Below are 57,671 nucleotides of genomic sequence, written 5' to 3'. Positions count from 1 at the left end.
GCCACAGCGTTAGATGTGATTCCATATTTACCAAGTTCAATTGCAAGTGTTTTCGTTAGACCTTGTAAACCAGCCTTTGCAGTTGCATAGTTTGATTGTCCACGATTGCCAAGTGCAGATGTTGAAGAAATATTAATGATTCTTCCATATTTTTGTTTAACCATATAGGTTTGTGCAGCACGTACAACATTAAATGAACCTTTCAAGTGAACATCCATAACAGTATCCCAATCTGAGTCTGTCATTTTAAATAATAAATTATCGCGAATAACACCTGCGTTATTGACTACAATATCTAATGAACCAAATGTATCATGAACCTCTTTCATAGCAGTTTCAACTTCATTGGTATTAGTAACGTTTGCAACTTTCGTGTATATTTCATATTGCTTAAATTCTGAAGCAGTTTGTAATAGTGCTTCTTCATTCACATCAATAATCGCTACTTTCGCTCCTTCTTTTGCAAATAATTCTACGATTCCCTTTCCGATACCTCGACTACCACCAGTAATAAAGGCTACTCTGCCTTCAAATCTTCCAGCCATTTCACTTCTCTCCCATCTTTTAAACGTACTGTCCTAATTTAACATGTCCTTTTAGTAAATTACGTGAAATGATTAAGCGTTGAATTTCATCCGTACCGTCGTATATTCTCCATAATCTTGCTTCACGGTACCATCTTTCAATAGGAAGTTCTTTTGTATACCCGATTCCACCATGTATTTGAAGTACGCGGTCTACAACTCGATTTCCCATATTCGAACCATATAGTTTTGCCATTGATGCTAAATGTCGATTGTCTTCTCCTTGATCGAGTGTATATGCGGCATTTAATACAAGCCATTTGGCAGCTTCTATTTCAACAGCAGAATCTGCTATTTGCCATTGTATTGCTTGTCGTTCGGCAATTGGTTTTCCGAATGTTTCCCTTTCTTTTGAGTAGTCAATGGCCATTTGTAATAAACGTTCAGCAGCTCCAACTGCTGTGGCCCCTACAATCCATCGTGCAAATCCGATCCATTCAAGTCCTAAATTATAGCCACCATTTAATTCACCCAAAATATTTTCTTCAGGCACACGGACATTATCAAATACTAAACCAGCTGGTCCCCATTCGCCCATTGTATGGATAAATTCAGACCTCCACCCCATGTCCCGGTCGACTATAAAACAAGTTACACCTTCTCTTCCACCCGTTTTTTGATGTCTTTCTTTATCCGTTATTGCAATGACCATTACAAAATCTGCTTCGTTTCCACCTGTAATAAATGTTTTTTCACCGTTTAATACCCATTCATTCCCATCCTTTACAGCGGTCATTTTAATGTTTTGAGTATCAGAGCCAGCATTAGGTTCCGTCATGGCAAAGCATGATTTTTTTTCTCCATTTATTGTAGGAATAAGGTATTTCTTTTTTTGTTCTTCGTTACAATAAAACAAAATATTATCCGCATAACCACCAAATTTGAAAGGAACGAATGTTTTTGAAATTTCCATATAAATAATTGCTAACATCATTTGGCCTAAATCAGCACCACCATATTCAGTAGGTGTATTAATTCCCCAGAAACCAGCTTTTTTTGCTTTTAATTGTAGTTCCTTTTCAACCGCGGGATCTAAGCTTGGTCTGCCCTCACGTTCATTTCTAAGTACTTCATTCTCTAAAGGGATTAATTCTTTTTCAACAAATTTTCGAATTGTTTTTTGAATCATTTTTTGTTCGTCAGTCAGGCGTAAATGCATTTAAATTTCCCCCGTTTCATCTGATCAAATCTTTTCATATCAAAAATTCATTATGTTCTCGGCTCTAAAATCACTTTTCCAACAGTTTTCCTTGATTGCAATATCGTATGGACATTGGCAGCTTCACTTAATGGAAATACTTCTCCAATCGTGATCGTTAATTTCCCTTCAGCTAAATAAGTAAATAACTCTTCTAAGCTTTGTTTAATTAATGCCTTTTTTCTCAAAAGTGGTGGTAAGAAAAACCCAATTACTGATTGATTTTTTGCCATTAGAGAGGATGGGTAAAACTTACTTTGCTGGCCACTTGCTACACCATAAATAACTAATCTTCCGAAATAAGCTAAGCAATCTAACGTTTTATAAAAAACATCGCCTCCAGCCATCTCTAAGGCAACATCTACACCTTTTCCATTTGTAGCTTCAAGTACTTTGTGTTCCCAGCCTGCTTCTGTATAATTGATTAATACATCTGCGCCCATCTCTTTTGCTAGCTGTAATTTTTCGGCTGTACTTGCTGTAGCGATTACTTTACCTGCTCCAAAAAGCTTCGCTAGTTGCACAGCTAAAGTACCTAGACCACCTGCTGCCGCATGAACTAAAACGGTTTCTCCTGGTTCTAACATACCCATTGTTTTTAAGATATGGTAAGCACTTAATCCTTGGACGGGTAATGCAGCGGCTATTTTAAAATCCATTCCGTTCGGTAAAGGAATAATTGAACGCTCATCTGTCAGAGCAAAGTCTGAGTATCCACCACATTCTAACATTGAAACTACTCGATCACCAATCTTTACTGAAGTAACTTCGTCTCCAATTTCCACTACGACTCCTGCAACTTCAGCACCAGGTACATACGGCAAAGTAGTTTTAACTACATATTGATTTTCTCTTCGCGCTGTATCAGCATAATTGACACCTGCTGCATGCACTTCAATTAATACTTCTTTCCCCTTTGGAACTGGTCTTTCAAGTTCGACCTTCTCTAATACCTCAGGACCACCAAATTGTTTAAATTGAATTGATTGCATCGTAAACTTCCTTTCAGTTTTTTATTTACCAGTAAAAATCGCTTTTCTTTTTTCTTTAAATGCTAAAACACCTTCTTGATGGTCTTCAGTTGCTACCATTAGTGGCTGAGTAATTCTTTCAAGTTCTAGCATTTCATCTAAAGTTGATGTAAAAGATTGATTAATTAGTTTTTTCATCATACCATTTGCTTTACCAGGACCTGCGGCTATTTTATTTGCAAATTTTACTGTTTCTTCAGCTAAGTTTTCAGCTGGTACGAGTGCGTTAATCATACCAAGCTGATACATTCTTTCAGCAGGAACTGGCTCTGCAGTAAAGAAAAACTGTTTTGCTAAATATGGACCGATTAACCTTGGTAGGAAATAAGAACCGCCTCCATCAGAGATTAATCCAACTTGAGAGAAGCTTAAAGCAAATTTACTATCGTCTGCTGCAATGATTAAATCACATGCTAAAGCCAAGTTAAAACCAGCACCAGCTGCAAAACCATGAACTGAAGCTATTACAGGCTTTTCGATCTCACGAATCGTTTTAATAACTGTATTTAGGATTCCTATATGCTCATATACTGCATTTGGAGTGACGTTTCCCATCGTTTTTACATCTCCACCAGCTGAAAATGAACGACCTGCACCATTTAGTACAATTGCTTTAATTTCCGGATTCAGTTTTGCTTGATTAAGCGCTTCAGTAATACCATTTAACATTTCATAACTAAAAGAATTTAAGCTTTCAGGCCTATTTAGTGTTAAAGTTAAAATCCGCTCATTAATTTCTACTATTAAATGTTGTTTACTCATTTATTACACTCCTTTTATATGAATCTATTTAACTGCTAGATCATTGGCAATCCTTATCAGATTTTCAGCGAATTGGTTAAATTTTGCAAATCGCTGATCACTTGTTTGTCCAGCTTTAAATCGATAGAAGATTTGTTGAACAATTACTGCTAATTTAAAATAGGCGAATGCCATATAGTAATTAATGTTTGATAAATCTCTGCCACTTTTCTTTGCGTAGCCTTCAATAAATTGATTCCTTGTAATAAATCCTTCTTGAATCGTAACAGGTGGTTTACCTAAGCCAAATTTTAATAAATCAGGATCATCATTTTGAATCCAATAGCATAAAGCAACACCTAAATCAGCTAATGGATCACCAATTGTTGCCATTTCCCAATCAAATAGTCCAATCATTTCTTTTAAATCGTGACTAAACATCGAATTATTCAATTTGAAATCATAATGAATAATTGATGACTGATGATTTTTTGGTACATTATTGATTAACCAACTCATTAGTCGATCAACTTCGGCAATTTCACTAGTCTTTGCCCTGTTATACCGTCCAATCCAGCCGTTTACTTGTCTTTCCATAAAATTCTCAGGTTTTGTTATTTCTAGGAGTTTTGTTTTTGTATAATCAATGGAGTGTAACTCAACCAGCTTATTTACCATTACAGTAGATAATTTTTTACGATCTTCAATTGTTACGTTTAAATGTGGAGGAAATGATGAGTCAAATACTTCACCATTTTTTCTTTCCATAATGAAAAATGGACTACCTACAATTACATCATTTTCTGAATATAAAATTGGCTTAGGAGCAGCCGAAAAGTGAGGATGAATTTCTGATAAAATACGAAATTCTCTTTTCATATCGTGTGCTTTTGGAGCAACTGGGCCAAGTGGCGGCCGTCTTAACACCACTTCCCATTCTCCAATTTTTAGTAAATAGGTTAAGTTTGAATGACCCGATGAGAACTGACGAATCGCTAATTCTCCATCTGGTAGTTCCTCAATATTTTTTGCTAAAAATTTATGTAAAACATGAGGATTTAACTCTTCACCTTTGCGAACTTGAATCGTTTCCAATTCGATCTTTTCAGCCATATTACCCCTCCTTTACTTTAGAAAATTCAGTTTATTTAACAACTAAATGCCTTTCTAACTGTTCTTTAAATAACTCAGGAAGTACTTCGCTACGCTGTTCTTTAAAATTAAAAAATACGATGATCGCATTACCTGTAGCAATCATTTGCTTTGTCTCTTCACAACAAATTTCATGTTCGAGATGAAAGCTTTTGTTTCCTATTTTTGAAATATAGGTTGATACTGATAATTTTTGATTGAAGTGACCTTGATTCACAAAATCACATTTTGTTGACGCTAGAATAAACTTCCAATCATCTAGATTCATTGAATAGCCAAGCGATTGGAAGAATTTAATTCGCGCTTCTTCTAAATAAATAAAGTAACTAGTATTGTTAATATGACCTAATGCATCGGTTTCACAAAATCTAGGGGTAACGGTGAATTTTTCCATAAAACTACCTACCTTTATCAATTATTTACCAATACTAACTGGTCGGTATGTAAAGGAGAAGGAGACAAAAGATTACTCCTCTACTTTAATCCCTTTTAAGATCATATCTTGGAATGACTTCGCTATTTCAAATGCATTTTTTTGTCCTTCTGCGTTATACCATTCATAACTCCAGTTCATAACACCTAAAATACCAAATGAAACGATTGGTACGTCTAAATCTGATCTTAAATCACCATTTTTAATTCCTTCATTAAGAAGTTTCTCAATATTAAATCTGTATAAATCCCTTTTGGCTTTAATTTCTGTTAAACTTTCAGGATTTAAATGTCTCATTTCACGATAAAACACTTTTGCACTTGGACCTTGCTTTTTAATGTCCATTAAACTTAAATAAATGACTTCAAATAGCTTATCTGAAAAGCTTTTCTTTGAATCATTAATAACTTCTTCCTGCTCATTTAATACTTCATCAATAAATTGAAGGTGAATTTCCATAAGAAGCTGTTCTTTGCTTGTATAATAGTAGTAAAAAGTTCCTTTTGTCACTCCGATCGATTCGACGATATCTTGAATGGATGTACTCGTAAATCCTTTTTTATCAAATAGCTGTATAGAGTGTTCCTTTATTTTTTGTTTCATTAGATGTCCTCGCAATCTTAAAAATTCAATAGAATTATATCATAGTACAAGGAAGGTTTTATCAAAATTCAATTTATTAATGTTTATAAATAAGTATGTGTGGTTGATGTCCACTGCAGGATGCTCGCTTTTTTTGTGTAGCGAGATTCTTTAGCTTCCTCGTCAAGTTCGTTCCTGGGGGTTTCAGTCTTCCAACATATCCCACAGGAGACCGTTCTTTCAATTACCCTTGATAGATAGAGCTTTCCTCTTCTCTAATTGCCTTTCTTAATATTTTGCCAACATTCGTTTTCGGTAGTTCGTTTCGGAATTCGATTATTCGAGGAACTTTATAGGTCGCTAAATGATTTTTACAGTATTCCTTCATTTCTTCTATAGTAAGATATTTATCTTCTTTAAGGACTATCACTGCTTTTACTGTTTCACCTCTATAGGAGTCGGGTACCCCTATTACTACAGCCTCTTTTACGTAGGGATGCTCATAAATTACTTCTTCAATTTCACGAGGATATACATTAAAGCCACTTGCGATAATCATATCCTTTTTTCGATCTAGAATTGAGACGTAACCATCTTCATCGACGCTCGCAATATCACCAGTATATAACCATCCATCTCTGATTGTATTTGCCGTTTCTTCTGGCAAATTCCAATAGCCTTTCATTACTTGAGGACCTTTAATGATTAATTCACCAATTTCTCCTACTGGAACTTCGTCTAATCCGGTAGCTATGTCAACAATTTTTGAATCAGTAGATGGATAAGCGATTCCCACAGTACCAGGCTTTCTTGCTGCAAATGCAGGATTACTATGAGTCGTTGGGGACGCTTCAGATAATCCATAGCCTTCTAAAATAGTAGCACCTGTCTTTGTTTCGAATTGCTTCATTAGTTCTACTGGCATCGGTGCACTGCCACTATTGCAAAGCTTAATTGCATCGATCCCATATTTTTCAGACTCAGGATGGTTAATTAATGCAACATACATTGTTGGGACGCCTGGAAATAGCGTAGGTTGTTCATTTTTTATCGTATTTAAAACTTCTTCAATTTCAAATCGTGGTAGGATGATCATTTCGTTAGCCATGAAAACACTTAAATTAATACATACGGTCATTCCATAAACATGGAAAAATGGAATGATGGATAAGACCCGCTCACAACCAGGATTAAATGCACCTTTAAAAAATTCACCTTGCTGCATTATATTTGCGTATAGATTTCGGTGGGATAGCATTACTCCTTTTGAACGTCCAGTTGTTCCACCCGTATATTGAAGAATTGCAACATCTTCATGAGAATCAATCGTAACTGGCTTTAATTCTTGATTTCCGCTTTGCAAAAAGTTTCCAAATGTTATTGCTTCGTCATAATTCTCTTCTATACCAGTAAAATTTACTACGATAATTTTCTGTAATTTTGTTTCTTTACTTAATGTTTTGACGATTGGGTACAAACTGTTTAATACGACAATCGTTTCAGCTCCAGAGTCAATTAATAATTCTTTTAGCTCTCTTTCAACTGACATTGGATTTACTTGGGTTACGATTCCACCTACAGTTAGAATGCCATAATATGAAATTACATATTGTGGACAATTTGGAAGCATGATTGCTACACGATCACCTTTTTGAATACCATTTTTTTGTAAAGCAGAAGCAAATCTCTTTACTGCCGACTGCACTTCTTTATAAGTATTTTTTTTACCATAAAATGTTAGACAAGAATGATTAGGATAGTTTTCTGCAGTTTCGTTAAACATTTCTGGTATTGATTTTGTCGGAATTGATAGTTCTTTTGCAATATATTCAGGATAGTGAGCTAACCAAACTTTATTTGTTGACATACATAACTCTCCATTTCTGATCATGAATATTGTTTTAAACAACTTTTCAAACCTAATAGATTAGAATATTAATCCTCCACCATCAACCGATAACGTTGCTCCAGTCACGAACGATGCTTCATCAGATGCTAAAAATAGTGCAACTGATGCAATTTCATCTGGAGTCCCTATTCTACCAAGTGCATTTGCACGGGATAAAATCGGCCACTTTCTTTCATCATTTTTCCATTCCTTAATGATATTTGTATCAATTATTCCTGGAGCAATTGCATTTACTCTAATATTATATTTTCCATACTCTAATGCTGCATTTTGCGTTAATAATACTACTCCACCTTTAGAAGCATTGTAAGCACTAACATATTTCCTTCCTTTTAAACCTAGTAAACTAGCTGTATTGATAATCACACTATTGCCAGATTTTTTAAGCTCTGGAATTGCATATTTTATACCTAAAAATACACTTTTCAGATTAATATCGATTACTTGATCCCATTCCTCTTCTGCTAAATCTACACTTCTTACTTCGGAGTTCCCAATTCCAGCATTGTTAAACAAAATATCTATGCTACCAAAATGTTCAACAGCTTGCTTCATCAAATTTTGGATGCTTTTGCTTTCAGCAACATTCGTTTTAACGAAAATAGCTTCTGGATTTTGTTCTTTTATTACACCTAGTGTTTCTTCACCAGTAACTTCATTAATGTCTGCTAAAACAATTTTTGCTCCCTCATTTGCGAAGCGGATAGCAGTTGCACGCCCGATACCACTACCTCCGCCGGTAATAACTGCGACTTTATCTTTTAGTCTCATATCGATCCTCTCTCAATCTGTCATTTAATTTGAATTAACTTTTTATTGTAGAGAAGTTTTTTTCTGTAGCATGTTTTTTTAATTCTAATCTTGCTAACTGCGCTCGATGTACTTCATCTGGACCATCAGCTAATCTTAACGTTCTGGCATTTGCCCATTGAGCTGCTAACGTATAATCATTAGATACACCCGCAGCTCCAAAGGCTTGAATAGCGCGGTCAATTACTCGTAAAGCCATTGAAGGAGCGACGACTTTTATCATAGCAATTTCTGCTTTCGCCTCTTTATTACCAACTGTGTCCATCATATATGCGGCCTTTAAGGTTAGTAATCTAGCTTGCTCAATTTCTATTCTTGAATTTGCAATCCATTCTTGAACTACGCCTTGATTTGCAATTGGCTTACCAAATGCTGCTCGATTTTGAACACGCTTACACATTTCTTCGAGTGCTCGTTCGGCAGCACCAATCAATCTCATACAATGGTGAATACGACCTGGACCAAGTCTACCTTGTGCAATTGCAAATCCTTTCCCTTCTCCCCATAAAATATTACTTGCAGGAACTTTTACATTTGTAAATGTAATTTCTGCATGTCCATGAGGCGCATGATCATAACCGAAAACAGGTAATACCCTTTCAATTTTCACCCCAGGTGTATTTAACGGAACTAGAATCATAGATTGCTGTTCATACTTAGGTGCATCTGGGTTCGTTTTGCCCATAAATATTGCAATTTTACATCTAGGATCCCCTGCTCCTGATGACCACCATTTTCGACCATTGATGATATAAAAATCACCTTCTTTTTTGATACTCGCTTCAATATTTGTTGCATCAGAAGAAGCGACCTCAGGCTCAGTCATTGAAAAACATGAGCGAATTTCACCATTTAAAAGTGGTACTAACCAGTTTTCCTTTTGCTCTTTCGTACCATATCTTTCTAAAACTTCCATATTACCTGTATCTGGTGCACTACAATTAAACACTTCTGGTCCAATCATAGATCGTCCCATAATTTCGCATAATGGAGCGTATTCTAAATTCGTTAAACCTGCTCCAAGGTCACTTTCAGGTAAAAATAAATTCCATAATCCTGCTTGTTTTGCTTTTTGTTTTAATTCTTCCATAATCGGAGGTACATCACTCCACCGAGTTTCTTGTGCATTTAACTGCTGTTCAAATATTTGCTCATTAGGATAAACATACGTTTCCATAAATTTTGTTAATATTAATTGAAGCTCTTTACTTTTTTGCGAATATAAAAAATCCATTCAATCATCCCTTTCACAACTAGTTTTTGCCTAACAAGTTACAGTGTTTAATAGGGTAATATTTAGATAGTTTCCTTTGAAAAATTAACATTAATTACGCTTCTACCATCTACAAATATCGGTACAACATTTAAAATACTTTTACTAGAAACAAATTTTAATTCCTCTTCAAAGCCATAACGAATTAACATTTTACCAACATTCGATTCCGCTAAAATCTCATAACATTTTTCTTTCAATCCTAAGTAAAAATAATGGGCAGATTTAGCTGCATCGGATAAATCGAAAGGATATGATTCATTAACTAAGCAATCAATAAAATAACCAACTCCATAAAAATCTTCCATATTAAATTGTCCTGACGACCCCGAACATACTAAAATAACAGACTCATCTTTGTAAGATTGTCTCAAGTGATTTGCAACTGCATTTGCATTCAAAATCGATGCAGCGTATACTCTCTTTGCATTTTGAGAATTTTTTAATGCCACTGTTCCATTCGTTGTCGATAAAACGATTGACTGATCAGAAACAATTTTCTTTAACATTAGTGGATTAGGTGATAGAAACCCTTCAATTGTATTCCCTTCATATTCCCCTATTAATAGATATTCTTTGTCCACATTTTTATTTGTGAAAAGAACTGCCTCTTGTCCATTCATTACAGGTATAACCTCTTTAGCACCAAAGGCTAATGTCGCTGTAATTGTCGAAGTAGCAAGTAATACATCAAAAACGACTACTATCTTTTCATCGTTTAGTTTTTGATCATCAATTTCTTCTTTTTTCATCAAAAGATGAAGTTTGCCCATTTACAAAACTCCTTTTTGATTATGGTGTTTCAAACTTTAAACGATCGATGTTCCACCATCAACAACCAAAACTGACCCAGTCACATAATTCGATGCTGGTGCTGCTAAAAATAAAGCTGCACCTTTTAACTCGTCTTCATTTCCAAATTTCTTAAGTGGGATAGATTCTAATATTTCATCTGTTCCGTGGGAAATAACATCTTTAGACATTTTTGTCGGGAAAAATCCAGGAGCTAATGCATTTACATAAATTCCACTTGGACCCCATTTGGCAGCTAAATCTTTTGTAAAACTGATCACTGCACCTTTACTTGCACTATAACCAACAGCATTCATTACGTTTGGATTCGTTCCAACTAAGCCAGCAATCGAAGCAATATTTATAATTTTTCCGGATTTTTGTGCTAACATGATTTTCCCTACTGCTTGAGACATTAAAAACGTACCAGTTACATTAACATTCATTACTTTATTCCATGCCTCTAAAGGCATTTCTTCAGCTGGTGCTCCCCAAGATGCACCACTATTGTTTACTAAAATATCTATTCGGCCAAATTTCTCTTTCGTTTCGTTAACTACTGTTTGGACATCCTCTTTGTTTGTTACATCACACTTCAATGCGATAGATTCTACACCTAAACTTTTCAATTCTTCACTAATTTCATGGCATGCTTCTACATTTCGAGAACAAAGTACAACATTTGCACCTGCTTCAGCGAATCCTTTCGCAATTTGTTCACCTAGACCTCGTCCACCACCAGTTACAATGGCTACTTTCCCTGTTAAATCAAATAACTCTTTTACGTGCATTTCAAATCCTCCTAAAATTAGTATTTATTCCATAACGGTCCTATCTTTGCACAAAACTTTCGCTTCATTTTTAAACAAACGTTTAGATACTAACCAGTCGGTATGTTTGTTAATTTGATAATACAAGAAAAATTCTGAATATTCAATATGAAATACTGTTTAAATTTTTTATGTTACTTTTTATCCATATTTACTAGATGATTTGCTTACTATTTTAGTTTTGGTTACGATTTAAAACGTCTATTTCCAGGTAAATCTAACTATAAAAAAACTTTTGAATTGTTTAAACTAATAAATTATTGACCATCCTTGATTTATACGGCTCCTTTTGTTTGTAGCTCTACAATTGGTTTAGGTAGGATTTTTATCCCACTTATTCGTTCCAATTGCAACCTACGATCAGCAAATGGAGCCGTATTTTCCATGAAGCACTATTCAAATAAATTTTTCATTATTTATTTCTCAGGAACTGTTTGAAATTCAAGTTTAGTCGGATTCATGATCGGTTGATAGTGGATTCGATGTAGTATTTGATTTTGGTTTACTGTTATACGTGAAAGTATAAAGAAGAAGAATGAGGATTAGTATACTTGCGACAATATCTTGAATGTAAAAACTCGTTTTGTGTTTAGCCCAAAGTGTTTTGCTTGAGCCCATTTTTTGTTTTGATTCATGAATGTACCGCTTTACTTCTGGATGGTTCGGATAGATTTGTTGGACTTCTTCAAATTTTGACAGTGCGTCTTTGTAATAGCCTGCCCAGTAGAAAGTTAACCCTTCTATGAACAATTTATCAGTTTGGCTTTTTGTTTCATGTACGTCCGCTTTATTGAAAACTTTTTTCAACGTGTTCACAGGTACCGCAAAATGAAATCCTTGCACTTCTTGGTCATTCACCGTATCTCCTCGGAAGGTGAGTAAGCCAATCAATTGTCCTTTGTTATTGATGATGGGTCCACCACTATTTCCATGGGTAGATGCTGCATTGATTTGAAGGACCGGGCTACCTGCTAATGTAGTTTTTGAGACCGCTGAAATTTGCCCTTTATTCATCGTGGGGATTACATAACTATGCATGGATAGCAATTCAGAATCTGCTGCAGCTGGGTAACCAATCACCCAAATATTGTCTTGATCTTGAATAGAATCACTGTTTCCAAGGGGAATAGTAGGATAGTTGGAGCCATCGATTTCTAAAAGGGCCACATCTTTTCCATGATCGGTAGGTTGTTGATACCTTTTGACGACTGCGCTAATAGGATCATCTACTGTCGGTAAGTAGACGTCGACGCCTTTTTGGTAGATTTCGTAACTAGTATACTGTTTCAAATACGCATCTGTGTATTTGTGCGTCCAATTATTTTCCGTTGCAACATCATCCACAAGAATTGAAAATGCCTCAGAAACAATATCATGATCGGACATTTGATGAGAATAAACTAGAACATGAGCGTTTGTTACAATATAGCCGTCCGAATTAATGATAGCGCCAGATCCAAAACCGTCCAGTTCAGTTTTATAATCCCATTTCTTCAATACACTCGTTACGCGTTTATCATCTAAAGTAATCGTCCATTTCACAATCGCATAATCAACAATTCGAACAACCGCTGGCTTTGTCGTTTCAGCTAATTGTTGAGGTTTGAGTATGTAAGGGGCAGATGGTTTCTTCGAAGTTAGCACAAACGATGTAGCGATTAAGATCGCCAACACGATACAAAATGGAATGGTGACGAATGCCTTTTTTTTCATTCCAAACATCCTTTCATTTGTTTTGCTTACGATCTTCTCCCAAAAGGAAGTACATACACTAAAGCAAAAAAATGACATAACGCCCTTACTCATAATTGCATATTTTATTTTCTTTATCTTTAATGCAAAAGAAAAAGCCGCATTTATGCAGCTTATACTCTTTTACTATTGTATGGTAATTAAATAAGAAAAAGATTTAATTATTGAAAATTTCTTCGCCAAAGAAAATCAACAATAACTTCTACCTCTTTAAAAATACGATAATTAATATGTTATTTTTAAGGGACTGTTATTAAATCTACATTTATCAACCATTTATCAATTGCGGATTTAGGATAGTAGAACTCAGATCCAATTTTTATATGAGGAAGTTCACTTGAATAACCACCGTCTCCATCGTATAACTCAGTTAGTTTTTTAATTTCTTCTTTACTTAATCCTAAATAATCAACTAATTCCGTCTGTGTTAATAGTTGATGCTGCTCAGCACGACTCGTTGTAGCTTTTGAACCAATTCCATTAGAAATCTTCCAACTTCCAATTACGATACATACCCCTAAAAGAAATATTGATATAGCTATACTATAATTTTTCATTTATTCACCTCTGTTGGTTTAATTCAACAGAGGTGAACATTACCCTTTTTTAATAAGTGATTTCATATTAAAACCATTGGTCTAAGGTTTATAAAATATTATTCTTCCTTTTCACATAACGGCAAAACAGTAGAATTTTTAATTTCTCTTAAAGCTAAACTTGTTTGAATTCTTGTAATTCCGAACTGATTTAACTTACGAATAAAGCTCTCCAATTCTTTTCGTTCTCTGTTGGCAACTTTCAATAGATAGTCATACTCCCCAGTTAATAAGTGGCACTCTAAAACTTGAGGCATGGATTTTAATTGTTTCTCTAACACTTCTAATTTATCGGCTTGGTGGATGTTTGTATTGATAAAAATAAAACAAAGTAAATCAAAACCTAGCTTTTCTTGATTTAAGATTGCAACTTGCCGATCGATATATCCTTCATTTTCTAATCGTTTAACTCTTGCATGTGTAGCTGGTGGCGACAAATTTACATGTCGCGCTAGTTCCGTATTGCTTATTTGGCTTTCCTTTTGTAACTTATCTAAAATTTTAAGATCTACTTCATCTAACACTTTATTTCCTTGGTATTCCACTAATATCTACTCCCTTTCAATTATTCGGCAAATGGTTTGGATCTCACACTTAAAATGAATTATATTCTTTAAAATGATACATTTAATTAAAATTATTTTGTATTTATAACATTATACAAAATAATCTACGGTAAAATAAACAATTATGTTAAACTATTTAAAAAATAGTAAGAAATCACTGTGTAAAATCGTTTTTAAACTTAAAGAACAGTGAACTAGGGGGTTTAGATATGCCAATCTTATATATACTGTTGTTATTATTAACAAGTTTGTTATGGGGAGGAAATTTTGTCGTTGGAAAATCCCTTGTTGGTCATGCTTCTCCAATGACCTTGACGACTCTAAGATGGGGAATTGCTATTATCGTATTATTACCAATAGTATGGTGGAAAGAAAAAAAGATTTTACCTCCACGTAAAGCTATTCTTCCACTTTTCATGATGGGAGTAACAGGTGTTGTTCTTTTTAATCTTTTTCAATTTATGGCATTAGAAAAGACATCCGCAACGAATGTTGGATTAATTTCAACCCTAAATACAATTTCCATTGCTTTATTTTCATCTTTATTTTTAAAAGAAAGACTGAACTTTTTACAAATATTTTCGATGATTATTTCTTTCTTTGGTGTAATTCTTGTGCTTTCAAAAGGAGATATGAATCTACTATTCTCAATGAAATTGAATTTAGGTGATTTATGGATGGTCATTGCCGTATGCATATGGGGGATCTATTCGGTTTGTAGTAGATGGGCAACAAAACATATATCACCAATGATGTCTACACTATATTCAGGCATATTTGGACTCCTTGTAGTCATCCCTTTTAATCTCACAGATTTTACTCTTGTAAAAATAAATGGCTCATTTATTTTCTCAATTTTATATACTGGGATTATTTCAACTGTCTTATGTATGCTCTTTTGGAATATTGGTGTCCAAAAAATTGGAGCCACTTCAGCAGGTATTTTCCTAAACTTCAATCCTATTTTCACAGCCATTTTGGCGTTTTTCCTATTAAATGAAAAAATGACATGGGTTCAAGTACTTGGAAGCATTATTGTAATACTTGGTAGTTTCTTATTCACACACTTTAAAACAAATGGAACGTCTAAAAGCAAAAGGATTGTAAAGAAAGCAATGAAATCTCCAGCATAAAGTCTTATTAGATGTAGGGTAGTTGAATTAACAAATATTATTAAAGCCTGTATCAAAGATTACTTGGCAATCTTTGATACAGGCTTTTTATTCTTGTTTTCTCAAATTTTTTTAGACTTTCATTCTTTAAAATTATCATTTCTCTTTCTAGATCGACCCAACTCCTCAAAGGACAATCATAAACTCTCCTTAATCTAAATAAGACATATACTCATATGCTGTTGTTCCGTATACGCTCTTAAAATGTTTATTTAAATGGGTTAAATCTACAAAGCCACAATCTTATACTGCTGAATAAATATCTCTATTTTTTTCGATCAACTGCTTTGCGCGTTCAATCTTACAGTTAAGAAAGTATTGATAGGGTGAAATTCCGGTATGAGTTTTAAAGTATCTGATAAACTTGAATTTCGATAAATTAAGTTCATTACATATCTCATCAAGTCTAAGAACATTTTCCAAATTGGTATGAATCAAATTCTTCGCTTTTTTCATAAGCGCGTTATCTTTTTTATAATTTAATGAAAGATTAGTTCTAATTAGGCGATCTGTAAGAGATACTAATAATTCACTACAAAATGCCTCATCTTTACCACTTAAAATAGCTTTAGAAAGACTTAATATTTTTTGCTCAAGAATTTGATCGTACACTATAGGAGTTGAAAAACGAACTAAGTCCTTGTTCCCATTCACTTCTAAGAGCAATTGCGGATCAATATATAGCATGACATAATCAATGCCAGACTTATCATGTGCCATTCCATCATGTGCTTGTTCTGGATTAAAAAGCATGACACCATTTTGATGTGATAACTGTAAACTTCCATTCAGATTATATTGTTGAATACCACGTAATGTAACACCTATTGCATACTCCTTGTGAGAGTGTTTTTTATACTTAAAATCAGTAATACTTGCTGATAACGCGGTAATTCCTGATGATTTTTATTTGAATTTTATTCAGCTTGATCCCTGTGAACACCTTTAATTACGAATTAAATATCTTGATATTCAAATAGTTAAGTAATTTGTGACTGAAGTAGTTATTAATTTAATAAAATAGCAGCCTATGGCTGCTATTTTTACTCAACTAATGTAGCGTAAGTTCAATAGGTTCTATAAAATAAGTTGCCAATGTGGCCTGCTAAAATTAATGAAGCACTTTAAACTTATCTGCTTCTAATAAAACCTTGAAATCTTGTACCTTGAAATGTGAGTTCTCCAACATCACCTTCAACAATCATTCCGTATTCAGTGTCCTTTACCTGTAATTCTAACCGATCTCCACTTTCTACTTCGAACGTTACAAAATAATTACTATATGACGAATGTTCCCTACCACCATGTACTGCTGTTCTTTTCGTTATAGCTTTGGCATTTACATTTAATTTTGGTGAGTTATTATTTTTATTCCACTGTGTAACTCCTTTTATGATTGAGAATACTACAATGGATATAACAATTACAAAAGTGATACCAATGAATATTGGACCGAACGTAAACATAAAATCTCCGCCTTCAAACATTTTACCCCTCCTAGGATCATTTCCTTTTTTATGCTGTGAACTAACTATGATTTTTTATAGTTATAAAAATATCTTAATTTATATTTTTAAATGATTTACTTATTGATTGTAAAACCCTTCTAAGTAATCATTTCGCTTGAAGTATCTATAAGCTTCTTTATGTTTATTTTTCATTTCTCTAAGACTATCATTTAGATGATCGATTGTACTTTTAGAAAATTCTTCATTTCCTTTAGTATCACCGCTACTATAACTCATCAAATCCATTAAATAGGCATCTTTAGATGAAGTTGCACAAATAATCCATAATAAAAGCCCCTTATCAGGCGTTTTTTTAAATTTAAAATTCTCTAATACTTCATCTAGTTTCTCGATATCCTCCATCGTTTTTTGTTCCAAATCAATTACTTTATTTTTGTCATTTTTTCCTACTATTTTTTCTAGTTGATTTAAATCTGATCTTACAATTATTAGAGAAGAATTTATTTTTTCTACTTTAGTTTCATTAATTTTTGTTATTGGATATGATGAATTCGATTTAACATAAACCAAAATTCCCAATCCGATCATAATAATCATTGAAAAAATGACTATTAAATTTCTGACAAATACTTTTTTCGTAGTTTTCATGTTGAAACCTTATCCTCCATTTTTTAATGTTCCTTTAATTGTATCAACTAGTTAAGGTTTTGTATTTGGGGAATTTGGTCCTTTTTTACAATAAATTTCTAATCTGTCATTTATTTCCATAAATAATAACTTTATAGTCAATCATATTGATTCAACTAAAGCATGCTACTTAAAAACTATCAAATTAATAAATATAAGATTTACAGACACCCAATTCTCCCACTATCATAGTTTTTAGAGATATATGTATACTTTCATTCAACAATAAAGATATATAAGTGCTCTTTTTGAATATATTTATTGCTCTATTTCTTGTTTTACTCAAAAGTTAATTGGAAATTACTGAAAAACTGTATGGTACTTAGTGTATAATAGCTATGAGGTGTTTATATGAAAGCTAAAGCTAAGAGCGGTACAGGTAAGGGTACAGGTAGAGGTACAGATAAGAAGGGTTGGAATAGATGGCAAGCTAGTGCAAAAAAAGCAAAGAATGCGAAGCCATATGTTAGCAAAGGTACTAAAAATAAGGGCAATTCCAAAACAACTAATAATAATTCAAATGGCTAATTATTTTCGATAATTATTTGTTTCTTCAATATTATATGGTCTTTCATACTTTAAACCATTTTCTTTACCAAGATCCACGTTCGATATTACCCTTATTCTTTTTGGGATAGGGGTTTTTAAATTTAAAAGACATAAAAAGAGTCGGATTCTACTTTATAGATTCCGACTCTTTTTTCAACTAAGCTTTTTTAACATTAGTTGCTTGTGGTCCGCGTTGACCTTGTTCTACTTCAAACGTTACCGCTTGACCTTCGTCTAATGATTTGAATCCATCAGTTTGAATTGCTGAGAAATGTACGAATACATCATCACCATTTTCTCGCTCAATAAATCCAAATCCTTTTTCTGCATTAAACCATTTTACTTTACCATGTTCCATTTTTGTAACCTCCCAGTGTGGCTTACACACATTGTAATACCCTAATTTTACCAATATAGTTATGAATTATCAAATTTCCATCAAAAAAAAATGAAATAACTGAGTAATATGGCTAATTTAAAGTAGATTATTGTATAACTTACTCTTGCTAGCTTGTTTAAGAGAATATCCCTATTTTTTCTCTAAATTGCTTATTCTTTGCTCCAATTCCTCAATTTTTTTATTTGAAATAAACAAATTATTTGCTGCAAATAATTTTACTTTTTTAATAATGATAATCACGATATATACTACTACAATTAGAATGATCAATTGTAGTAATGTAATGATTAAACTAAAATTATCCATTAGGCACACTCCTTTTCAAACAAAAGTACATTAAATCCTTTGATGAACTAATCTGCCAGTAGTAAAATAGGAGTCGATCATCGTTATAGACTCCTTTTTTATAATCTTTGTTTCCCTGCCCAAATTCCTTGCATTTTACTCATTAATACAATTTGCCCAATATGATATGCGCCGTGCATTGCTAGATTCTTCAGTTCAAGTACTAATCATCTTTCTCCTGGAATCTGTCTATATAAATCTTCATGTTCTGATTTTGCAAGTATTTTTTCAAGTTCACGATGAGTATAAAAGTATTCCTCTTTTGTTTTTTTCAACTTTCAACCGTCTGAGTTGGTAATCGAAATGTATCTGTAATTTTTATAATTCCATTTAAGATTATAAAATCCTTTATTTATTAAACGATCCTCCCATTTACTGAAATAAAAAAACTGCAACTAAGCAGTTTATGACTTTAAACTTACGTGTAAAGGAAAAAAAAGCCGAATTCCATATTTGGAAATCGACTATAATATTAACTTGATTTAAATATTATTGAATTACAATTGGATTAACTGGAGTATTTGGCATTGCAATTCTTGTTCCATTAAAGTTTACAAATAATCCGCCTTCGCTCTTAGTTTTTTCAACAGCTGTTACTGTTGCATGTACCCATTCCCCAGCTTCAGTATCATAAACTTCACGGTTACCAGTTAAAGGATCTCCTACAACTGGTACTGTTCCTTCAGTTACTACATTCCCAAATCCTTTTATTATAAAACCATTGATTTGATTAGCTCTACGTGCATCATAATCTACATTTGCACTAACAGATGCGTGTTTAGGAACTTCGATTTCATGTGTAACGATTTTAGGTTGTTTACCACCTGTTAAAGTTTCCCAATACTCTGTAACAACATAAGTATCTTTAACATCGTATGTAAAAGTAGTAGCACCTGCATTCTTCTGTAAAGAAGCATTGTTCCAATTAAATGCTAATTGTACATCACCTTTACCTACAAATCCTGTTCCTGTTGTTGAATCAAAATTTACTGCTGCTTGAGCACCAGATGTTGCTACACCTAAAGTTAATAACCCTGTTAATATTAAACCACCTATTGCCTTTTTCATGTAAAAAACCTCTCCCAAAGTATGAATTTATTAACATTACACGCCATAAAGCATGTACTATTAACCAGGATAATAGTACCTATTAACATTGTATACAATATTTTATTCTCAATCAAGAATTTTCTGACTATAAAATAAAACAACCTCATATCGTATATTGCCTCTTAAGTTATATTAATCATAAATTCTCTTTTTCTAGCTAAACTATACCGCCATTCTGATGAATAAGATCCTTTATAAATTTAAAATAACCACAAAGAAGCTAGTTACTACCTAAAGGATTTTTAAACAAAGTAAAGAATAAAATAAAGTAAAAGAAAATGATAGAATTGAATTTTTTACTTGAAATTTGAATTTCATCTTTAAATATAGGTATAAAGAATCGAATCGATAATCACAATGTTTGACTTTTAACTATAAAAACTTCATTCAAATTAGCTTTTAAATATTAAAAGTTGTTCTTTTTTAAGTATTCAATGAAACAATTGAATAATATTGAAAGGTCATAGGGAGGTAAAGGATGAAAGAAAATAACAAGACTCTTATATTAATAGGACTAATGATTGGAGTCATTTTCTCAGAGCTTGATGAGACAGTCGTTGCAACAGCTATGCCAACAATTATTAGGGATTTAGGAGGGTTAGCGCTTTACGGCTGGGTTGGTGGAGTTTACATGCTTTCGATGACCTCCTTTATGGCAATACTCGGCAAACTTGCGGATTTATATGGTCGAAAGAAAATATATTTATTTAGTATGGGATTATTTATGGCTGGGTCAATTATTAGTGGTACTGCTCATTCTATGGAAGTCCTTTTAATTGGTCGTGGAATTCAAGGGATTGGTGCCGGTGGGTTAATGCCACTTGCGATGGTCATTTTCGGAGACAGTTTCCCAGTTGAACAGCGTGCTAAGCTTCAAGGTATTTTCGGAGCTGTCATGTTTATACCTCAGCTACTTGGACCGCTCATTGGAGGATATTTTGTACAGCATATTTCATGGCACTGGATCTTCTTAGTAAATATTCCAGTTGGCGTTTTAGCTGCAATTTTATTAGCAATAGGACTAAATGAAACGAGAGTTGATAAAAAAATCAATATCGACTGGTTTGGTGGGATTTTACTAGTTATCACGTTAATCAGCTATCTGCTTACGCCTGTACTTCATCAAACAGAAGGATATGCATGGAGTGATCCTAAAATAATTAGTTTACTAATTTTAGGAACCATTTTACTTGGATTATTTATATTTGTAGAGTCAAAAGCAAAAGAACCAATTATCCCTTTACACTTATTTAAAAATAGAAACTTTGTTGTCATTTCGGCTCTAGTATTTGTTTTTGTCCTTGCGATCATGGGGTCACTTTCATCATTCCCATTCTTCTCGCAAAATGTACTCGGTTTAACACCTACTGAATCTGGCTATTTAAATTTACCAATTATGGTTGGTGCAATGGGTGCAAGTGTAATTGCTGGGCGAGTAATGAATAGATTCTCTTATCGAAATATTTACGGTGTTTCATTTATTATACCAATGATTGGTTTCTATTTACTTACAAGTATTACGGCCCACACTTCAATAATGACATTCGTTATTTATTTCATTATTCTTGGACTTGGATTCGGTGCACTATTTAACAATGCATTAATTGTTCAAGAATCAGTTGAAAAGGAAAATGTAGGGATTGCTCAATCTGCCGTCATGTTATTTCAATCCATTGGTATGACGATTGGCTTTAGTTTATTTGGTTCTCTATTAGCTTCTAAAATTACATCAGGGATGAAATCACTAGCTGGAAGTCTTTCCGTAGATCAATTGCTACAATTAAAAAATGTACAAAATGGTATGATTCCATCTAATCTTGATCCTAATTTACTTGAAAAAGTAAAAACAGTCTTTACTCATGCATTCCAGGATTTATATTGGGTATCTTTCGTACTTGCCATATTAACATTTTTAATTTGTTGGGGTCTGAAAAAGGAAATTTTAATAAAGAAAGATGAAGCAAGTGAAGTAAAAGAAGTAAATTCTATTTAATTAAAAGAACCATTCCAATTTTTTTGGAATGGTTTTACTTTTTTTAACCGAAATTACTTGTTAGTTAGATGCTTAATTACATCTTCTAAAGATTTTTCTGCCATTGATGATAATCTTAAACTATGATTCTCAAACTCTAAATGTGAAGTAACTTGATTCGGAACAATTACACAGTGTAAACCTGCTTTCCTTGCAGCGATTAATCCATTTAACGAATCTTCAAATGCGACAGCCTCTGATGCTTGAACCCCGATTTCCTCAATTGCTTTTAAATATAGCTCCGGATCAGGTTTAACTTTCTTTACATCATCTTTTGTCTTAATTACTGAAAAGTATTCATAAATATTTAATTTTTTTAAGAAGCTTTCTACCCACTCTCTTGAGGAGCTAGAAGCCAAAGCTATTTTTAATCCAGTATTTTTTGCTGAAATTAAATAGTCTTCTACACTTTCTCTAAGTGCCGGCTCGAGTAGTTTCTCATCAACTAGTTCTTTAGCCATTTGTTCAATCAGTTCTTTTTCAATTGGTTCTTTTAAATTTGTATTGATAAAATCGAATAAAATTTCATCACTTGTTCCTACAACTTCTGAAAACTTTTGAAGAGTTAACTCCACTTCATACCTTTGTAGTACTTCCTTATATGCTTCGAACCATACAGACTCAGTATCGACAATTAAACCATCAAAATCAAATATTACAGCTTTAATCATTCCATTTCTCCTTTTCCTTAATTAGACAGATTTACTATATTATGGTTATCTCAGTTTACTATTTTTCGTTTTATTTTTGCCAATCAGGTTTAATGAGAGAAAATACGTTTAAATCATGAGACTGATTCCCTTGAACTAAATAGCCTCTCAGTAATCCTTCTTTTTGAAATCCTAACTTCTCAACTAAAGTAGCTGAAGCAGTATTATCTGGAAAAATATTAGCTCCAATTCGATAGATTCCTAGCTTATTAAAGCAGTATGATGTAATTTCCTTTATTGCTTCTGACATATATCCTTTTCGCCAATATTTAGGTAATAAATCATATCCAATTTCCGTTCTTCTTGCATGTAAGACTAAATTATTTAAACCAATTGTCCCGATTAATTTTTTTGATTCTTTTTCAACTATTCCAAAACGAATCCCTTGTTGATTTTCAAATCTAGTTTGAAAGGAATCGATCATTTTAACCGCTTGATCTTTTTCAGTAAAAGGGTCCATACCATAGTATTTAATTACCTCTTCATTTGAAAAGATGGAAAAAATCTCATCTACATTTTTTTGTGTAATTTGCACTAAAGATAATCTTTCTGTTTCTAAAATTGGAAAATCCATCATGTTACCCCTTTCTTCTCTGTCGAACAATTTCATAAACTCAGTTTGATTACTTGAAGTACCTTATTTTACCATAATCATGATTTAATTTTCTTAATTTTTATTTGATTTATTTCTGATTCATTTATACCTAATTCCTCATGAAAAACATTTTGTACAATCGTATCCTTTTTTTGTGTTATCCAAAATTTGGGAATAATCCATTTTCACAGAAATAGAAATAAATAGACTCATTTCATTCATAAGGGAGAACATTTACATGAATAATCAATTAAAAGTGAATCCACAGCAATTTTACAAAGACCCATATTCGTATTTTAGTAACGCTAGAAAAATAAGTCCTATGCTTTATACGGAGCTATTTCAGAGAACTGGATGGCTAGTAACAGGCTATAGAGAAGCAGAAATCATGCTAAAAGACCCCCGTTTTATAAAAGAGGCAACCAAAGTCACTCCACCTGAAAAAATACCTGAAAGTGTTATGCCTGCTATTGCAATAAATCGAAAAATGATGTTATTTCGAGATGCTCCTGATCATACAAGATTAAGAAACCTCGTGAACAAAGCCTTTTCTCCAAGAATGGTTGAAAATTTACGAACTTCGGTAAATGAAATTGCTGATTATTTATTAGCAAATATGAAGGGAAAATTTACCCACGAACTAATACATGATTTTTCATATTTATTACCTGTCTTTGTCATAACTGATCTATTAGGTGTTCCTAAAGAAGATCGGGATTTATTTCGTAATTGGTCAGAGGCATTTATTAAATTTATTGATTTTAATACGACTATGGAAGATTTAGAATTAGTATCAAAGGATATTATTGATGCTTCTAATTATTTCAGAAATCTTATATCTTTAAGGAGAATAGAACCTAAAGAGGATTTAATTAGTAATTTAATCATAGCAGAGGAATTTGGTGATAAATTAAGTGAAGATGAAATGATCGCAAGTTGTCTTCTTTTATTAATAGCGGGTCATGAAACTACTGTTAATTTAATCACGAATGGATATTATTTATTATTAAAACATCCTGAGCAATTTGAGCTTTTAAAAAATGATTTAACGTTAATTCCTTCAGCAATTGAAGAAATATTAAGATACGAATCACCCGTTATTTTTACATCTAGGTGGGCTAGAGAAGATTTTGAGTTCGCTGGAAATGCGATTAAAAAAGGCGATTACTTTATGGTTTCCTTAGGCGGCGCCAATTACGATCCAAACGTCACTACTAATCCTGAAACATTTGATATTACTCGAAAAAATATAAAACATTTATCCTTTTCATCCGGCCCGCATTTCTGCTTAGGTGCCCCCCTTGCTAGATTAGAAGGACAAATTGCAATTGAAAAACTGATTAGACATTTAGTTAATCCAGTTCTAATTGAGGAGCCAACTCGCCGTAAAAATGTTGCTTTTCGTGGGTTTGAAAGCTTGAAGATTCAGGCAAGTATACAATGAAGTTTCTAGCAAATTGTGTACTTTTCAGGATAGAAATTTAATTTTAAAATTCTAGCTGTAGTATTCGAAAATAAAACAATTTATAACATAACAAAGAGCATCGAGATTTCGATGCTCTTTACTGTTCCAAATCCTTCATTATAAGGGACCAAAAAAATAAAGTTCTAAATGAAATCACAATTGACTTATTTGTAATAAAATATTTAAACCTTTTTTTAAATCTTCCAACGAAGCGTAGGCATAGGAAAGACGAATATGATGTAAATCTCTTGGTTCGTAAATATAACCTGGATTGATCAATATATTTTCTTTAAGTAATTTTAAAAATAAAGTCTTATTTACTATTGGATTATGAAATCTGAGCCATATATAGAAACCACCTTCAGACTTTTTCCATGAAGCTATCTTTTTAAATTTCTTTTCTAAAATTTCTTCTACGTATATAGCTCGTTTTTGCAATTGATCACGAAGATTAACAAGATGCTTTTCGTAGAGACCGTTTGAGATCCAGTGTGATACGATTTCTTGCGAAAAGGCACTTGAACCATAATCCGTTTGCATTTTTATATCAGCTAATCGTTCAATAACAGGTGAAGGTGCAACAACCCAACCAATTCTTAACCCTGGACTTAGTGTTTTGGAAACACTTCCTATATAAAGAACTTGTCCTAAAGTATCAAACGATTTGATAGCTGGTGAAGATGTTTCAAAAAGCAATTCGTGATACACATCATCTTCAATAATCGGAATTTGTAGTTCTTTACATGTATTAAATAGATTTTGCTTTTCTTCCAACGACCAATTATAGCCCGTTGGATTGTTTAGTGTTGGAACACAGTAGAATAATGATTGCCTCTTCCCTTTATGTGCTCGTAAATTATCTTTTAATTGATGTTCCCTTGAAATTGAAAACATTCGCATACCATTAGATTGAAAGGGATGTACTGAATTTAAATACGAAAATTGTTCTTGAAAAATAATGGATCCCTCTTCCAATAATCCAACTGCTATTAATTGAAGTGCTTGAAGTGCACCCGAAACAATTAAAATGTTCTCTGGTGCTGATTCAATACCACGTTTTTTTAAATAATTACATAAAATTCCTCGGAGCTTTTCACTTCCTTGCGGAGATGAATAACCAATTGCTTTTGAATCAATTGAAATCTTTCTTAACGAATCTTCTATTTCCTTAGTTGGTAGTAATTCAGGTGATAATTCACCTGTTCCAAGACGTATGATATGATCTATTTGCTCATATTCATTTATGAGTTGAATCGTATGGTAGTTTGGTTTATGAATACTTGATTCAATATGTCTGTGCCAATTCGGTTGATTTTTGCTCAAAAGTACGTTCCAAGAATTGTTAGCCACATATACCCCTGAACCCATTTTTGATTCGATCAAACCATCTGCCCTTAATTCATCAAGTGCAAGTTGTACGGTACTGCGGTTCACATTAAATTGCGTTGCTAATTGACGCTGGGTAGGAATCTTAGTGCCAACAGACCAATCTCCTCGTTCAATACGAGTTTTTATCCAATCTATAATTTGCTCTTGCACAGTCAAATGAGAATCACGATTTGGTTTCCATTTCATCTAACTCCCCCTAAATTGGGTGGATATAAAACCATCCAATTGGTTGTTTTCTTTTAGTTTTATCATAGTACGATTGTAATTGAAAGGGAGTTGATTTGATGGAAGCTATTATTCATGGTCTAGTCTTAGCATTCGGACTTATTTTACCTTTAGGGGTACAGAATGTATTTGTATTTTCACAAGGTGCCACACAGCCAAAACTAATTCGAGCACTTCCAGCGACTTTTACTGCTGCTGTATGCGATACTTTTTTAATTCTTTTAGCTGTTTTTGGACTTTCCACGATCGTTCTACAATTTGAATGGCTAAGAATTAGCTTGATGATTGCTGGTATTTTGTTTTTAGTATACATGGGGTATGTTATTTGGAAATCTAAACCGGTAGTAAATGAATCGAATAATGCATTACCTAGCCGACAGCAAATCATTTTTGCCTTATCAGTTTCCTTATTAAACCCCCATGCAATCTTAGATACAATAGGTGTAATTGGAACAAGTGCATTAAAATATGTCGGAAAGGAACAAGTTTTCTTTACGATTGCATGTATTACAGTATCTTGGATTTGGTTTTTTGGATTAACAGTTGCGGGCTCAATCATGAAGAAGGTAGACAGTACAGGAGGTTTAATGAAAATATTCAACAAATTCTCCGCCTTGTTTATTTGGGGAACTAGCATTTATCTTTTAATTGGATTAACTTAATGTAGACTAGAGGATGATCTTGAAGATCATCCTTTTTTCATAGTTCAACTTAGGCTTAGAGTAGTTGCTAAACCGATTATCAAAATTATCTTCTTTCAATAGGTTTAGCAAAAATAATAGATACTAAAAATCCAACAAATCCACCGGCAATAGAACCGGCAAATGCTGAGTTAATTTCGCCATGAAATAAGAATACTCTAACTAAAAAATACGATATTGCAAAAGAAAATGCGTATATCAAATATATATAAATGCTCTTTTTAGAAATCATCTAACCCTCTCCTTAAATCACTCTACACTAATTAATTCAACAGCTATTTTAATAAACCTTTAAAAACTATTGATTTTAAAAAATAGGAACCGTTGCCTATGTCAATTAAGAAGAAAAATGACAGACTAAAAATTGTTATTAGTCTGTCATTTCACTTAAGCTATTTAATTAATTAGAAGCAACTAATTCAATTTCGGACTGGTAATCACCAACTTTAATTTCTTTTCCATTCACATGATTCTTCACAACTAGTTTTCTCATTAATAAGTTTTCCTCAAGCATTCCTTTAAACTTTTCAATGATTTCAATAAACTCCGGTTTAGCTGTTATGCCAATGTCTACGCGCATATTAATTGGTAGATCCAATTCTTTTCGGTATCCTTGAATAGCCCTAATTAATTCTCTTACAGTACCTTCTTGAATAAGATCTTCTGTTAATAATGTGTCTAGGGTCACTGTATATTCTCCATTCGTCGCTGATGCAAAACCTTCTCTTGCGCTTTTTTCAATTAAAATATCTTGTGCGTCAACTTTAACAGTTTCTCCTGTCTCAATTAATACATTAGCATACCCGCTCTCAATCACTCTTTTTGCTTCTTCATTTGTTAATGTTTGAAGTGATTTATTGACTAGATTAGAAAGCTTACCAAATTTAGCTCCTGATTTTTTAAAATCCAATTTCAGTTTTAAGATTGAAAACTCATTTTCGTTGTTAACTTGTTGGAATTTTTTTAAGTTTAGCTCATCTAAAACAATTTCTTTATATAAATCCCAATTGATCTCCTCATTGTTACTAACTAAAGTTAAACTAGCTAGTGGCTGTTTGATCTTTAATGAATTTGCATTTCGAATGCTTCTTCCAAGTTCCACAACTTTTAGAACTGCATCCATTTCCTTCTCAAGCTGAGCGTCGATTAATGATTCATCGAAAACTGGAAAATCAGATAAATGGACGCTTTGTTTTGTTAAATTAAAATAAACATCTTCCGCTAGGAATGGCGTAAAAGGTGCTAATAATTGACTTACTTTTGTTAATACTTCAAACAGTGTATAGTAAGCGGCCGCCTTCTCGTTATTCATTCCATTTGACCAGAAACGTTCTCTTGACCTTCTTACATACCAGTTACTTACTTCATCTACTAATTTAGCGATGTCTCGTGCAGCATTTGTAAATTGATAATCCTCTAAATTTTTTGTTACATTTTGGATTGTGCTTTGCAAACGTGAAATGATCCATTTATCCAATGTACTTGATTGATACTCATATAGTTTTTTTGCATTAAATCCATCTAAATTTGCATATAAACTGTAAAAACTATACACATTGTCGAATGTATCGATGAGTTTCGACTTCGCCTCTTGAACAACCCTTTCAGAAAAACGCTTCGGGTTCCAAGGCGCACTGTCTACTAATAAAGACCATCGTAATGAATCTGCACCATATTTTTGAATTAATTCTACTGGATCAAGTGCATTACCTTTACTTTTAGACATTTTTTGTCCATTTTCATCTAATACATGGCCTAGAGATAATACATGTTTATACGGTACTTTCCCGGTAAATAAAGTAGATACTGCAAGTAAACTATAGAACCAGCCTCTCGTTTGATCAATCCCTTCAATGACAACATCAGCTGGGAATTGTTTTGTAAATTTCTCTTTATTTTCAAAAGGATAATGATATTGGGCAAATGGCATTGAACCGCTATCGAACCAGACATCAATTACTTCAGGTGTTCTTTTCATATTCCCTTTACAATTTGGACAGTTAAGTGTAACTTCATCAACGAAAGGTTTGTGCAGTTCAATTGAGCTGTCAATTTCTTCTACCGAATGGCTACATAATTCATTAATACTTTTTGGTGCTAATTGATGATGACATGAATCACATTCCCAAACATTTAATGGAGTGCCCCAATATCTTTTTCGGCTAATATTCCAATCTACCATCTGTTCTAAAAAATTACCGAATCGACCGTATTTTATATGATCTGGATACCATGTTACTTCCTCATTATTTTTAATAAACTGTTCCTTTAATGCGGTCGTTTTAATAAACCAACTTTCATTCGCATAATAGAGTAAAGGTGAATCACAACGCCAACAATGCGGATAGCTATGCTCATATTTTTCTTTACTAAATAATAATTCATTTTCGGCTAAATACCTCACTATATCTACATCACACTCTTTAACAAAACGACCTTGAAAATTAGGTACTTCATCAGTATATTGGCCTTTTTCATTCACTACATTTACAAAAGATAACCCATTTTCTTGCACAACTTTATAGTCATCTTCACCGTATGCAGGTGCAATATGAACAATTCCAGTACCACTTCCTTCAGTTACAAAATCTGCTTTCACAACTTTATGACCAACTTCAACTTTTACGAAATTAAATGGTGGTAAATAACTAATACCGATTAGATCTGCCCCAAGAAATTCAGATAAAATGACGTAATCCGCTTTTAGTACTTTATCTACTAATGCCTTAGCAAGAATATATACTTCCTCACCTTTTTTAGCACGAACATATTCCATTGTTGGATTTACAGCTAACGCTACATTAGCAGGAAGTGTCCACGGAGTTGTCGTCCATCCAAGGAAATAGACATTTTCTTCATCTTGCAATTTAAACTTAACGGTTGCAGATAAATCCTTAACGTCTTTATATCCTTGCGCTACTTCATGTGAGCTTAGCGATGTTTGACAGCTAGGACAATAAGGTGAAACACGATGACCTTTTACTAGTAAGCCTTTTTCATGAATTGTCCCTAGGATATTCCATACACTTTCGATATAAGAATTATCCAATGTTACATATGGATCATCCATATCCACCCAATAACCTAATTGCTCAGTAAAATCTCGCCATTGTTTCTCGTAAGTAAAAACACTTTCTTTACATTTCTCAAGAAAAGCTTTTACGCCATATCGTTCAATTTCTGCCTTACCTGAAATGCCTAACATCTTTTCAACACCGAGTTCAACTGGTAAACCATGAGTATCCCATCCAGCTTTACGAACAACTTGGAAACCAGCCATTGTTTTATATCTAGCTACAACATCTTTTATCGTACGACCTAATGCGTGACCAACGTGTGGCAGTCCATTTGCAGTTGGGGGACCTTCATAAAAAACAAAAGATTGATTATGTTCTCTATGTTCAACTGATTTAATAAAGATATTTTCTTTAGACCAAAGTTCACTAATCCTTTTTTCACGATTTTGAACAGATTCTTTCATATTTTCTTTTTTCATATGATATCGCCTCTCTTATTTTTTTAAAGCACACAAAAACCCGCCCCTATAATAAGGGACGGGTTTAACCGCGATACCACCCTAATTCTATTGAAAACAGTCCGCTCTTCAATAGCACTCTAGTCACGTACAATCATACGCGTTCCTTTTAACGGTAGACACCCGTTCAAACCTACTTATGTTTTCAGTTTGACTTCTCGGAGAGGATCTTCATTTAAGTACTATTCACCGGATTTCAGCTTCCCCGGCTCTCTGTAGAACAGTAACGAAAATTACTTTTCTCGTCATTGAATTCATTTGTGTGCTTTAATTGTTATTTATTATATCCATCGACAACTAAAAAGTCAAAGTTTTCTTAAATTTATTTTTTATTTAATTTAAGTTCCGTATTACAAAGGTAACAAAAACGTCTAAATGACAAAGTTAATGATCCTTTTGATAGTAAAATATCTTTTTATCAACTTCACTATTTTCCGCCAATATGGAAAGAAAAGCAGCTATTATTTTTAGACAATCTTTTGTTAATCGTTAAAACTTTCTCATAATTTTTTTAAAAACTATTGAAGAATATTGTGTTAAACTGATTTTGAGAAAATTAACGAGAAAAAGGGTGTGCCAAAATGATCAAAACGATGGCTGTATACAAGGACGGAACCCATGCGTTTGATGTATCAATTGAAGAATTAAATTCCGAACAAATTGATTGGGTTTGGGTCGATTTTGGAAAACCTGAAAAAGAAGAAATTGACTTATTGAAAACTCAATTCCACTTCGATGAAATCGCAATTAAACATTGTGTCAGTTATAAAGAAAGACCGAAAATGGATTATTACGATGGCTATCGTTTTATCATTCTACAATCATTACAGGAGAATATGGAACAAGCTGAAATCGATCTCTTTTTGTCCCACAAGTACATCGTTTCATTTTGTTGGGAGGAGTCAAATGCGATACAAATTGTGTGGAATAAATTAAAAGGCTTAAAGAGTATAAAAGGAATAAAACCAGAAAGAATTCTGTATCACATTTGTGATGAAATTGTTGATAAATTCTTTCCGATCGTCCAAAAAATTGAAGATGACATCGAAGAGATTGATGAATTAGGATCTAATTCCGATCTAAGCATGATTGATGGAATTAAAACACAATTAAGCAAGTTATCAAAAGTAAGAAAAACAGTTAAACCAACAAAAGATTTAATTTATCGTATTTTAAATTCAACCCACGTTGAAATTGACAAAGAAACGACAAAAAAATTGCGAATCGTTTACGATCACTTAGTAAAATTAATAGATGACATAGCAGATAACAGGGAAATGGCAAATGACATTAGAGAAAGTTATATTTCAACAAACTCACACAAAATGAATAAAACGATGAAAATGTTAACATCTGTCTCAATTGTGTTCATGCCACTAACATTCATCGTTGGAGTATATGGAATGAATTTTGTTCACATCCCCGAGCTTCAATTAAAATATGGTTATTATTATTGTTGGGTGATTATGCTATTGATCGTGTTTGGATTAGTGATGTGGTTCAAGAAAAAAGATTGGTTCTAAAAATACTCGTTATAAAAAGAAAAACTATCTACTTCAAAAGCTAACCAACAAAAATAAGATGATCTCTGGATAGAGATCATCTTATTTTAATTCTATTTGTGCCTTCGCACTTAGTTTTTTGATTTTAAAATTTCAATGAATCCGCTGTTTTTTCAAACATTACACTTTGATCAATTAAACCACAAGTTCCACATTGAACTAAATATTCTGGACCTTTATATGGAACAAAAAATGGATCTAGCCCACTTGAAACATATTCTTCTATTTCAACATCTCCGCTTTGAGCATTTAATTTAACTGCTTTTGGGTTTTGTTCGATTAAATAAAATCTACTTTTGTTTGTTTTACAGCGTGGACATGCTAATTTATGCATTTTTTCACCTCATTTTATTCATATAAGGTTACTATTCCATTAAATTATTATCTTTATTCATATTAATTCGTATTTAATTTGCCTTCAAATACGATCTTTCTTCCAGTCGGTTCAATTTCTACCTTTCCATTAACCATTTGCTCTGAAAATATTGGTACTTCCATTCTTTTAACAGGTATATAGCCTTCTTTTTCCATTCTCTCTAAGCAATCATTAATTGTTTCATTTTCAAAGACTTCAAATTTTTTCTTACTCATCTATTTCCCTACTTTCTACTATAGTCATTTATCTAAACATGATCGAATTCTAATCAAAATATAGTAAAAAACCTTACTTTCATTTGAGAGTAAGGTCTGACTGACTAAAATTTTTTAATCGCGAAGCCTCGATAGGAATCGAAGTGCTTCAATATAAACCCAAATGACTGTTACTAATAAACCAAAAGCACAATACCACTCGAACTCTTTTGGTGCACCTTGTCTAACACTTGTTGTAATTAGATCAAAATCCAAGAATAGATTTAATGAAGCAATAACAAGTATCGCTAAACTAACAAATATTCCGATTGGACCAGATTGATGGATATATGGAATTGGGACATGGAAAAGTTGGAGGACCATCGTTAGTAAATAAAATATAAACACTCCGATTGTTAAACCGAAAACAATCGATCTAAAACGGTGCGTTACTTTAACTAGTCCAGTAGCATAACAAATTAATGTTCCTGCTATAATTGCAATTGTTAATAGAACTGCTTGAAGAACAATCATTCCATATGTTGCTTCGTAAACTGCTGAAATATTACCAATTAGAATCCCTTCAACTGCTGCATAAATAGGTGTAGTAATCGGCGCAATTCTAGGAGAAAAAGATGTTACTAACCCAATAATGAATGCAACGATTAAACATCCAATAAACACTTTAGAATTAAGTGTTCCAGTTGCCGTTAGATAAAATGAGTATCCTGCAGTTGCGATTAGTAAGATTAATGCGATAATTGTTTTGCCAATTGTGCCACCGATCGTCATCGCTTTAGCAGCATGCCTTGATTTCGTTAATCGTTCAGAATTTAAGATAGGATTTGAACTCCTCATTTAAACTCCTCCTTTATTTTATACCTTTATTTTACCATTTTTAGTAAATTTCTTAAACTTTAAACAAGCTTTAGTAAAATATATGAAAAAAGATGTCCAAAAGGACACCTTATTTCAAAAAACTAAATTAAAATTTAATTTTATTTGCTAAAAATGATTGTAATTCACTTATTGCAACACGAGTTTGCTCCATCGTGTCACGGTCACGAACTGTTACTTTACCATCTTCAATTGATTCGAAGTCGTAAGTAATACAGAAAGGAGTACCGATTTCATCTTGACGTCTATAACGTTTACCAATTGAACCAGTTTCATCAAAATCAACATTGAAATCTTCTGCTAAAGAAGCAAACACTTCTTGTGCATTTTCAGATAATTTTTTAGATAACGGTAAAATCGCAGCCTTATATGGTGCTAACGCAGGATGTAGACGCATTACTGTACGAGATGTACCATCTTCTAATGCCTCTTCTTCATATGCATCAATTAAAAATGCTAATGTAACACGATCTGCACCTAATGATGGCTCGATACAATATGGAACGTATTTTTCATTTGTAATTGGATCATGATATGTGAAATCTTCTGTTGAATATTCCATATGTTGTTTTAAATCATAATCTGTACGAGACGCAATGCCCCATAATTCGCCCCAACCAAATGGGAATTTATATTCAAAGTCAGTTGTCGCGTTACTATAGTGTGATAATTCATCTGCACTATGTTCACGTAAACGAAGATTTTCTTCATTCATACCTAAAGCTAAAAGCCATTTATTAGCAGTTTCTTTCCAATAAGAATACCACTCTAACTCTTCACCTGGTTTACAGAAGAATTCAAGTTCCATTTGTTCAAATTCACGAGTACGGAACGTGAAATTTCCTGGTGTAATTTCGTTACGGAAGCTTTTACCGATTTGAGCAATACCAAATGGTACTTTCTTTCTCATTGTACGTTGAACATTTTTGAAGTTTACGAAAATACCTTGTGCTGTTTCTGGACGTAAGAAAATTTCATTCGTACTTGACTCAGTAACACCTTGGAATGTTTTAAACATTAGGTTAAATTGACGAATATCTGTAAAATCATGGCTACCACAATCAGGACAAGCAATTTTATGCTCCTCAATCAATTTAGCCATTTCTGAAAATGGAAGACCATCAACGATAATTTCCATTCCTTTTTCTTCAAGTGCATTTTCGATTAATTTATCTGCACGATGACGAGCTTTACAATTTTTGCAATCGATCATTGGATCATTAAAGTTACCTATATGACCTGAAGCTTCCCATGTACGTGGATTCATTAAGATTGCAGCATCTAATCCAACATTGTATGGACTTTGTTGAACAAACTTTTTCCACCAAGCTTTTTTCACATTATTTTTTAATTCAACACCTAGTGGTCCATAATCCCACGTATTTGCTAAACCACCGTAAATTTCAGATCCTGGAAATACAAAACCTCTGTGTTTAGCATGACTTACTACGACATCCATCGATTTTTCTGACATTTTCATTTGCCTCCAATTTTCAATTGTTTTTTTGAAAATGCAAGAATGAAATAAAAAAGCTCTCATCCTTAGGCATTTTCTGCCTAGGGACGAGAGCTGTGTTTGCACCCGCGGTTCCACCCTAGTTGACAATTAAAAAAATTGTCCACTTTAAAAATTAACTCGGGAATGCCTTTCGCCAAAGGTTTTGATTGAGCTCACACCATCCTCAATTCGCTTTACAAAATAATCTTTAGTTACTTCTTTCCGTCAACGTTATATGTAATAAATAATATGTTGTTATTTTAACAAAGTGTCAATGATTAAGTCAAATATTATTATGAACAATTTTGATAAAAAAATACCGTGAATTTTTTGAATTATTTTTGGAAAGCTAACATGTAAAGATAAAACCTTTACAGTATGAGCATTACTTGGTATGATAGAAAAGTTGTTTTATTTATATACTATACTATCAGAAGGGAGTGCTAGTTTTGAGTAGCAGCATTTTTCTAAAGAAAAAGAAACGTTCAGCAGTATTGCTTGATAAACATCATTCCATTCGTTTATTAAAGACAAACAAAAAGCGAATCGTGAACAAAAGAAACAATAAAATAAAAGGGTTCGAACAATTACTTGTTAAAGAATTAAACGAGGAAATGATTTCAACTTCAAACAGTACGGTAAATGAAATTTCTGAAAATGTAAATACAGTAGTGATCGAAGGACTTCCAGTAACATTTCTTCTAAAGCTTGGAAAAGAGTTTTTCTCAGATTTAGAAGCAGTGAAGTACTATTATAATAGTAAACATGAAGATTTTTACAAGAATCGTAGTTTACTAGAGGAATCACTTCAATCTTCAATTAACAATGCGTCAAGTGAAGAGCAATTAAAAGTTTCGGAATTTATTTCTAATAAATAATAATTTCATATTAATGAGGGAATCCATAAGGGGTTCCCTCTTTTTATTAGTGTTGAGAAACTGTAGTAAATACTGAACGACTGAGCTACAAATGAAACATAGAGAGCAGCAAATAAGAGGCCTATCTATGCAAACAAACGTTGAAAACTTGCAAATGAATGGCGGACTGCAATTAAAATCAGTGAATCTGCAATTAAAATTACCGAAACTGCAATTAAAATCAGCTTATCTGCAATTTAAAAAAATAATTACCTATACCCGTAAAGGTATATCGGCTGATTTATTTGATCAATGTGGATACGATCGAGTATAACTCTAGCATATTTCTTCTTAAGCAATAAAATATTAATTCAAATCTGCATTTTATCTTTAATAAAGTCTATAAAATAGACTTAAAATGATCAGTACCTCTCAGATACTCTCTGTCTATAACTTTTCCAAGCATTCACATCAAAAAAGGGATGTTCACATGTCAGTTGACCTGACTCATGATACATCCCCTTTTCATTTATCTATTTTTGATTAGAAGATTCATTAAGCTAAATAAGCTTTTTTCACTTCTTCATTATTCATTAATGTCTTACCTTCACCAACCATTTGGATCTCACCAGTTTGAATTACATAGCCACGGTGAGCAATTTGTAATGCTTGGTATGCGTTTTGTTCGACTAATAAGATTGTCATTCCTTGTTTGTTTAGTTGTTCAATGATTTCAAATATTTGTTCAACGATAATTGGAGCAAGACCCATAGATGGTTCATCAAGCATTAGCAATGATGGTCCCATCATTAATCCTCTACCAATCGCTAACATTTGTTGTTCTCCTCCACTCATCGTACCGCCTTTTTGGCTTAGACGCTCTTTTAGTCTTGGAAAATAATCAAATACCATTTCCATGCGTGCAGCGATTAGTTTTTTATCTTTAACAGAGAATGCACCCATCTCTAAATTTTCTTTTACACTTAATTTAGAAAAAATTCTTCTTCCTTCTGGTACATGAGCGATTCCTTTTAAGGCAATTTCATGAGATTGTAGCTTTATAATTTCTTCACCTTTATAAATAAGCGTTCCAGATTTTGGTTTAACTTGGCCACAAATCGTTTTTAGAGTAGTAGATTTTCCAGCACCGTTACTTCCAATTAATGTTACAATTTCACCTTCATTTACTTCAATGTTGATATTTTTCAGTGCTTGAATACCACCGTAAAAAGAGTTAATATCTTTTAATTGTAATAGCGTCATCTTTTCGTACTCCTTTCACTATGCAGTAGTCACTGCACTTTTTCCTAAATATGCTTCAATTACTTTTTGATTATTTCGAATTTCAAGAGGTTTTCCTTCTGCAATTTTTTCGCCATGATCAAGTACAAATAGATACTCGGATATTTCCATAACAAGCTTCATATCATGCTCGATTAAGACGATTGTTAAGTTAAGGTCATCTCTCATTTGATAGATTAAATCAGTCAATTCTTTCGTTTCTTTCGGATTCATCCCTGCAGCTGGCTCATCTAAAAGTAATATTCTTGGTTGAGAAGCTAATGCACGAGCGATTTCAAGTCGTCTTTGTGCACCGTATGATAGACTCGATGCTTCCTCATTATAAACATCAGCCAATCCGACGTATTCTAACCATTTATACGCTTCTTTCATTGCCAATTTTTCTGCTTTTTTAAATTTAGGTAAATGGAATATTGTTGAAAAAACACCATACTTTAAATGCTGATGCATTCCAACCATGACATTTTCTAATGCAGTCATACTATTAAATAAACGAATATTTTGGAATGTACGCGCGATCCCTTTTTTATTTACTGTATGCGGCTTTAGCCCTACTAAACTCTCATTCCCTAGCAAAATTTCGCCACTACTAGGAGTGTACACACCTGTAATCATATTAAAAAATGTTGTTTTTCCAGCTCCATTTGGTCCAATTACCGCTGTAATTGAGCCTTCTTTAATATCAATATTTACATTATTCACAGCTGTTAAACCGCCAAAGCTTTTCGTTAAATTCGTTATTTTTAACATTTGATAACCTCCTCTCTAAAATGAAACTGTGCGTGTTTTTTCTTCGACTACAGTTTGATCTACGACGTCTTCTTTTGGAACAACCTTATTTTTGGCAGGCAATAATCCTTTTGGCCTGAAAATTGCTGCAAGTACTAAAATAAGTCCGAAAATCATACGTTGCATTTTAGAAGGTGATAGAGCCGGTGGTAAATTAATAACTCCATCTAATGTTAATTGGTTTAAATAGTTTGTTACTTCTGTTAATACTTGTAGATTTAAGATTGTTACAAGTGCAGCTCCAAGGATCACACCTGGAACACTACCCATTCCGCCTAAAATAACCATTACCAAGATCGTAATCGATTCAAGTAGTGTAAAGCTTGTTGGGTCAATGAACATTTGCTTTGCAGAGAAAACTACTCCCATCATTCCTGAGAAAGATGCACCGATTGCAAATGCAATTAATTTCGTACGTACTAAGTGGATACCTGATGCTTGTGCAGCGATTTCATTCTCACGTACCGCCTTCCAAGAACGTCCAAGCTTAGAATCTTGTAATCTAGTTACTGCTAAAATGACGATTGCTAAAACAACTAACACGACATAATAAAATTGACCAGAATTATCGATCTCTAATCCAAAAATAGTAGGAGCTGGAATAGAAGATATACCTTGTGCCCCTCCAGTAATATTGATCGGTTTATCTAAGTTATTGAATACAATTCGAATAATTTCTCCAAATCCAAGTGTTACAATTGCTAAATAGTCACCTTTTACACGTAGTACTGGAATACCTAATAATACGCCTGCAATTGCAGCGATAATACCACCGATTATGATAAATACCCAGAATGAGTTTCCTGAAAAAGGAAGGAAATCAAAATGTAAGAAATTCGTAACTTGTTTAGTCGAAAAAATTGCATAAGTATATGAACCGATTGCAAAGAAGGCAACGAATCCTAAATCTAACAGCCCCGCTAACCCAACTACTACGTTTAATCCAAGCGCCATTGCAACATAGATTCCAACTAAAGTCGCTACACCCATATATGATTCAAATGCTGTTCCTTGTGATGCAACATAAGGCATAATCACTGTTAAAACTAGAATTCCGATGCTCCATTTTAATTTGACTGGAAAATTTGTTTTGTATAATAAGTAAAGTGAGAACAAGATTAGTAGAAATGCCGTTACGGATTCTTGTAAAAGGTATAATCCCAATGATGTAACAACGATATATGCTCCTAAGAAAATTCCTTGTAGTTTGTTTGATTGTTTTAACCCTTCTAATAAGCTCTTCATCAAATTCACCTACACTTTCTCAGCTACTGGTTTACCTAGTAAACCTTCTGGCTTGAATATTAGAACTAGAATTAATATTCCAAATGAAACAACATCTTTATATTCTGATGGGAAAATACCATGTGTTAAAGTTGATAAATTTGTTGCCGCAAACACTTCGATTACACCGATTAATAAACCACCAAACATTGCACCACGGATATTTCCGATTCCACCTAATACTGCTGCCGTAAATGCTTTTAGGCCTAAAATAAAACCAATGTATGGATCAATTGTGTTATATTGTAATGCAAAGAGCACGCCAGTTGCACCACCTAATCCAGAACCTAAAAAGAATGTTAAAGAGATGACTTTGTTAACATTAACTGACATTAATGATGCAGTTTCACGATCTTGTGCTACTGCACGCATTGCTGTACCCCATTTTGTTTTATTGATGAAGTAATCTAATGAAATCATCATTACAACTGCAACGACTAAAATAATAATTGATGCTGATTTAATTTGTGCATTTCCAAATGAAGAAAGAATTGAGCTAGTTTTAATTTGGTGTTGTCCTGAAAATAGTGATGGGCCAGTAATAATGTAATTTCCTTCTTTTAATTCAGCAATAAAACGGACGATATCTTGTAGTAAAAATGAAATACCGATTGCTGTAATTAATGTAATTAACTTTGGTGCTTTACGTAATGGGCGATACGCCACCCTTTCGATCCCCATTCCAAGGAATCCAGTTGCTAATGAAGCAATAATTAGAACAATTGCTAATACGATAATTGCAGGTAAACTACTTAATAAACCTAACCCAGTAAATGTAATTAATATCGCAGTACCAATAAACGCACCTGCCATGAATATTTCACCATGTGCAAAGTTAATTAGTTCCAATATCCCATAAACCATCGTGTAACCGAGTGCTACGATTGCATATACTGCTCCTAAAACAAGACCGTCTATTAGAACTTGAGGTAGAGTTTGGATTACTTCATTCATGTATAAGACCTCCTATAAATAATGTAGTTTACTTCCTAGTAACTTCCAAATTTTTACAATTTTCTCAACATATTGAGAGAAAAAGAGTATCTCGTTTTTTACGGGATACTCTTTTCTTTTTCTGGTTGGCATAGTTCCTAATTAAGGTTTAGTAACTTCGCCTTCTTGAGTACCAGGATATTTAGCTTCTTTAAACGTATAAATAAATACTTTCGCGTATTTGTTGTCTCCTTTATCGTCGAAGCCAACCTTCGTTACTACTCCATCATAATCTTGAATCGCACGGACTGCTTTTTCGACTTGTTCACGTGTTGGCGTTTTTCCTTTATTATCATTGATCGCATTTTTTAATCCTTCTAATAAAACGCCTGCAGAATCATAACCGTAAGATGAGAACGATTCGATGTTTTTATTAAATTTAGATTTATATGCGTCAGCAAAAGCTTTACCTTTATCTGTTTTTAACGTATCACCTGCTACTGAAGTATAGTAGAAGTTTTTAACAGCATCTCCAGCAATATCAACTAAACCTGAAGAGTCCATTCCATCTCCACCCATGAATGGGATGTTTAACCCTTTTTCACGAGCTTGTTTTAATAAAATTCCACCTTCAGCATAAAGTCCACCGAAGAATACTAAATCAGGCTTTTTCGCAATTGCATTATTTAGTACTCCGTTAAAATCTTTATCTCCGATTGAGATCCCTTCTTCACCTAAGATTTTAGCGCCTAATTTCTGAGCAGCAGCTTTGAATTCATTTGCTAAACCAGTTCCGTAAGGTGTTTTATCTTGAATGATAAAAATATTTTTAGCTTTTAAAGTATTAACAGCGAAATTTGCACCTGCAGGACCTTGGAAGTCATCACGAGCACAAATTCGGTTAACTACTCCTAATCCGCGATCAGTTACTTCATTTGCAGTATTTGAAGGAGATACCATTACGATATGATCTTTCTCATACTTTACAGAAGAAGGAATTGCTACACCAGAGTTTAAGTGTCCTACAACACCAAGGATTTTATTGTCTGCAGCTAACTGCTCAGCATTTGCTACACCTTTTTTTGGATCCCCTTGGTCATCATAAGGTACAATCTTTAAATCAAAGCCTAATTTTTTGAAAGCTGCTTTTTGATCCTCTAATGCAAGTTGAGCTCCAAGTTTAATGGATTCACCTAAAATTGCATTATTACCAGATAATGGTGTATTTGTCGCAATTTTAATGACCTGGTTCCCATCCTTTGAACTATTACTACCACAGCCTGCTAAAATACCCGCAGTTAACGATACTGATGCTAAAATTGCAAATCCCTTCTTGAAAACCATATGTACGCCCCCTTAAAAACCTATTTTTTTGAAAATTTAAAATTCTTAAGAAAATAGTAAGCTATATTTTTTCGTTAGACAAGTTCTTTTGGTTCAAAATATTTCGACAATTCTGTCGATTCTTCGTTATTTTAGGTAATTATTCCCATTAAAATATCATTAAAAACTTTATTTCCTTATTTTCGAAATATAAAATTAAAAGATTTTAATGTATTTTACTAGGTTAATCTTAAAAAAATATTTTCCTAGTATTATTTTACGTTTTTCGACAAATTCGACAAAAAAACCTATTCCAAAAAGCTCGGAATAGGCCAAATTTTAATTATTTTCTTCTTTTTTATATCGAATGATCGTCTTTATTTCACCAGAATCATCTGTATCCATAACAAATGATCCATTACTATATTGATCACTATTTCTTAAATCAGTTGGGTCAACTGTCTCAAATTGACCAGATTTACTTAATAAAGCAAACATATCATTTTGGTTTATTGCGTATACCCCAATTAACAAATGAGGATTATTTTTTAAATCACGAAGTACTTTAACACCTCGAGTACCTCGAGAACTTTGAGGGATCGTATCAAGTTTCATTTTTTTAATTGCCCCTCGATGTGTTGCACAGAAAATTTCTTTCACTTCATTATTAATCGTATCTGCAGAAACAACAAAATCATTATCTTTTAAATTTATTCCTTTAACTCCACCAGCTCTTAATCCTTGAATACTAATTTCTTCAACAGTAAATACCAATGTGTATCCTGAACTTGTAGCCAATAACACTTGATCAGTTTCTGAAGTGACACCAGCAAAAATTAAGGAATCATCAGACTTAATTGACATACCGACAAGTGGTTTAGAATATCGTTGTACTTTTAATTGCTGTATACTTGTACGTTTTACAACACCATTTTTAGTGACAAATAATATATAATCTTTATTTTCTTCAAAATTATTTACGACTGTAGCAGAAAGAATTGCTTCGTCACGCTCAATAGGAATAATATTAGCAACATGTTGCCCCATATCTTTCCATCTGATATCCTGCATTTCATGAATTGGTAAATATAAATAGTTACCTTTTGAAGTAAATAAAATTAGTGTATCTGTCGTTGTACTTTCTATTTGATAAATTAAACGGTCGCCTTCTTTCATACCGTAATCTTTACCATTCGAAGCTGAATAAGATCTTGGACTTGTTCGTTTAACGTATCCTTCACTAGTAACGGTGACAATAACGTCTTCTTGAGCAATTATATCTTCTCTAGAAATTTTAATTTCTTCGATTTCTTCTTGAATTGTCGAACGTCTGTCGTCTGCATATTTCAACTTAATTTTCTTTAAGTCTGTTTTGATAACTGACAATAATTTTGCTTCACTGTTTAAAATTGCTTCAAGCTGTTTGATCTTTTTATCTAACTCATCTGCTTCTTCTTGTAATGCAGTAATATCAGTATTTGTTAAACGATATAACTGTAACATAACAATCGCTTCAGCTTGTTGTTCAGTAAACGCAAATTGAACAATTAACTTATCTTTTGCATCACGTTTATCATTTGCAGAACGGATTGTTGTTATCACTTCATCTAAAATTGATAAAGCCTTCATTAAACCTTCTACAACATGCTGTCGAGCTTTAGCTTTTCTTAAATCAAAATTTGAACGATTTGTAATGACCTCTTTTTGATGTTCAATATACGCATCAAGAATTGCCGGTAATGACATCTGTTTTGGTGTACGATTATAAATCGCAACCATATTGAAGTTATAAGGTATTTGAAGCTCAGTGTTTTTATATAAATAATTTAAAATCGCTTCGTTATTTGCATCTTTTTTCAGTTCAATGACAATACGTAGTCCAGTACGATCTGTTTCATCACGTACTTCCGTAATTCCATCTACTTTTCGATCAAGACGAACCTCGTCCATTTTCTTTACTAAATTCGCTTTATTCACTTCTGAAGGAATTTCTGTAATAATTAATGCCTGTTTACCACCACGTAAATCCTCGGTATGAACACGGCTTCGTATAATGATTTTACCTTTACCTGTTTCATAAGCTTTTTTTATTCCATCTACACCTTGAATGATCCCTCCAGTAGCAAAATCTGGTCCGTGGATTACGGTCATTAATTCATCTACTGAACAGTTTTTATTTTCAATGCGCATAATGGTCGCATCGATTACTTCTCCAAGGTGGTGCGAAGGTATTTCAGTTGCATATCCAGCAGAGATTCCAGTACTACCGTTAACTAATAAATTTGGAAACATTGATGGTAAAACAACTGGCTCCATACTCGTATCGTCAAAGTTTGGCACAAAATCAACTGTTTCTTTATCAATATCTCTTAATAGTTCACTTGCTATCGCTGATAACCTAGCTTCCGTATAACGCATAGCTGCTGGAGGGTCTCCATCGATACTACCGTTATTTCCGTGCATTTGAATTAAAACATTTCTTAATTTCCAATCTTGACTTAGTCGTACCATCGCATCATAAACAGAAGTATCACCATGAGGATGGTAATTACCAATTACATTTCCGACTGTTTTAGCAGATTTACGGTAAGGCTTGTCTTGCGTGTTTCCTTCAACATGCATTGAATACAAAATACGGCGCTGAACTGGCTTTAACCCGTCACGAGCGTCAGGTAATGCACGTTCTTGAATAATATACTTACTATATCGACCAAAGCGGTCACCAATTATGTCTTCTAAAGGGATATTATATAATTTTTCCGATGATTGCATCAGACTTTGCTCCCTTCTGATTCTACTTCAACTTGCTCATTGTTTAAAATTTTGTCCTCTTCATCTAAATCAAATACTACATTCGATTCAATCCATTTACGTCTAGGTTCAACTTTATCACCCATTAAAGTAGTTACACGACGATCCGCTCTTGCAGCATCATCAATTTTCACACGAATAAGCGTTCTAGTCTCTGGATCCATCGTTGTATCCCAAAGTTGGTCAGCATTCATCTCACCAAGTCCCTTGTAACGCTGAATCATATACCCTTTACCGATTTTTTTGATTGCATCTTGTAAGTCTACCTCTGACCAAGCGTATTCGATTACTTCTTTTTTTCCAGAACCTTTACTTACTTTGAATAAAGGAGGTAAGGCAATATAAACTTTACCAGCCTCTACTAAAGGCTTCATATAACGGTAAAAGAATGTTAGTAATAGTACTTGAATATGCGCTCCATCTGTATCAGCATCGGTCATAATAACGATTTTGTCATAGTTCACATCTTCAATATCAAAATCACTACCTACTCCTGCACCAATCGCATGAATAATCGTATTAATCTCTTCATTTTTCATTATGTCAGCAAGTTTTGCCTTCTCGGTATTAATAACCTTACCACGCAGGGGCAAGATTGCTTGGAATCGTCGATCACGACCTTGTTTAGCACTACCACCAGCTGAATCACCCTCAACTAGGTATAATTCGTTTTTTTGTGGGTTACGAGATTGTGCAGGTGTGAGCTTACCGCTTAATGAAGTTTCTGTGCGTTTTCTCTTTTTACCACTTCTTGCTTCCTCACGTGCCTTTCTTGCTGCTTCTCTTGCTTGATAAGCTTTTATCGATTTCTTTACTAATGAAGTTGCAATGTCTGGATTTTCTTCCAGGAAATAAGCTAATTGATCCGAAACAACTGAATCAACAGCTGATCTTGCTTCACTAGTACCTAATTTACCTTTTGTTTGTCCTTCAAATTGAAGCAGCTCTTCAGGAATTCGTACTGATACAATTGCAGCTAATCCCTCACGAATATCCGCTCCATCTAGATTTTTATCTTTTTCTTTTAAGAGACTTACTTTTCTTGCATATTCATTAAACGCTCTTGTTAAAGCAGTTTTTGCACCAACTTCGTGCGTACCACCATCTTTTGTACGAACATTATTTACGAAAGAAAGCATCGTTTCCGAATAACCGTCATTAAATTGAAATGAAAATTCAACCTCAATTTTATTTTGTAATCCTTCAAAGAATACAACAGGATGTAATGCTTCTTTTTCTTCGTTTAAATACGATACAAATGCTTCGATACCGTTTTCATAATAAAACTCTTCGAACGTATCATGTCGTTCATCTTTAATTGTAATTTTTAAGCCTTTTAATAAAAATGCTGACTCTCTAAGTCTTTCACATAAAGTATCAAAGTTAAAATTTGTAGTACTAAAAATAGTCGGATCTGGTTTAAAATGGATCGTCGTACCAGTTCGTCTTGTCTTACCAACGATTTCTAATGAAGTGACTGCTTTACCTCCAGCTTCAAATCGTTGCTTGAAAATTGTTCCTTCACGGTGAATTTCAACTGTTAACCATTCTGATAAAGCATTTACTACTGATGCACCAACACCATGTAGACCACCACTTGTTTTGTAGCCGCCTTGTCCAAATTTACCACCTGCGTGTAATACAGTTAAAATAATTTCTGGAGTTGGTTTTCCCATTTTGTGCATTCCAGTAGGCATCCCACGACCATGGTCTTTTACGCTTAAGCTATTATCTTTATGAATAACCACATCTATTTGAGTCCCGTGACCAGCTAATGCTTCATCTACAGAGTTATCTACGATTTCATAAACTAAATGGTGCAGACCTCTACTATCTGTGCTGCCAATATACATTCCAGGTCGTTTACGTACAGCTTCTAAACCTTCTAGTACCTGTATCGCATCTTCGTTATATGTTGTTTCATTCTTTGCCAACACCATTTCTCCTTTCTAACTAAACACTTACATAAGAACATCTGTTCCATTATATCATATTATAAATAAAATGTTTCTTCTAATCGTTCATGTTAATGGTTTTTTTCCTAACTTACAAGTCGAACATGAAAAAAAATATCGGAAAACTTTATAAGAAACTGGATTTTAGAATCAAGAAAATGCAGGTTTAAGGTTGAAAATTGATAATTTAACTTAACAAAATTCTATTTTACAGAACTTGCAAATTGGACTAATTGCGTTTCTAAATTGATGCATATCTGTACAGTTTCTTAAGCTTACCCTAATGTACTTATTCCCTACTCGATCTTCCGTTAAAAAAACTCACTGATTAACAGTGAGCCAGATTTTAAAACAAATTAAAAAAATTGATTATCAGACTTGTCGAAAACGCTTTACTTTCGAGTCACGAAGGCAAGTGGTGACCAAATTTACCTTATGCGGTAATTTAGCATTGCAGCCAGGTAAAGCACGAAGAAAACGAGCTTCTGATGACCAGTATAAAACAGTGAGCTTTTTTAACGGACTATCTTGTCATTGCATGCTCAACTTTAATACAACGATCCATAATGACCGTTTTACCATTTTCCTTTAACAATTGATATGCTTCTTCGTTTTCGATACCAAGCTGCGCAAAGAAAACATCGCAATCAATTTTAAGAAACTCTTGTGCTACAGGTAATAGGTGTTCAGGTCTTCTAAATACATTTACAATATCTACTTTTTCATTTATTTCAGTCAAACTTGCTACTGCTTTTTCTCCTAAAACAGTATCAACTGTTGGATTTACTGGAATAATTTTATATCCAGCATCTTGCATAGCCTTACTTACCATATAAGACGTTTTAGACGGGTCCCCTGATAATCCAACAACTGCAATTACTTTACTTGATTTTAAAATCTTGCCAATTTCTTCTCTTGATGGGTATTTACTCATTTGCTAGTCACCCTTTCTGTTTGCATAAATAAGCGAAAAGATTAACTTTTCGCTTATTTTGTATTCTTTTATCATATTTCCTAAGTCAATTGCCTGTCAATCATTGACTAGAAGCTAATGTTAATGTTGAATTAGTTAACTTACCATCACGGTAATAAGTAATCTTTAACTTATCTCCAACTTTTTTATGTGAATATAAGTATTCTCTGACAGTAATGACATCACTTACTGGCTTGTCATCAAGTGCAACGATAACGTCTAATTGTTTCATTCCAACTTTAGCAGCAGGAGTATTTGGATCAACATGTGTAACAACTGCACCTTTAGTCACTGAACCAGGTAATTTCAATGTTTCTTCGATATTAAATTGCGGTATTTCATCAAGTGATTTTAAGCCTACACCCATTACAGGTCGAGTCACTTCACCAAATTTTTCGATTTGATCTAAAGCTGGTTTTGCAATATTCATTGGGATTGCAAATCCAATTCCTTCAACAGCTTGTTCGGCAATTTTACTTGAATTAATCCCGATTACTTCACCTTTTGCATTGATTAAAGCACCACCACTATTACCAGGATTAATCGCTGCATCCGTTTGAATTACTTGAGTTTGGTAATCTGCAACTCCATCTCCATCGATATCTTGTGGTATTTCACGAGCTTTACTACTTACAATTCCTTCTGTTACAGTACTTTCTAAAAATCCAAGTGGATTTCCAATTGCAATAGCAGTTTCACCAACGTTAATTTTTTCTGAATCACCTAATTTAGCGATATTTGTAACATATTTTGCATCTATTGCTACAACTGCTAAATCTAATAATTCATCTGTTCCAACAAGCTTAGCATCAATTAATTGACCATCTGCCATTTTTACTTTTAATTGTTTTGCACCAGCAACAACATGGTTATTTGTCGCTACTAAAGCTTTATTTCCTACTCTTTTATAAACTACACCTGAACCAGATCCAGCTTCTTCAGTTTCCATTGAAAATGGATTTGATGATTGATAATTATTAACTCCTACTACAAATTTGCGAGCATTTTGGATCGTAGTTGTTAAATCTTCTCTTGATACATTAATAACTTGTGTTGGTACTGTATTCGTATCATTATTTAAGTTTGCAGGTTTATTAGTTAAATTAAAAATATCCGGGGATACGATTGAGATCGTTACAGCTCCTATTATCGCTCCAATAAAGCCTGTAACAAGTGGATATCCTCCACGTCTACTTCTCTTTTGTCTTTTATGATTATTATCATCGTATAAATCTGTTTCATCATAATATCCCATAATTCATTCCTCCAATATGTAGGTATCTTTTATTGATATTAATTTAACCCACTCATGTGTATTTGCTGTGAACTTTTTGATTTAATTCAAATATTTTTTCAAATTAAAAATAAATTCAACTCCATCTTCCTTATTATGAACTTTTATAGTTGAATGATGTAAGTCTAGGATTGTTTTTACGATTGCTAAACCTAAACCTGTTCCACCATTTTGTCTGTTTCTAGATTCATCAATACGATAGAAGCGATCCCAAATTTTATCAATTTTATCAGCAGGGATTGGATTACCTTCATTAAAAATAGAGATATTTACATTATCCCCTTCATCTAATAAATTCATTTTTATAACACTACCTGGGTTCCCATAATGGATTGCATTTGATAGGATATTAATAATTACTTGTTCTATTTTTCTTTTTTCACCTATTACGAGCGTATCCTCATCAAGATTAAAATTGAAATGACAATGAATATTACTATTTTCAAACATGCGAATAATCACATTTTCTATGCAATCCACAATTAAAAAAGGTTCACTTTTTAGTGTATATGTTCCTGATTGAAGTTTGGAAAGTTCTAACATATCGACAACTAACCCGTTCATCCGATCAACTTCTTCAAGGATTACATCTGCATAATAACCATTTTTTTCAATATTTAATCCATCTTTTAAACCTTCTGCATAACTTTGCACAATACTTAATGGCGTTTTAAGCTCATGAGATACTCCACTAATAAACTCTTTTCTTATTTGTTCTAACTGTTTTTCTTTTTCAATATCCTTCATTAATTTAACATTTGCCTGCTGTAAATTTTCAATCGTACTAGCTAAATTCTCAGATAATGAATTTATTGATTTGGATAATTGTCCAATTTCATCATCGGATTGAATATCAATTTTCTCGTTAAAGTTTAATTTTGCTAATTGATCTGTTACAGAATTCATTTTCAATAATGGTTTCGTAATCAATTTCGAATAGTAAAAAGAAACGATCACAATCAGCAATAAAGCAATAATAAAAGCGTAAATATAAAAATCTTTTAAAACGTACATCGCTTCATTTACTGGTTGTAGGGAAGTAATGGCAAAAATAACTTCTTTTGAACCTTTATTCGTATTAATTGGGTAAATAAAAACTTTATTTTCTAATCCATTTGCGCGGTCTAAGTAACGATAAATTAACGGGAAATCCTCCTCAGAATAGTTAGAAAAATCTTCATTACTCTTTGCCCAATCAGTTATTGCACCCATTAATGAGTTCATTTGAGCTGAATATGTATATTGATTTGCAATTGGTAAATGTAAATTAACAACTTTCCCTTTAATTTCAATATTCACCAATTCCTGAAGATTATTTTTAGTTGACAGTTGAATCGTGTTAGAAGGTTGATTTTCCTCTTGCCAAACACCCATATTCGTTTTTATATAAAGTGGAATAAAATAATCATCTTGAACATAACCTCGGATTGTAATCCTTGAATTTTCTTTAATATTAAGCCCTAAAATACTGTCTATTTGATCCGAATATAATAAATTATTTAAAGGTACATATACCTTTTTTCCTTCATTCGTAAGGACGGTTAAATCAAAATTATTCTCAGCTTTTAATACGCCTCTTTTATCTAAAACTGCTAAAGTTGTATTGTATTTGGAATATAGTTTAGATAGCTCTTGTTGAAACTGATTGTTGTTAAATTTACCCGCTTTATAACCTTTAGCAAATTGTGTAAGTTCCTCTGTTACAATATTTACTTTCTTATTCGTATAAAAAGATTGCATAAAGATTGATTGACCAACAAATACAATTAATAAAAATATAACTAATAATAACGTTATGGATAAAAAAAGTTTACGGACTATACTATTTTTCATTTTCTACTCCTCAAACTTATAGCCTACTCTAATAACTGTTGCTATATGCTTTGCTTTGTCTCCCAATTTATGTCTAAGTTTTTTTATATGTGTATCAACCGTTCTTCCATCACCAAAATAATCAAAACCCCAAATATTATTTAATAATTGATCTCTTGTTAATACGATGCCTTTATTATCAATTAAATAGCATAGTAATTCGAACTCTTTATTCGTAAGTTGTAATAATTCATTATTTATTGAAGCTGTCCTTGACGACGTATTGATCGTAATTCCACAAATCGTTTTAGATTCTTTATCATCTTCTTTTAAATCAGCCGTTCTTCTAAGTACACTTTTTGCTTTCGCTACTAGAATCTTAGGACTGAATGGCTTTGTCACATATTCATCTGTTCCAATATCAAAACCAAGTAATTGATCTTCTTCTTCTGAGCGAGCAGTGGTCATAATGATTGGAATACTTGATTGCTCTCTAATTAACTTACAAACTTCCCATCCATCTAATTTTGGTAGCATTAAGTCTAAAATAATTAAATCTACTTGATTTTCGTTAAATTTCTTTATACCTTGTTCTCCATCTTCTGCTTCGATTACAGTAAATTGATCGTTTTCAAAATACTCTTTTACGATTTCTCTTAATCTTTTTTCATCTTCAATGATTAAAACTGTCGGGTTCATATTTTTTTCCTTCCATTAAAATTGATAGATATTAGAACTTTTACCTAAAATAAAATGTCCTTTGTTTCCTGATTTGAATTAATATTCTAAAGCAACTATCTATATATTCGCTTAAAATTGTGATAAAATCATATGATACTGCACTAATTTATTATTGTTTGAAAAGGAGCTAGAAAATGAGTTTGGTCATTATTGTACTAGCCTATTTAATCGGATCTGTACCATTCGGTTTAGTAGTTGGAAAAATATTTTACGGAGTAGATATCCGTCAACACGGTAGTGGAAATCTTGGTGCGACAAATACATTCCGCACATTAGGTAAAAAAGCAGGTATTATTGTAACACTTGGAGATATTTTAAAAGGAACACTAGCAGCTTCATTACCTGTATTATTCCATTATCATGGAATTCACCCATTAATTATCGGTCTAGTTGCTGTTATTGGACATATGTATCCAATATTTGCCGGATTTAGAGGTGGTAAAGCGGTAGCAACCTCTGCAGGGATCTTATTATATGCATCACCACTACTTTTTGTCTGCTTAATCATTATCTTCGCAATTAGTTTAAAAACAACAAAATATGTTTCACTTTCGTCAATGTTAACAGCATTTTTAGGTACAATTTTAGCTTTTATAATGGAATACACTGGTCTAATTAAAGACAATGGGTACATCATAACTTATATTTTAATCGTACTTACAATCTTTGTCGTATATAAACATCGTCCAAATATAAAACGAATTAAAGACAAAACAGAACCAAAAGTAAAATTTTAAAAGCATGATTAGCTAAAGATTAGAGAATGAAGATGAATGATCTCCCTCTCTAATCTTTTATTTATTCATGCTCTTATTGCTTCTTCTAACCTTTAATCTTGCCCCATCGCCTTCTCATATGCTTCATACCAGTCAGGGAACACCTTCTTAAATTTAATCGGTCTAAATGTTTCTTTATGAACAACGACGTGTGTTGAATTTCCTATACAGCAAATATCCCCTTCTTCATTAAGGATTTCATATTCATAAATCACTTTAAGTGGTGTGAGTGATTTTACTTTTGTTTTTACTATAGCAGTCTGTCCATAACGAAGACTCTTCTTGTATGAAACATTCAAATCAATCACTGGAGAAATAACACCTTGTGATTCCATTTCTGCATAATTAAAGCCCAAATCTTTTATTAATTGAGTACGTCCAATTTCAAACCACACTAAATAATTTGCATGGTAGACAACACCCATTGCATCTGTTTCTACATATCTTACTTCAACTAATTTTTCTGAAATAAACATAAAGTCACCTCTTATTCTTCTACAGAATACTTTACCAAAAAATTAATAATTGTTCTATTTTTTAACTTATCCTAAATGTTATAATTTTCTTATAATAATCTAATGATTTTCTAACATTAGAAATTAGGAGGTCGAACTTCTTGAAGGTTCTAGTAGGCTCAATCTTAATCATCCTTCTTTTTTTATTCGGAGTATGGCTTCTTCTTTCTCCAACATTTGAAAAAATTGGCGAGAAATCAGCGAAAGTAAAAAATATTTTAAAGGATAAGGGGGACAAAAATAATGGAAATTCGTCCAAATGAAAAAAAGAAATCATTATTCAATCGTAAACTAATTGGAGGAATCATCGCGGGTATTGCGCTGATCTTAATCACAACAATTCCAACATTATTTATTGAAAAAATAACACCTGGTTATGTAGGAGTTGTCTACTCACCAAATGGAGGAATACAGAAAAACACATTATCACAAGGTTGGAATTTCGTTGGTTTATTCGATAAAGTAACCGAGTATCCAGTCCGTCTTCGTACAGTAGAATATAAAGACGTGGCATTAGCTACTTCAGACGGTAAAAGAATCGAAATGGATTTATCCTATACATATAAAATTGACCCTTCTAAAGTAGTATCCATGTTTAACGAGTTTGGACCTGTGTCGATCGAGGAAATTGAGGAAACATATTTAAAGAAACGTCTACAAGATGCAGCACGAATTGCAGTATCAAAATACACAGTTTTACAATTATACGGCGAGAAATCAAGTAATGCCTCAGCTGATATCGAAACAATCTATAAAGACGATGTAAAAGTACTTGGATTCTTTGTTGAAAATTTAACACTAGGAACGCCAAAACCCGATGCAAAAACGCAGGATGCAATTGATGCACGTGTTCAAGCTGCCCAAGAAAATGATCGTAAAAAAATTGAACTAGAAACGGCTAGAATTGAAGCAGAAAAGAAAAAAGTAGAAGCAAAGGCTGATGCTGATTCACAACTAATCAGAGCACAAGGTCAAGCAAAAGCGAACCAAGTAATCCAACAAACGTTAACCAATGAATTAATTGAATACAAAAAAGCAGAAAAATGGGATGGAAAACTCCCTACTGTTTCAGGAAGTAACTCAAATATCATTCAATTCCCACTTGATCCAAATAGCGATAAAGAATCAAAAAAATAAATATTCGTGCTAAAAAACCTAGCTTTCGGCTAGGTTTTTTATTTTCAATTTGCTTTTCCACCTATTCTCTTCTAATCCAAACTCTTTGGCATATATTTAATAGAGACGAATATCTACGTTTAATGGAAGGAGATAAACTTGATGCAAATTCATGTTGTAAAAAGTGGAGAAACAGTAATGAGTATTGCAGATTTTTATGGAGTTGAACGCCAAGCACTCATTAATTCAAATGCTCTTGTAGCTCCTTATAAAATAATAAAAGGTCAATCGCTTGTTGTACCAACTACAGGAAATGAATATTTTGTTCAACCCGGTGATAACTTATATGATTTAGCTTTAACCTATGGTGTAACATCAAGTCAAATTGCAACTTTAAGTGGAATTAGTCCATATGCTACATTAAATGTCGGCCAAAAGCTACATCTTCCACCACGAAAAAAAAGAAATATCGAATCAATTGGCTATTTACAACCTACTTCAAACCCAATTAAACCAGCACTTGAAGAATCGGCTCGAACAGAAAGTAAGTTTTTAACCTATTTAGCACATTTTAGCTTTGATGCGAAAAGAGATGGTACATTAACAGAACCACCACTTGGAAACATTCCTCAAATCGCAAGGGATAATCGCTGTATATATATGATGGTTGTCTCTAATCTTGAAAATGGACAGTTTTCAACATCACTCGCAACCGATATATTACAAAGTCCAGCAGTTCAAGATAAATTGATAAATACAATTATTAGTACTGCTAATAAATATGGATTTAGAGAAGTAAATATAGACTTTGAAGACGTTGCCTCAACTGACCGTGTAGCTTATATTAATTTTTTAAATAAAGTAAAATCAAGACTGCCTCAAGGATTCATTTTGAGTGCTACATTAATACCTAAAACAAGTTCAAACCAAAAAGGTAGATTTTACGAAGCTCATGATTATGCTAACATAGGTAGAGTTGTGGACTTCGTTGTCATCATGACATATGATTGGGGCTGGCAAGGCGGTCCTCCTATGGCCGTATCACCTATTGATCAAGTTCGTAAAGTAATCAACTATGCAAAGACCGTAATTCCTGTACCAAAAATTGTAATGGGTCAAAATCTATATGGATTTGACTGGAAAGTTCCATTTAAACAAGGTACCATGGCTAAAGCATTAAGTGCTGAAGCTGCGACAAATTTAGCAATTCAAATGACAAACGAAATCCTTTTTGATAACAAAGCAAAAGCACCTCATTTCCGATATACAGAATCAAATGGTCAAAAACATGAAGTTTGGTTCGAAGATGCAAGATCAATTCAAGCCAAGTTTAACTTAATAAAACAAGAGAATATACGTGGGATCTCGTATTGGAAATTAGGATTACCTTTTATTCAAAATTGGGAGCTTCTTGAAGCTAATTTTAATGTAGTTAAAAGAGCATAAAGAAAAGCTAGGTATTTATGAGGCTAACTCAAAATACCTAGCTTTTTTTAATTAGTCATTTGTATTATTAAATGCTTGCTCGTCTTTTAGTTCACTTTCTAATGCTGCTATAGCTTCCTCGCGACGTTGATTTTTAGCTAATGCATTTTGACGATCTTGCTCATTTCCGAATTTCATAGAAGCTTCTGCTTCGTTAATATTTTCCCTCGTATTGTTTATATTATCTTGAATTTTTCTTGCATTATCACTACGATCATCTGGCTTTGGTGTATTTGTATATTCCATCATAAATCACTCCAATTCAAAATTTGTTTTTGTGTTTTTGATTTTACCCGTTATCTACAATTGGTTGTTTGCCAGTAGGATCTTTATACTGCATTTGTTTACCCTTATTCCCACCAGCTGCTTTGTTTTGAGTACCTACATGATTTGGTACAAAATCTTTAGGATGTTTTTTTGGATTTCCCATTTTATCGCCCCCTAGCGATAGTATGAGTTTTGTTGCTGTAAATATGTAAAAGGAAATTAAAAAATGACCAATTTTGACAACAAAAAAAGAAGGAAATAATTCCTTCTTTTGTATAAACAAAATTTGATTTTTATAATGACTAATTTACTCCGCTTTAGCTTTTCTTTCTAAACGTTCTTCTAGTCGATCATATATTTTATTCAAAGCTTCTTCATCATTTAATAGTGAATTTTTATTTTCTAGAATTAATTCTTGAAACGATTTATGTCTTTTCTTTCTCAAAACAATCACCTCTTCTTTTTATGTTAGTATTGCCAAAAAAAAGAGTTTTCTTACATTTTAGTAAATTTTTTCTTATTTTAAAAATGCATTTAATTGTTTTTCAGTTAATGGTCCAATTTGTTTAAAAACTACTTCTCCATTCGGATTAATAAAGTATGTAGTTGGTATTGAAATTACACCATATTTACGAAAATTATCACCGTTTTCATCAATTAAAATTCGATAATTCATACTATTTTTATTAACAAAATTCTTGATAAAGTTTAAATCCTTTTTCTCGCCAATATAATCCGCAACACCAATCATTTCAATATCCTTATGCTCTTGATGGAATTTCTCTAATGCTGGTATCTCGTCTTGACAAGGAGGGCACCAAGTAGCCCAAAAGTTTAAGATTACTTTCTTACCTTTAAATGAAGACAAATTAACCTTCTTTTCATCCAAAGTCATCAATTGTATATCAGGTGCCTGCTGTCCAACTTGAACACCTAATTTTTCAATTGAAGCAATATAAGCATCATTATTGTTACTGACTTTTTTCTCTTCTTCTTTTTTCTCATATAATTGAAAAATTGAATACCCTAACGCTACAAAAAGAATCAGCAAAGGAATTACTTTTTTCATACAAATCACCCTTTTAATGAACTATCTCTATTTAACCATAATAAATACAAAAGTGGAACATGCTCACATATGTTCTTAGACAATATCTCTTTGGATTATCTTTTAACTACTATTTCCCATTCAAATTATCTTAATATAGATCCACTTTCATTATATTTTTTACAGGAATGGCCTATTAATTCGTAATTTTTTTATCCATTTAGTCCATTTTAGTGTTAGGTTGATCGCTTCAATCCGATTAATTACTGATATTCTGATTTTAATTGTGATTTTACAAATTTAATTGCGATAACATCATTTTAATTGCGATTAACGGTTTTTATTTGCGATAACATCATTTTAATTGCGATTACTGGTTTTTATTTGCGATGACACCATTTTAATTGCCATTACCGGTTATTATTTGCGATGACATCATATTAATTGCCATTACTGGTTTTTATTTGCGATGCCACCATTTTAATTGCCATTACCGGTTTTTATTTACGAAGACATAACTTAATTGCGATTTCTGATTTTTATTTGCGATGACATCATTTTAATTGCCATTACTGGTTTTTATTTGCGATGCCACCATTTTAATTGCCATTACCTGTTTTTATTTGCGATAACATCATTTTAATTGCGATTATCGGTTTTTATTTGCGATGACATCATTTTAATTGCCATTACCTGTTTTTATTTGCGATGACATCATTTTAATTGCCATTACCTGTTTTTATTTGCGATGACATCATTTTAATTGCCATTACAGGTTTTTATTTACGAAGACATATTTTAATTGCGATTTCTGATTTTTATTTGCGATGACATCATTTTAATGGCCATTACAGGTTTTTATTTGCGATGACATCATTTTAATTGCCATTACAGGTTTTTATTTGCGATGACATCATTTTAATTGCGATTACTGGTTTTTATTTGCGATGACATATTTTAATTGCGATTTCTGATTTTTATTTGCAATGACATCGTTTAAATTGCGATGCTACTTACCCAAAACAAAAAAACACGGTCCAAAAAAGACCGTGTTTTCTATATTAATGAGTTACTTTAGAATTATTTAATTTATCACGTAATACCATTTGTAAGATACCACCATGACGGTAGTAGTCGATTTCAACTTCGCTGTCGAAACGAGCAACTACTTCAAATTCAACAGTTGTGCCGTCTTCTTTTGTTGCAGTTACTTTTACAAGATCACGTGGT

58 protein-coding genes, 1 pseudogene and 2 other annotated features (2 of these 61 running past the window's edge) are annotated in these 57,671 nt (G+C 33.0%); of the genes and pseudogenes, 12 read left to right on the top strand and 47 right to left on the bottom strand.

Going from position 1 to position 57,671, the window contains the following annotated elements; translation table 11 throughout:
• The 15 genes from fabG to BED47_RS03315 form a co-directional block, all read right to left on the bottom strand.
• Positions 1-545, bottom strand: partial view of a 3-oxoacyl-ACP reductase FabG gene (gene fabG / locus BED47_RS03385; protein WP_069032420.1) — the 5' portion only. 214 nt of this gene lie to the left of the window's left edge; only the first 545 of its 759 coding nucleotides appear in the window; the start codon lies at positions 543-545; its stop codon lies beyond the left edge, outside the window.
• A 19-nt stretch (positions 546-564) separates the two neighbouring features.
• Positions 565-1,743, bottom strand: a complete 1,179-nt coding sequence (locus tag BED47_RS03380) for an acyl-CoA dehydrogenase family protein (protein WP_069032419.1) — start codon at positions 1,741-1,743, stop codon at positions 565-567.
• 50 nt (positions 1,744-1,793) lie between these two features.
• Positions 1,794-2,774 carry a quinone oxidoreductase family protein gene (locus tag BED47_RS03375; protein WP_069032418.1) on the bottom strand — a complete coding sequence of 327 codons (981 nt, stop codon included), beginning with the start codon at positions 2,772-2,774 and terminating at the stop codon, positions 1,794-1,796.
• Positions 2,775-2,795: 21 nt separating this feature from the next.
• Positions 2,796-3,575: an enoyl-CoA hydratase/isomerase family protein gene (locus BED47_RS03370; RefSeq protein WP_069032417.1), complete on the bottom strand. Its 780-nt coding sequence runs from the start codon at positions 3,573-3,575 to the stop codon at positions 2,796-2,798.
• Between the two features lie 24 nt (positions 3,576-3,599).
• The gene (locus BED47_RS03365; protein WP_069032416.1) at positions 3,600-4,667 is read right to left on the bottom strand and encodes a phosphotransferase family protein; all 1,068 of its coding nucleotides are present in this window, start codon (positions 4,665-4,667) and stop codon (positions 3,600-3,602) included.
• Positions 4,668-4,698: 31 nt separating this feature from the next.
• Positions 4,699-5,100: an acyl-CoA thioesterase gene (locus BED47_RS03360; protein WP_069032415.1), complete on the bottom strand. Its 402-nt coding sequence runs from the start codon at positions 5,098-5,100 to the stop codon at positions 4,699-4,701.
• A 72-nt stretch (positions 5,101-5,172) separates the two neighbouring features.
• Positions 5,173-5,742: a TetR/AcrR family transcriptional regulator gene (locus tag BED47_RS03355; protein ID WP_069032414.1), complete on the bottom strand. Its 570-nt coding sequence runs from the start codon at positions 5,740-5,742 to the stop codon at positions 5,173-5,175.
• A gap of 223 nt (positions 5,743-5,965) precedes the next feature.
• Positions 5,966-7,588: a long-chain-fatty-acid--CoA ligase gene (locus tag BED47_RS03350; RefSeq protein ID WP_069032413.1), complete on the bottom strand. Its 1,623-nt coding sequence runs from the start codon at positions 7,586-7,588 to the stop codon at positions 5,966-5,968.
• Positions 7,589-7,648: 60 nt separating this feature from the next.
• Complete coding sequence (locus BED47_RS03345; RefSeq protein WP_069032412.1) at positions 7,649-8,401, bottom strand: SDR family NAD(P)-dependent oxidoreductase; 753 nt, start codon at positions 8,399-8,401, stop codon at positions 7,649-7,651.
• 34 nt (positions 8,402-8,435) lie between these two features.
• Positions 8,436-9,674, bottom strand: coding sequence for an acyl-CoA dehydrogenase family protein (locus BED47_RS03340; protein ID WP_069032411.1), 1,239 nt, complete (start codon positions 9,672-9,674; stop codon positions 8,436-8,438).
• Between the two features lie 62 nt (positions 9,675-9,736).
• Positions 9,737-10,486 carry a 2-phosphosulfolactate phosphatase gene (locus tag BED47_RS03335; protein ID WP_069032410.1) on the bottom strand — a complete coding sequence of 250 codons (750 nt, stop codon included), beginning with the start codon at positions 10,484-10,486 and terminating at the stop codon, positions 9,737-9,739.
• A gap of 36 nt (positions 10,487-10,522) precedes the next feature.
• Positions 10,523-11,296, bottom strand: a complete 774-nt coding sequence (locus BED47_RS03330) for an SDR family oxidoreductase (RefSeq protein ID WP_069032409.1) — start codon at positions 11,294-11,296, stop codon at positions 10,523-10,525.
• 486 nt (positions 11,297-11,782) lie between these two features.
• Positions 11,783-13,126 carry a S1C family serine protease gene (locus BED47_RS03325; protein ID WP_175403442.1) on the bottom strand — a complete coding sequence of 448 codons (1,344 nt, stop codon included), beginning with the start codon at positions 13,124-13,126 and terminating at the stop codon, positions 11,783-11,785.
• 200 nt (positions 13,127-13,326) lie between these two features.
• Positions 13,327-13,644 (bottom strand): helix-turn-helix domain-containing protein, encoded by a 318-nt coding sequence (locus tag BED47_RS03320; protein WP_069032407.1) that lies wholly within the window; start codon positions 13,642-13,644, stop codon positions 13,327-13,329.
• Between the two features lie 98 nt (positions 13,645-13,742).
• Entirely contained in the window at positions 13,743-14,228 is a 486-nt protein-coding gene (locus BED47_RS03315; protein WP_069032406.1) for an Lrp/AsnC family transcriptional regulator, read from the bottom strand.
• A 230-nt stretch (positions 14,229-14,458) separates the two neighbouring features.
• Between BED47_RS03315 and BED47_RS03310 the strand changes: the two genes are divergently transcribed.
• A complete protein-coding gene (locus tag BED47_RS03310; RefSeq protein WP_069032405.1) occupies positions 14,459-15,382 on the top strand; it encodes a DMT family transporter in 924 nt (307 codons plus the stop codon).
• Between the two features lie 189 nt (positions 15,383-15,571).
• Here BED47_RS03310 and BED47_RS03305 read toward each other — a convergent pair.
• From BED47_RS03305 to BED47_RS03295, 3 genes and pseudogenes are all read right to left on the bottom strand, one after another.
• Positions 15,572-16,315: pseudogene (locus BED47_RS03305) on the bottom strand (helix-turn-helix domain-containing protein).
• Positions 16,316-16,551: 236 nt separating this feature from the next.
• Positions 16,552-16,908, bottom strand: coding sequence for a DUF2500 domain-containing protein (locus BED47_RS03300; RefSeq protein WP_069032404.1), 357 nt, complete (start codon positions 16,906-16,908; stop codon positions 16,552-16,554).
• Positions 16,909-17,007: 99 nt separating this feature from the next.
• Positions 17,008-17,538, bottom strand: coding sequence for a hypothetical protein (locus tag BED47_RS03295; protein WP_069032403.1), 531 nt, complete (start codon positions 17,536-17,538; stop codon positions 17,008-17,010).
• 390 nt (positions 17,539-17,928) lie between these two features.
• On the opposite strand from BED47_RS03295, the gene BED47_RS23095 reads away from it, so the two are divergent.
• Positions 17,929-18,105, top strand: coding sequence for a DUF3934 family protein (locus tag BED47_RS23095; RefSeq protein ID WP_084006746.1), 177 nt, complete (start codon positions 17,929-17,931; stop codon positions 18,103-18,105).
• 178 nt (positions 18,106-18,283) lie between these two features.
• Here the strand turns inward: BED47_RS23095 and BED47_RS03290 are convergent, their stop codons facing one another.
• From BED47_RS03290 to BED47_RS03280, 3 genes are all read right to left on the bottom strand, one after another.
• Complete coding sequence (locus BED47_RS03290) at positions 18,284-18,484, bottom strand: cold-shock protein (RefSeq protein WP_069032402.1); 201 nt, start codon at positions 18,482-18,484, stop codon at positions 18,284-18,286.
• A 171-nt stretch (positions 18,485-18,655) separates the two neighbouring features.
• The gene (locus tag BED47_RS23590; protein ID WP_175403441.1) at positions 18,656-18,832 is read right to left on the bottom strand and encodes a hypothetical protein; all 177 of its coding nucleotides are present in this window, start codon (positions 18,830-18,832) and stop codon (positions 18,656-18,658) included.
• Positions 18,833-19,360: 528 nt separating this feature from the next.
• Positions 19,361-19,939: a hypothetical protein gene (locus BED47_RS03280; protein ID WP_069032401.1), complete on the bottom strand. Its 579-nt coding sequence runs from the start codon at positions 19,937-19,939 to the stop codon at positions 19,361-19,363.
• A 520-nt stretch (positions 19,940-20,459) separates the two neighbouring features.
• On the opposite strand from BED47_RS03280, the gene BED47_RS03275 reads away from it, so the two are divergent.
• Positions 20,460-21,974 carry an MDR family MFS transporter gene (locus tag BED47_RS03275; protein WP_069032400.1) on the top strand — a complete coding sequence of 505 codons (1,515 nt, stop codon included), beginning with the start codon at positions 20,460-20,462 and terminating at the stop codon, positions 21,972-21,974.
• Positions 21,975-22,027: 53 nt separating this feature from the next.
• On the opposite strand, the gene BED47_RS03270 is transcribed toward BED47_RS03275, so the two are convergent.
• On the bottom strand, positions 22,028-22,684 hold the full coding sequence (locus tag BED47_RS03270) for an HAD family hydrolase (protein ID WP_069032399.1): 657 nt from the start codon (positions 22,682-22,684) through the stop codon (positions 22,028-22,030).
• 70 nt (positions 22,685-22,754) lie between these two features.
• Entirely contained in the window at positions 22,755-23,297 is a 543-nt protein-coding gene (locus BED47_RS03265) for a GNAT family N-acetyltransferase (RefSeq protein ID WP_069032398.1), read from the bottom strand.
• A 259-nt stretch (positions 23,298-23,556) separates the two neighbouring features.
• On the opposite strand from BED47_RS03265, the gene BED47_RS03260 reads away from it, so the two are divergent.
• Positions 23,557-24,762 carry a cytochrome P450 gene (locus BED47_RS03260; protein ID WP_069032397.1) on the top strand — a complete coding sequence of 402 codons (1,206 nt, stop codon included), beginning with the start codon at positions 23,557-23,559 and terminating at the stop codon, positions 24,760-24,762.
• 174 nt (positions 24,763-24,936) lie between these two features.
• Here the strand turns inward: BED47_RS03260 and BED47_RS03255 are convergent, their stop codons facing one another.
• Positions 24,937-26,358 (bottom strand): PLP-dependent aminotransferase family protein, encoded by a 1,422-nt coding sequence (locus BED47_RS03255; protein ID WP_069032396.1) that lies wholly within the window; start codon positions 26,356-26,358, stop codon positions 24,937-24,939.
• A 98-nt stretch (positions 26,359-26,456) separates the two neighbouring features.
• Between BED47_RS03255 and BED47_RS03250 the strand changes: the two genes are divergently transcribed.
• Positions 26,457-27,059, top strand: coding sequence for a LysE/ArgO family amino acid transporter (locus BED47_RS03250; RefSeq protein WP_069032395.1), 603 nt, complete (start codon positions 26,457-26,459; stop codon positions 27,057-27,059).
• An 85-nt stretch (positions 27,060-27,144) separates the two neighbouring features.
• On the opposite strand, the gene BED47_RS03245 is transcribed toward BED47_RS03250, so the two are convergent.
• A complete protein-coding gene (locus BED47_RS03245; protein WP_069032394.1) occupies positions 27,145-27,330 on the bottom strand; it encodes a hypothetical protein in 186 nt (61 codons plus the stop codon).
• Between the two features lie 168 nt (positions 27,331-27,498).
• On the bottom strand, positions 27,499-30,579 hold the full coding sequence (ileS, locus tag BED47_RS03240; protein WP_069032627.1) for an isoleucine--tRNA ligase: 3,081 nt from the start codon (positions 30,577-30,579) through the stop codon (positions 27,499-27,501).
• 66 nt (positions 30,580-30,645) lie between these two features.
• Positions 30,646-30,891, bottom strand: a binding site (T-box leader).
• A 323-nt stretch (positions 30,892-31,214) separates the two neighbouring features.
• Here ileS and corA point away from each other — a divergent pair.
• Positions 31,215-32,156: a magnesium/cobalt transporter CorA gene (corA, locus tag BED47_RS03235; protein WP_069032393.1), complete on the top strand. Its 942-nt coding sequence runs from the start codon at positions 31,215-31,217 to the stop codon at positions 32,154-32,156.
• 124 nt (positions 32,157-32,280) lie between these two features.
• Here the strand turns inward: corA and BED47_RS03230 are convergent, their stop codons facing one another.
• The 4 genes from BED47_RS03230 to BED47_RS03215 all read right to left on the bottom strand — a co-directional run bounded on the left by BED47_RS03230 (position 32,281) and on the right by BED47_RS03215 (position 35,136).
• Positions 32,281-32,529 (bottom strand): DNA alkylation repair protein, encoded by a 249-nt coding sequence (locus tag BED47_RS03230; protein WP_069032392.1) that lies wholly within the window; start codon positions 32,527-32,529, stop codon positions 32,281-32,283.
• Between the two features lie 62 nt (positions 32,530-32,591).
• Positions 32,592-32,786 carry an NETI motif-containing protein gene (locus BED47_RS03225; RefSeq protein ID WP_069032391.1) on the bottom strand — a complete coding sequence of 65 codons (195 nt, stop codon included), beginning with the start codon at positions 32,784-32,786 and terminating at the stop codon, positions 32,592-32,594.
• 114 nt (positions 32,787-32,900) lie between these two features.
• Entirely contained in the window at positions 32,901-33,623 is a 723-nt protein-coding gene (locus tag BED47_RS03220) for a Bax inhibitor-1/YccA family protein (protein WP_069032390.1), read from the bottom strand.
• Between the two features lie 127 nt (positions 33,624-33,750).
• Positions 33,751-35,136: a glycine--tRNA ligase gene (locus tag BED47_RS03215; protein WP_069032389.1), complete on the bottom strand. Its 1,386-nt coding sequence runs from the start codon at positions 35,134-35,136 to the stop codon at positions 33,751-33,753.
• Between the two features lie 82 nt (positions 35,137-35,218).
• Positions 35,219-35,398: a binding site (T-box leader), on the bottom strand.
• 211 nt (positions 35,399-35,609) lie between these two features.
• On the opposite strand from BED47_RS03215, the gene BED47_RS03210 reads away from it, so the two are divergent.
• The gene (locus BED47_RS03210; RefSeq protein ID WP_069032388.1) at positions 35,610-36,038 is read left to right on the top strand and encodes a hypothetical protein; all 429 of its coding nucleotides are present in this window, start codon (positions 35,610-35,612) and stop codon (positions 36,036-36,038) included.
• 127 nt (positions 36,039-36,165) lie between these two features.
• Positions 36,166-36,351, top strand: coding sequence for a hypothetical protein (locus BED47_RS03205; protein ID WP_069032387.1), 186 nt, complete (start codon positions 36,166-36,168; stop codon positions 36,349-36,351).
• 221 nt (positions 36,352-36,572) lie between these two features.
• On the opposite strand, the gene BED47_RS03200 is transcribed toward BED47_RS03205, so the two are convergent.
• The 11 genes from BED47_RS03200 to BED47_RS03150 form a co-directional block, all read right to left on the bottom strand.
• On the bottom strand, positions 36,573-37,280 hold the full coding sequence (locus BED47_RS03200; RefSeq protein WP_069032386.1) for an ABC transporter ATP-binding protein: 708 nt from the start codon (positions 37,278-37,280) through the stop codon (positions 36,573-36,575).
• Between the two features lie 18 nt (positions 37,281-37,298).
• Positions 37,299-38,069 (bottom strand): ABC transporter ATP-binding protein, encoded by a 771-nt coding sequence (locus BED47_RS03195; RefSeq protein WP_069032385.1) that lies wholly within the window; start codon positions 38,067-38,069, stop codon positions 37,299-37,301.
• A gap of 15 nt (positions 38,070-38,084) precedes the next feature.
• Entirely contained in the window at positions 38,085-39,353 is a 1,269-nt protein-coding gene (locus BED47_RS03190) for an ABC transporter permease subunit (RefSeq protein WP_069032384.1), read from the bottom strand.
• Positions 39,354-39,362: 9 nt separating this feature from the next.
• Positions 39,363-40,346 (bottom strand): branched-chain amino acid ABC transporter permease, encoded by a 984-nt coding sequence (locus tag BED47_RS03185; protein WP_069032383.1) that lies wholly within the window; start codon positions 40,344-40,346, stop codon positions 39,363-39,365.
• 141 nt (positions 40,347-40,487) lie between these two features.
• The gene (locus BED47_RS03180) at positions 40,488-41,669 is read right to left on the bottom strand and encodes a branched-chain amino acid ABC transporter substrate-binding protein (RefSeq protein ID WP_069032382.1); all 1,182 of its coding nucleotides are present in this window, start codon (positions 41,667-41,669) and stop codon (positions 40,488-40,490) included.
• Between the two features lie 318 nt (positions 41,670-41,987).
• Positions 41,988-44,420, bottom strand: coding sequence for a DNA topoisomerase IV subunit A (parC, locus tag BED47_RS03175; RefSeq protein ID WP_069032381.1), 2,433 nt, complete (start codon positions 44,418-44,420; stop codon positions 41,988-41,990).
• Positions 44,420-46,393, bottom strand: coding sequence for a DNA topoisomerase IV subunit B (gene parE, locus BED47_RS03170; protein WP_069032380.1), 1,974 nt, complete (start codon positions 46,391-46,393; stop codon positions 44,420-44,422). The genes parC and parE overlap by 1 nt, the downstream gene beginning before the upstream one ends.
• A 544-nt stretch (positions 46,394-46,937) precedes the next feature.
• Entirely contained in the window at positions 46,938-47,348 is a 411-nt protein-coding gene (locus BED47_RS03165; RefSeq protein WP_056476782.1) for a CoA-binding protein, read from the bottom strand.
• Between the two features lie 100 nt (positions 47,349-47,448).
• Entirely contained in the window at positions 47,449-48,642 is a 1,194-nt protein-coding gene (locus tag BED47_RS03160; protein ID WP_069032379.1) for a S1C family serine protease, read from the bottom strand.
• A gap of 81 nt (positions 48,643-48,723) precedes the next feature.
• Positions 48,724-50,514, bottom strand: coding sequence for a sensor histidine kinase (locus tag BED47_RS03155; RefSeq protein WP_069032378.1), 1,791 nt, complete (start codon positions 50,512-50,514; stop codon positions 48,724-48,726).
• Positions 50,515-50,517: 3 nt separating this feature from the next.
• Positions 50,518-51,192, bottom strand: coding sequence for a response regulator transcription factor (locus BED47_RS03150; protein ID WP_069032377.1), 675 nt, complete (start codon positions 51,190-51,192; stop codon positions 50,518-50,520).
• 176 nt (positions 51,193-51,368) lie between these two features.
• Between BED47_RS03150 and plsY the strand changes: the two genes are divergently transcribed.
• Complete coding sequence (gene plsY / locus BED47_RS03145; protein ID WP_069032376.1) at positions 51,369-51,971, top strand: glycerol-3-phosphate 1-O-acyltransferase PlsY; 603 nt, start codon at positions 51,369-51,371, stop codon at positions 51,969-51,971.
• Positions 51,972-52,063: 92 nt separating this feature from the next.
• Here the strand turns inward: plsY and BED47_RS03140 are convergent, their stop codons facing one another.
• On the bottom strand, positions 52,064-52,486 hold the full coding sequence (locus BED47_RS03140; protein WP_069032375.1) for an acyl-CoA thioesterase: 423 nt from the start codon (positions 52,484-52,486) through the stop codon (positions 52,064-52,066).
• Positions 52,487-52,626: 140 nt separating this feature from the next.
• On the opposite strand from BED47_RS03140, the gene BED47_RS23585 reads away from it, so the two are divergent.
• The 3 genes from BED47_RS23585 (at position 52,627) to BED47_RS03130 (ending at position 55,087) form a co-directional block, all read left to right on the top strand.
• On the top strand, positions 52,627-52,788 hold the full coding sequence (locus BED47_RS23585; RefSeq protein ID WP_165347184.1) for a hypothetical protein: 162 nt from the start codon (positions 52,627-52,629) through the stop codon (positions 52,786-52,788).
• Positions 52,769-53,662, top strand: coding sequence for a prohibitin family protein (locus BED47_RS03135; RefSeq protein ID WP_069032374.1), 894 nt, complete (start codon positions 52,769-52,771; stop codon positions 53,660-53,662). Before BED47_RS23585 ends, BED47_RS03135 begins: the two co-directional genes overlap by 20 nt.
• A gap of 138 nt (positions 53,663-53,800) precedes the next feature.
• Positions 53,801-55,087: a glycosyl hydrolase family 18 protein gene (locus tag BED47_RS03130; protein ID WP_069032373.1), complete on the top strand. Its 1,287-nt coding sequence runs from the start codon at positions 53,801-53,803 to the stop codon at positions 55,085-55,087.
• Between the two features lie 51 nt (positions 55,088-55,138).
• On the opposite strand, the gene tlp is transcribed toward BED47_RS03130, so the two are convergent.
• The 5 genes from tlp to acnA form a co-directional block, all read right to left on the bottom strand.
• Positions 55,139-55,372, bottom strand: a complete 234-nt coding sequence (gene tlp, locus BED47_RS03125; protein ID WP_069032372.1) for a small acid-soluble spore protein Tlp — start codon at positions 55,370-55,372, stop codon at positions 55,139-55,141.
• Positions 55,373-55,415: 43 nt separating this feature from the next.
• Complete coding sequence (locus BED47_RS03120) at positions 55,416-55,556, bottom strand: acid-soluble spore protein N (RefSeq protein WP_069032371.1); 141 nt, start codon at positions 55,554-55,556, stop codon at positions 55,416-55,418.
• Positions 55,557-55,700: 144 nt separating this feature from the next.
• Complete coding sequence (locus BED47_RS23090; RefSeq protein WP_082459651.1) at positions 55,701-55,838, bottom strand: FbpB family small basic protein; 138 nt, start codon at positions 55,836-55,838, stop codon at positions 55,701-55,703.
• Positions 55,839-55,910: 72 nt separating this feature from the next.
• Positions 55,911-56,462: a TlpA family protein disulfide reductase gene (locus BED47_RS03115; RefSeq protein WP_069032370.1), complete on the bottom strand. Its 552-nt coding sequence runs from the start codon at positions 56,460-56,462 to the stop codon at positions 55,911-55,913.
• A gap of 1,040 nt (positions 56,463-57,502) precedes the next feature.
• Positions 57,503-57,671: the end of an aconitate hydratase AcnA gene (acnA, locus tag BED47_RS03110; protein ID WP_069032369.1), read on the bottom strand. 2,558 nt of this gene lie beyond the right edge of the window; the window shows 169 of its 2,727 coding nt (coding positions 2,559-2,727); its start codon lies off the right edge, out of view; the stop codon is at positions 57,503-57,505.

Origin of the sequence: Gottfriedia luciferensis, assembly GCF_001712755.1 — a bacterium.
Classification (GTDB): domain Bacteria; phylum Bacillota; class Bacilli; order Bacillales; family Bacillaceae_G; genus Gottfriedia; species Gottfriedia luciferensis_B.
The sequence above is the reverse complement of the archived record's forward strand: the minus strand, read 5'-3'. Positions and strand labels throughout refer to the sequence as shown.

Coding starts and splice junctions, on each gene's coding strand:
- BED47_RS03335 (WP_069032410.1), bottom strand. CDS start 10,486: ATGGGCAAACTTCATCTTTTGATGAAAAAAGAAGAAATTGATGATCAA.
- BED47_RS03270 (WP_069032399.1), bottom strand. CDS start 22,684: ATGATTAAAGCTGTAATATTTGATTTTGATGGTTTAATTGTCGATACT.
- BED47_RS03330 (WP_069032409.1), bottom strand. CDS start 11,296: ATGCACGTAAAAGAGTTATTTGATTTAACAGGGAAAGTAGCCATTGTA.
- BED47_RS03230 (WP_069032392.1), bottom strand. CDS start 32,529: ATGCATAAATTAGCATGTCCACGCTGTAAAACAAACAAAAGTAGATTT.
- BED47_RS03275 (WP_069032400.1), top strand. CDS start 20,460: ATGAAAGAAAATAACAAGACTCTTATATTAATAGGACTAATGATTGGA.
- BED47_RS03185 (WP_069032383.1), bottom strand. CDS start 40,346: ATGAATGAAGTAATCCAAACTCTACCTCAAGTTCTAATAGACGGTCTT.
- BED47_RS03190 (WP_069032384.1), bottom strand. CDS start 39,353: ATGAAGAGCTTATTAGAAGGGTTAAAACAATCAAACAAACTACAAGGA.
- BED47_RS03245 (WP_069032394.1), bottom strand. CDS start 27,330: ATGATTTCTAAAAAGAGCATTTATATATATTTGATATACGCATTTTCT.
- BED47_RS03135 (WP_069032374.1), top strand. CDS start 52,769: ATGGAAATTCGTCCAAATGAAAAAAAGAAATCATTATTCAATCGTAAA.
- BED47_RS03250 (WP_069032395.1), top strand. CDS start 26,457: ATGGAAGCTATTATTCATGGTCTAGTCTTAGCATTCGGACTTATTTTA.
- BED47_RS03350 (WP_069032413.1), bottom strand. CDS start 7,588: ATGTCAACAAATAAAGTTTGGTTAGCTCACTATCCTGAATATATTGCA.
- BED47_RS03290 (WP_069032402.1), bottom strand. CDS start 18,484: ATGGAACATGGTAAAGTAAAATGGTTTAATGCAGAAAAAGGATTTGGA.
- BED47_RS03255 (WP_069032396.1), bottom strand. CDS start 26,358: ATGAAATGGAAACCAAATCGTGATTCTCATTTGACTGTGCAAGAGCAA.
- BED47_RS03140 (WP_069032375.1), bottom strand. CDS start 52,486: ATGTTTATTTCAGAAAAATTAGTTGAAGTAAGATATGTAGAAACAGAT.
- BED47_RS03165 (WP_056476782.1), bottom strand. CDS start 47,348: ATGAGTAAATACCCATCAAGAGAAGAAATTGGCAAGATTTTAAAATCA.
- BED47_RS03280 (WP_069032401.1), bottom strand. CDS start 19,939: ATGAAAAAGGCAATAGGTGGTTTAATATTAACAGGGTTATTAACTTTA.
- BED47_RS03115 (WP_069032370.1), bottom strand. CDS start 56,462: ATGAAAAAAGTAATTCCTTTGCTGATTCTTTTTGTAGCGTTAGGGTAT.
- BED47_RS23095 (WP_084006746.1), top strand. CDS start 17,929: ATGAAAGCTAAAGCTAAGAGCGGTACAGGTAAGGGTACAGGTAGAGGT.
- BED47_RS03295 (WP_069032403.1), bottom strand. CDS start 17,538: ATGAAAACTACGAAAAAAGTATTTGTCAGAAATTTAATAGTCATTTTT.
- BED47_RS03265 (WP_069032398.1), bottom strand. CDS start 23,297: ATGGATTTTCCAATTTTAGAAACAGAAAGATTATCTTTAGTGCAAATT.
- BED47_RS03120 (WP_069032371.1), bottom strand. CDS start 55,556: ATGGGAAATCCAAAAAAACATCCTAAAGATTTTGTACCAAATCATGTA.
- plsY (WP_069032376.1), top strand. CDS start 51,369: ATGAGTTTGGTCATTATTGTACTAGCCTATTTAATCGGATCTGTACCA.
- BED47_RS03300 (WP_069032404.1), bottom strand. CDS start 16,908: ATGTTTGAAGGCGGAGATTTTATGTTTACGTTCGGTCCAATATTCATT.
- BED47_RS03320 (WP_069032407.1), bottom strand. CDS start 13,644: ATGAAAAATTATAGTATAGCTATATCAATATTTCTTTTAGGGGTATGT.
- BED47_RS03220 (WP_069032390.1), bottom strand. CDS start 33,623: ATGAGGAGTTCAAATCCTATCTTAAATTCTGAACGATTAACGAAATCA.
- BED47_RS03200 (WP_069032386.1), bottom strand. CDS start 37,280: ATGACGCTATTACAATTAAAAGATATTAACTCTTTTTACGGTGGTATT.
- BED47_RS03260 (WP_069032397.1), top strand. CDS start 23,557: ATGAATAATCAATTAAAAGTGAATCCACAGCAATTTTACAAAGACCCA.
- BED47_RS03345 (WP_069032412.1), bottom strand. CDS start 8,401: ATGAGACTAAAAGATAAAGTCGCAGTTATTACCGGCGGAGGTAGTGGT.
- ileS (WP_069032627.1), bottom strand. CDS start 30,579: ATGAAAGAATCTGTTCAAAATCGTGAAAAAAGGATTAGTGAACTTTGG.
- BED47_RS03215 (WP_069032389.1), bottom strand. CDS start 35,136: ATGTCAGAAAAATCGATGGATGTCGTAGTAAGTCATGCTAAACACAGA.
- BED47_RS03360 (WP_069032415.1), bottom strand. CDS start 5,100: ATGGAAAAATTCACCGTTACCCCTAGATTTTGTGAAACCGATGCATTA.
- BED47_RS03355 (WP_069032414.1), bottom strand. CDS start 5,742: ATGAAACAAAAAATAAAGGAACACTCTATACAGCTATTTGATAAAAAA.
- tlp (WP_069032372.1), bottom strand. CDS start 55,372: ATGGAATATACAAATACACCAAAGCCAGATGATCGTAGTGATAATGCA.
- BED47_RS03160 (WP_069032379.1), bottom strand. CDS start 48,642: ATGGGATATTATGATGAAACAGATTTATACGATGATAATAATCATAAA.
- BED47_RS03150 (WP_069032377.1), bottom strand. CDS start 51,192: ATGAACCCGACAGTTTTAATCATTGAAGATGAAAAAAGATTAAGAGAA.
- BED47_RS03155 (WP_069032378.1), bottom strand. CDS start 50,514: ATGAAAAATAGTATAGTCCGTAAACTTTTTTTATCCATAACGTTATTA.
- BED47_RS03310 (WP_069032405.1), top strand. CDS start 14,459: ATGCCAATCTTATATATACTGTTGTTATTATTAACAAGTTTGTTATGG.
- BED47_RS03225 (WP_069032391.1), bottom strand. CDS start 32,786: ATGAGTAAGAAAAAATTTGAAGTCTTTGAAAATGAAACAATTAATGAT.
- BED47_RS03195 (WP_069032385.1), bottom strand. CDS start 38,069: ATGTTAAAAATAACGAATTTAACGAAAAGCTTTGGCGGTTTAACAGCT.
- BED47_RS23590 (WP_175403441.1), bottom strand. CDS start 18,832: ATGGATAATTTTAGTTTAATCATTACATTACTACAATTGATCATTCTA.
- BED47_RS03340 (WP_069032411.1), bottom strand. CDS start 9,674: ATGGATTTTTTATATTCGCAAAAAAGTAAAGAGCTTCAATTAATATTA.
- BED47_RS03375 (WP_069032418.1), bottom strand. CDS start 2,774: ATGCAATCAATTCAATTTAAACAATTTGGTGGTCCTGAGGTATTAGAG.
- corA (WP_069032393.1), top strand. CDS start 31,215: ATGATCAAAACGATGGCTGTATACAAGGACGGAACCCATGCGTTTGAT.
- BED47_RS03325 (WP_175403442.1), bottom strand. CDS start 13,126: ATGTCATTTTTTTGCTTTAGTGTATGTACTTCCTTTTGGGAGAAGATC.
- BED47_RS03370 (WP_069032417.1), bottom strand. CDS start 3,575: ATGAGTAAACAACATTTAATAGTAGAAATTAATGAGCGGATTTTAACT.
- BED47_RS03365 (WP_069032416.1), bottom strand. CDS start 4,667: ATGGCTGAAAAGATCGAATTGGAAACGATTCAAGTTCGCAAAGGTGAA.
- BED47_RS03205 (WP_069032387.1), top strand. CDS start 36,166: ATGCAAACAAACGTTGAAAACTTGCAAATGAATGGCGGACTGCAATTA.
- parC (WP_069032381.1), bottom strand. CDS start 44,420: ATGCAATCATCGGAAAAATTATATAATATCCCTTTAGAAGACATAATT.
- BED47_RS03380 (WP_069032419.1), bottom strand. CDS start 1,743: ATGCATTTACGCCTGACTGACGAACAAAAAATGATTCAAAAAACAATT.
- BED47_RS03180 (WP_069032382.1), bottom strand. CDS start 41,669: ATGGTTTTCAAGAAGGGATTTGCAATTTTAGCATCAGTATCGTTAACT.